The 57,671-nt window shown below is 41.4% G+C and carries 46 protein-coding genes (1 of these 46 running past the window's edge); 7 read left to right on the forward strand and 39 right to left on the reverse strand.

Going from position 1 to position 57,671, the window contains the following annotated elements; all coding sequences use genetic code 11:
- Positions 1-130 precede the first annotated feature (130 nt).
- Positions 131-1,042 carry an AraC family transcriptional regulator gene (locus tag BET01_RS10855; protein ID WP_120196828.1) on the reverse strand — a complete coding sequence of 304 codons (912 nt, stop codon included), beginning with the start codon at positions 1,040-1,042 and terminating at the stop codon, positions 131-133.
- A 125-nt stretch (positions 1,043-1,167) separates the two neighbouring features.
- Here BET01_RS10855 and BET01_RS10860 point away from each other — a divergent pair, with 125 nt between their 5' ends.
- Positions 1,168-2,355: an MFS transporter gene (locus BET01_RS10860; RefSeq protein WP_120196829.1), complete on the forward strand. Its 1,188-nt coding sequence runs from the start codon at positions 1,168-1,170 to the stop codon at positions 2,353-2,355.
- A gap of 10 nt (positions 2,356-2,365) precedes the next feature.
- Positions 2,366-2,719, forward strand: coding sequence for a hypothetical protein (locus tag BET01_RS10865; RefSeq protein ID WP_330512744.1), 354 nt, complete (start codon positions 2,366-2,368; stop codon positions 2,717-2,719).
- Here the strand turns inward: BET01_RS10865 and BET01_RS10870 are convergent.
- A complete protein-coding gene (locus BET01_RS10870; RefSeq protein ID WP_120196831.1) occupies positions 2,711-3,805 on the reverse strand; it encodes a CdaR family transcriptional regulator in 1,095 nt (364 codons plus the stop codon). The genes BET01_RS10865 and BET01_RS10870 overlap by 9 nt on opposite strands.
- Positions 3,806-3,999: 194 nt before the next feature.
- Here BET01_RS10870 and BET01_RS10875 point away from each other — a divergent pair, with 194 nt between their 5' ends.
- Positions 4,000-5,145 carry a glycerate kinase family protein gene (locus BET01_RS10875; protein ID WP_120196832.1) on the forward strand — a complete coding sequence of 382 codons (1,146 nt, stop codon included), beginning with the start codon at positions 4,000-4,002 and terminating at the stop codon, positions 5,143-5,145.
- Complete coding sequence (locus BET01_RS10880) at positions 5,146-6,414, forward strand: GntP family permease (protein ID WP_120196833.1); 1,269 nt, start codon at positions 5,146-5,148, stop codon at positions 6,412-6,414.
- 44 nt (positions 6,415-6,458) lie between these two features.
- Here the strand turns inward: BET01_RS10880 and BET01_RS10885 are convergent, their stop codons facing one another.
- The 18 genes from BET01_RS10885 to modA form a co-directional block, all read right to left on the reverse strand.
- On the reverse strand, positions 6,459-7,445 hold the full coding sequence (locus BET01_RS10885; RefSeq protein ID WP_120196834.1) for a hypothetical protein: 987 nt from the start codon (positions 7,443-7,445) through the stop codon (positions 6,459-6,461).
- A gap of 15 nt (positions 7,446-7,460) precedes the next feature.
- Positions 7,461-8,072 (reverse strand): Fe-only nitrogenase accessory AnfO family protein, encoded by a 612-nt coding sequence (locus tag BET01_RS10890; protein ID WP_120196835.1) that lies wholly within the window; start codon positions 8,070-8,072, stop codon positions 7,461-7,463.
- Positions 8,073-8,381 carry a PqqD family protein gene (locus BET01_RS10895; RefSeq protein WP_158585041.1) on the reverse strand — a complete coding sequence of 103 codons (309 nt, stop codon included), beginning with the start codon at positions 8,379-8,381 and terminating at the stop codon, positions 8,073-8,075.
- Position 8,382: 1 nt separating this feature from the next.
- On the reverse strand, positions 8,383-9,777 hold the full coding sequence (locus tag BET01_RS10900; RefSeq protein WP_120196837.1) for a TCP-1/cpn60 chaperonin family protein: 1,395 nt from the start codon (positions 9,775-9,777) through the stop codon (positions 8,383-8,385).
- On the reverse strand, positions 9,761-10,582 hold the full coding sequence (locus BET01_RS10905) for a beta/alpha barrel domain-containing protein (RefSeq protein ID WP_120196943.1): 822 nt from the start codon (positions 10,580-10,582) through the stop codon (positions 9,761-9,763). The genes BET01_RS10900 and BET01_RS10905 overlap by 17 nt, the downstream gene beginning before the upstream one ends.
- Positions 10,557-11,540: a homocitrate synthase/isopropylmalate synthase family protein gene (locus BET01_RS10910; protein WP_120196838.1), complete on the reverse strand. Its 984-nt coding sequence runs from the start codon at positions 11,538-11,540 to the stop codon at positions 10,557-10,559. Before BET01_RS10910 ends, BET01_RS10905 begins: the two co-directional genes overlap by 26 nt.
- A gap of 31 nt (positions 11,541-11,571) precedes the next feature.
- The gene (locus tag BET01_RS10915) at positions 11,572-11,880 is read right to left on the reverse strand and encodes a 2Fe-2S ferredoxin (RefSeq protein ID WP_120196839.1); all 309 of its coding nucleotides are present in this window, start codon (positions 11,878-11,880) and stop codon (positions 11,572-11,574) included.
- Between the two features lie 14 nt (positions 11,881-11,894).
- Positions 11,895-14,540: a nitrogenase component 1 gene (locus BET01_RS10920; RefSeq protein WP_120196840.1), complete on the reverse strand. Its 2,646-nt coding sequence runs from the start codon at positions 14,538-14,540 to the stop codon at positions 11,895-11,897.
- An 18-nt stretch (positions 14,541-14,558) separates the two neighbouring features.
- Positions 14,559-15,914, reverse strand: a complete 1,356-nt coding sequence (gene nifE / locus BET01_RS10925) for a nitrogenase iron-molybdenum cofactor biosynthesis protein NifE (RefSeq protein ID WP_120196841.1) — start codon at positions 15,912-15,914, stop codon at positions 14,559-14,561.
- Positions 15,915-15,999: 85 nt separating this feature from the next.
- On the reverse strand, positions 16,000-17,373 hold the full coding sequence (locus BET01_RS10930; RefSeq protein WP_120196842.1) for a nitrogenase component 1: 1,374 nt from the start codon (positions 17,371-17,373) through the stop codon (positions 16,000-16,002).
- On the reverse strand, positions 17,373-18,971 hold the full coding sequence (locus tag BET01_RS10935; protein ID WP_120196843.1) for a nitrogenase component I subunit alpha: 1,599 nt from the start codon (positions 18,969-18,971) through the stop codon (positions 17,373-17,375). Before BET01_RS10935 ends, BET01_RS10930 begins: the two co-directional genes overlap by 1 nt.
- A gap of 15 nt (positions 18,972-18,986) precedes the next feature.
- A complete protein-coding gene (locus BET01_RS10940; RefSeq protein WP_120196844.1) occupies positions 18,987-19,370 on the reverse strand; it encodes a P-II family nitrogen regulator in 384 nt (127 codons plus the stop codon).
- Between the two features lie 30 nt (positions 19,371-19,400).
- Entirely contained in the window at positions 19,401-19,724 is a 324-nt protein-coding gene (locus tag BET01_RS10945) for a P-II family nitrogen regulator (protein WP_120196845.1), read from the reverse strand.
- Between the two features lie 25 nt (positions 19,725-19,749).
- Entirely contained in the window at positions 19,750-20,568 is an 819-nt protein-coding gene (gene nifH, locus BET01_RS10950) for a nitrogenase iron protein (RefSeq protein WP_120196846.1), read from the reverse strand.
- A gap of 271 nt (positions 20,569-20,839) precedes the next feature.
- The gene (locus BET01_RS10955) at positions 20,840-21,049 is read right to left on the reverse strand and encodes a TOBE domain-containing protein (RefSeq protein ID WP_120196847.1); all 210 of its coding nucleotides are present in this window, start codon (positions 21,047-21,049) and stop codon (positions 20,840-20,842) included.
- 114 nt (positions 21,050-21,163) lie between these two features.
- Positions 21,164-22,192, reverse strand: a complete 1,029-nt coding sequence (locus tag BET01_RS10960) for a sulfate/molybdate ABC transporter ATP-binding protein (protein WP_120196848.1) — start codon at positions 22,190-22,192, stop codon at positions 21,164-21,166.
- Between the two features lie 4 nt (positions 22,193-22,196).
- Positions 22,197-22,892 (reverse strand): molybdate ABC transporter permease subunit, encoded by a 696-nt coding sequence (gene modB / locus BET01_RS10965; RefSeq protein WP_120196849.1) that lies wholly within the window; start codon positions 22,890-22,892, stop codon positions 22,197-22,199.
- Between the two features lie 29 nt (positions 22,893-22,921).
- Complete coding sequence (modA, locus tag BET01_RS10970) at positions 22,922-23,803, reverse strand: molybdate ABC transporter substrate-binding protein (RefSeq protein WP_120196850.1); 882 nt, start codon at positions 23,801-23,803, stop codon at positions 22,922-22,924.
- 270 nt (positions 23,804-24,073) lie between these two features.
- Between modA and BET01_RS10975 the strand changes: the two genes are divergently transcribed.
- Entirely contained in the window at positions 24,074-25,042 is a 969-nt protein-coding gene (locus BET01_RS10975; RefSeq protein ID WP_120196851.1) for a helix-turn-helix transcriptional regulator, read from the forward strand.
- 10 nt (positions 25,043-25,052) lie between these two features.
- Here the strand turns inward: BET01_RS10975 and BET01_RS10980 are convergent, their stop codons facing one another.
- The gene (locus BET01_RS10980) at positions 25,053-26,213 is read right to left on the reverse strand and encodes an MFS transporter (protein WP_120196852.1); all 1,161 of its coding nucleotides are present in this window, start codon (positions 26,211-26,213) and stop codon (positions 25,053-25,055) included.
- Between the two features lie 250 nt (positions 26,214-26,463).
- On the opposite strand from BET01_RS10980, the gene BET01_RS10985 reads away from it, so the two are divergent.
- Together BET01_RS10985 and BET01_RS10990 are read left to right on the forward strand one after the other, a co-directional pair.
- Positions 26,464-26,847, forward strand: coding sequence for a BlaI/MecI/CopY family transcriptional regulator (locus BET01_RS10985; protein ID WP_120196853.1), 384 nt, complete (start codon positions 26,464-26,466; stop codon positions 26,845-26,847).
- Between the two features lie 2 nt (positions 26,848-26,849).
- Entirely contained in the window at positions 26,850-28,640 is a 1,791-nt protein-coding gene (locus tag BET01_RS10990) for a BlaR1 family beta-lactam sensor/signal transducer (RefSeq protein ID WP_120196854.1), read from the forward strand.
- 94 nt (positions 28,641-28,734) lie between these two features.
- Here BET01_RS10990 and ascB read toward each other — a convergent pair whose 3' ends face one another.
- From ascB to BET01_RS11080, 18 genes are all read right to left on the reverse strand, one after another.
- Positions 28,735-30,159, reverse strand: coding sequence for a 6-phospho-beta-glucosidase (gene ascB / locus BET01_RS10995; protein ID WP_120196855.1), 1,425 nt, complete (start codon positions 30,157-30,159; stop codon positions 28,735-28,737).
- A gap of 10 nt (positions 30,160-30,169) precedes the next feature.
- A complete protein-coding gene (locus tag BET01_RS11000; RefSeq protein WP_120196856.1) occupies positions 30,170-32,020 on the reverse strand; it encodes a beta-glucoside-specific PTS transporter subunit IIABC in 1,851 nt (616 codons plus the stop codon).
- Between the two features lie 33 nt (positions 32,021-32,053).
- Positions 32,054-32,917, reverse strand: coding sequence for a BglG family transcription antiterminator LicT (gene licT, locus BET01_RS11005; protein ID WP_120196857.1), 864 nt, complete (start codon positions 32,915-32,917; stop codon positions 32,054-32,056).
- A 271-nt stretch (positions 32,918-33,188) separates the two neighbouring features.
- On the reverse strand, positions 33,189-35,300 hold the full coding sequence (locus BET01_RS11010; protein WP_120196858.1) for a penicillin-binding transpeptidase domain-containing protein: 2,112 nt from the start codon (positions 35,298-35,300) through the stop codon (positions 33,189-33,191).
- Between the two features lie 11 nt (positions 35,301-35,311).
- Positions 35,312-38,176 (reverse strand): penicillin-binding transpeptidase domain-containing protein, encoded by a 2,865-nt coding sequence (locus BET01_RS11015; RefSeq protein WP_120196859.1) that lies wholly within the window; start codon positions 38,174-38,176, stop codon positions 35,312-35,314.
- Between the two features lie 388 nt (positions 38,177-38,564).
- Positions 38,565-39,347, reverse strand: coding sequence for a helix-turn-helix domain-containing protein (locus BET01_RS11020; RefSeq protein ID WP_120196860.1), 783 nt, complete (start codon positions 39,345-39,347; stop codon positions 38,565-38,567).
- A 348-nt stretch (positions 39,348-39,695) separates the two neighbouring features.
- The gene (locus BET01_RS11025; protein WP_120196861.1) at positions 39,696-41,522 is read right to left on the reverse strand and encodes a family 43 glycosylhydrolase; all 1,827 of its coding nucleotides are present in this window, start codon (positions 41,520-41,522) and stop codon (positions 39,696-39,698) included.
- Between the two features lie 14 nt (positions 41,523-41,536).
- Positions 41,537-43,060: a carboxylesterase/lipase family protein gene (locus BET01_RS11030; protein WP_120196862.1), complete on the reverse strand. Its 1,524-nt coding sequence runs from the start codon at positions 43,058-43,060 to the stop codon at positions 41,537-41,539.
- A gap of 33 nt (positions 43,061-43,093) precedes the next feature.
- On the reverse strand, positions 43,094-44,182 hold the full coding sequence (locus BET01_RS11035) for an alpha/beta hydrolase (RefSeq protein WP_120196863.1): 1,089 nt from the start codon (positions 44,180-44,182) through the stop codon (positions 43,094-43,096).
- 34 nt (positions 44,183-44,216) lie between these two features.
- Complete coding sequence (locus BET01_RS11040; protein ID WP_120196864.1) at positions 44,217-45,728, reverse strand: GH39 family glycosyl hydrolase; 1,512 nt, start codon at positions 45,726-45,728, stop codon at positions 44,217-44,219.
- A 26-nt stretch (positions 45,729-45,754) separates the two neighbouring features.
- Positions 45,755-47,566 (reverse strand): family 43 glycosylhydrolase, encoded by a 1,812-nt coding sequence (locus BET01_RS11045; RefSeq protein WP_243117190.1) that lies wholly within the window; start codon positions 47,564-47,566, stop codon positions 45,755-45,757.
- Positions 47,567-47,788: 222 nt separating this feature from the next.
- The gene (locus BET01_RS11050) at positions 47,789-49,576 is read right to left on the reverse strand and encodes a type 2 periplasmic-binding domain-containing protein (protein WP_147422807.1); all 1,788 of its coding nucleotides are present in this window, start codon (positions 49,574-49,576) and stop codon (positions 47,789-47,791) included.
- A gap of 56 nt (positions 49,577-49,632) precedes the next feature.
- Positions 49,633-50,553, reverse strand: coding sequence for a carbohydrate ABC transporter permease (locus BET01_RS11055; protein WP_120196866.1), 921 nt, complete (start codon positions 50,551-50,553; stop codon positions 49,633-49,635).
- A gap of 19 nt (positions 50,554-50,572) precedes the next feature.
- Positions 50,573-51,493 (reverse strand): ABC transporter permease subunit, encoded by a 921-nt coding sequence (locus tag BET01_RS11060; RefSeq protein ID WP_120196867.1) that lies wholly within the window; start codon positions 51,491-51,493, stop codon positions 50,573-50,575.
- Between the two features lie 43 nt (positions 51,494-51,536).
- Positions 51,537-53,498 carry a right-handed parallel beta-helix repeat-containing protein gene (locus BET01_RS11065; protein WP_120196868.1) on the reverse strand — a complete coding sequence of 654 codons (1,962 nt, stop codon included), beginning with the start codon at positions 53,496-53,498 and terminating at the stop codon, positions 51,537-51,539.
- Positions 53,499-53,877: 379 nt separating this feature from the next.
- Positions 53,878-55,548, reverse strand: coding sequence for a glycoside hydrolase family 43 protein (locus BET01_RS11070; RefSeq protein ID WP_147422808.1), 1,671 nt, complete (start codon positions 55,546-55,548; stop codon positions 53,878-53,880).
- Between the two features lie 496 nt (positions 55,549-56,044).
- Entirely contained in the window at positions 56,045-56,881 is an 837-nt protein-coding gene (locus BET01_RS11075; protein WP_120196870.1) for an ABC transporter permease, read from the reverse strand.
- Position 56,882: 1 nt separating this feature from the next.
- On the reverse strand, positions 56,883-57,671 hold the 3' portion of the coding sequence (locus BET01_RS11080; RefSeq protein ID WP_120196871.1) for an ABC transporter ATP-binding protein. It continues 132 nt past the right edge of the window; 789 of the gene's 921 nt are visible here — the last part of the coding sequence; the start codon falls outside the window, past its right edge; its stop codon occupies positions 56,883-56,885.

Below are 57,671 nucleotides of genomic sequence, written 5' to 3' on the forward strand. Positions count from 1 at the left end.
AATTCAAGCCATTTTTATCATTATAAAAGACTGCCATTCAAGCTTTGCTACTTACACCTGATCCTAATCCTGTAACAGATTATTTAAGATCGATTGCTCATAAGTTACCACCAACTGTCTCATGACAACATTAAGCTGGACCGCATTTCTTTGTAAATGATTGTCTATATTCTAATGGGGAAAGCCCTTTTAATTCACGAAAGCACTTCGAGAAATAGCTAATATCTGAAAATCCACAGCTTGTCGCAATTTCATTCGCTTTTTCATCGGATGCAGTTAATCGTTCCGCTGCTTTTTCAATGCGGTATTGAATTAAGTAACGAATCGGTGTCGTTCCAATTACCTGGCGAAAACAGCGCAGACACACACTTTTGCTGACGTATGCACGATCGGCAATGATATCCAGAGAAAGTTCCTCTGAATAATGTTCTTCCATGTACTGTATCATAACCTTAGTTCGCTCAACTGATAATTTTTCTCGGTAGCTAATATTTACATCTGGCACTTGATGATTATTATTTAAGAGCCGAAATGCTTTTGACAAATGATAACGAACAAGATTTTCATAATCTTCTATCTCTTCCACAACAGCCTTCCATGCCGTTGCCATGTCTTTAATCAGTTCCGCCTGCCAGGAAATGGAATGATCCAAATGCAGATATCGAAAAGATTTATCTTGCATAACGGGAGTAATAAGCTTTTGCCAAAAAACGCTGTTTATATTACCTCCTATTAGTCTGGCATGAAACACCAGAGAGTTGTATTTAGCTTCTACCGTTTTTCCATTATCAATATTGTGGAGCACACCAGAATTGATAAAGATAGCATCTCCCTGCATTAATTGAATGGTTGTTTCTTCCACCTGTATAGGAGCAATCCCTTCTATTATCATGATGAATTCAAATTCATCGTGCCAATGCCACGGTATCGCAGTTAATGCCAAATCATCTTCATAGCAAGCAATGGGAAACATAACAAGCCCATGCCTTACAAGCTCTTTTTTGGTTTTATCAATGGTAACTTCACAAGCTGATAATGCCACACTCACAACCACCTTTCCATTATAGACAAAAATGAAGATATAATCATAGGATATCGACGATTTTATTCTATATTTCTTACCTTTACGCTGATATAATCATATCAACAAACAAGGAGGAATACAAGATGACACATTTACTTTTAGCCATTATCTATATTGCTTTTATTAGTCTTGGACTACCTGATTCTTTACTGGGTTCTGCCTGGCCGTCCATCTATACAGAATTCGGTGTGCCACTTTCTTATGCAGGAATTATTTCCATGATTATCGCACTTGGAACCATTGTTTCTAGCCTTCAAAGCGATCGATTAACACGTAAATTGGGAACCGGCAAGGTAACTGCAATCAGTGTTGTTTTGACTGCTCTTGCACTATTCGGTTTTTCTACATCACATTCTTTTGCTATGCTTTGCCTTTGGGCAATCCCTTATGGTTTGGGTGCAGGTAGTGTTGATGCTTCACTGAACAATTATGTTGCCTTGCACTATGAAAGCAAGCACATGAGCTGGTTACATTGTATGTGGGGGATGGGTGCAACTCTGGGGCCTTATATTATGGGCTTTGCACTAACAGGCGGAAATGGCTGGAACATGGGTTATCGTTACATTGGTATTTTGCAAATCGTGTTGACTGCAGTACTGTTTTTCAGCCTTCCACTATGGAAAAGCTCGAACACTTTTACTTTGGATCACACAGTTACAAGTAAAAAGCCACTTACACTCTCTGAAATCATTCGTATTCCTGGTGCAAAAGAAGTTATGCTATGCTTTTTCTGCTACTGTGCCTTAGAGCAGACTACGGGGCTTTGGGCCAGCAGTTATTTGACCCTGTACAAGGGCATCGCCCCTGAAACCGCGGCTAGTTTTGCCAGTTTGTTCTTTATTGGAATCACCATTGGCCGGGCACTAAGTGGATTTATTACCATGAAACTGAGTAATGTTCAGATGATTCGCCTGGGCCAAGTTTTTATAGCAGTAGGTATTTTCACAATGTTACTTCCTGCCACGCAGATTTTTTCACTCATTGGTCTGATTATAATAGGTCTTGGATGCGCCCCTATTTATCCTTGCATCATACATTCAACTCCGGCACATTTTGGAGCGGAACGTTCTCAAGCCATTATTGGGGTGCAAATGGCAAGTGCCTATATTGGTACCTGTCTCATGCCGCCATTGTTTGGAATAGTGGCAAATAAGATCACAGTCGCATTATTGCCATTGTATTTGCTGGGTGTTTTACTTATTATGATCCTCATGCATGAGTTGTTAACACGTAAAACTGGCACTTGTATTGGAAAAGAAAGGGAGGGATGAATTAGGTCATTTGGATTTAATTACTCGTTACGATCCAAATGGAATTTATCCGTTTGAAAAAGTACGTCCCATTATCACTGAAATTTTGAAATTCGTAATCCGGGATGGAAAAGGGATTGAAGTAAACACCTCCAGTCACCGGTATGGCTTAAAAGATATGACTCCCTCTAGAGACATCTTGAAGTTATACCAGGAGCTGGGAGGAACTATACTTACCATTGGTAGTGATAGCCATGAAAAGAAGCATCTTGGAGCTTATATTACAGATACTAAGCGTGAACTTCTTTCTCTGGGATTTCATAGGTACTGTACCTTCCAAAAAATGAAACCATGTTACCATTTTCTAAGCAAAGATTTAGAGTAGGTTTACATTCAACCACAGGGCAACATACAAAATAACTCCGTGTCTGAATTCTCTAGGGTTATAACCAGATAACCTATAAATGCGGTCCAATTTATATTGAAGTGTATTTTTGTGGAGAAATAAGATCTCACAGGTCTTTGCCAGGGACATTCCCTGCTCGTAATAGGTTCGTAGCAGGCTGATATCTTCGTCACTAAGTGCGGAAAGTGTCTTTTTTAAATATTCCTCCCGTGATTTAATATCAATACTTCCAAGAATTATTTCTATGTCCAGCAAATCAAACTCTGCATAGTTGCTTTTAGCCACTTGCAGACTTTTTAGGGCAATATAACTGTTATCATAGGAAAGCTTAAGCTGATTTATCTCCTGATTGCTTCCTACTCCAATGGATAATATATGCTCATAATCTGCCGCCAGCTGTTTCAATATGGGAACCGTTTGTGGCAGATTTTTTTCGTAGACCACTGCAATAAATTCATTGGGATAGGTATAAGAAAAAAGTGGAGCCTGGATGGATTCCAGGGTGCGAAATAGTTTTTGCTCAATCAGGGATATATTGACCACATTATATCTGTTATTTAAAAGGAGGATAACTGTCCGCATGTTCTCTGTGGCATCTACCTTCACTTCATTTAAGCATTGATTTAAGTATGCTCTGTTTGAAAAATCTCCGGTAATAAGGCTTCGCACGATATAATTCACTTTTTCTTTCTGTGTAAATATAGCGGCGTCCATCTCCTGCTCACGAATCAAAAGCTGTGTGATGCGAATGGCAAGATTTGCGTACTTGCGGACCTCATCTGGTTCCCCGGTGATCCCTATTACTGCCACAAAAAGTGCATTATGAAAAATCGGTATGTTTACCCCTTTTTGTGACCCTTGAAATTGTTGTTCACCCGTTGTCTCAATCACTTCTCCCGTCATCGCAGCCCGGTAGCCAATTTCGTGAAAATCACCAATCCTTTGATGATTGGTACTGGCAAAAATAATTCCGCTCCCATCAATGAAATTAATATGATAGCCGCTCACGTCCTTCACTGTATCTACGATTTGCTGAGCCAGCTTTTTGCTGATTTTTGTAATCATACCACTCCAATCTGAAATCAATCCTGTGAAAATAGATACAAGCTTGTCCTATATGTTAAGTGTAACATAAACTCACAAACTAAGGAACAAATATATGTTATTCAAACTATATATTTCTAATGTAAATTCTGTATAATTACGATTATAATAAAATAGACATGATCCTTTATGAAATAGTCGTTTGGAGGTTTAACATGAATATAGTAATTGCCATAGATTCCTTTAAGGGCAGCCTTTCTTCCATGGAAGCAGGGGAAGCTATTGGGGAAGGGATAAGACGAGTCAATCCAGAAGAATCTATCACAATCTATCCTTTGGCAGATGGAGGAGAAGGGACGGTTGAAGCATTGGTACATGGAATGAAAGGAACGCTACTTTCCATTACTGTGACTGATCCCTTAGGAAAGCCAGTGAACTGTGCCTATGGAATTATAGAGCATACTAAGACTGCAATTATTGAGATGTCGGGTGCAGCCGGAATCACACTAGTTCCAGAAACAGAGAAAAATCCAATGCAAACTACCACCTACGGGGTTGGAGAGGTTATTAAAGATGCCATTACAAGGGGATGCCGCAGATTTATCATTGGAATCGGAGGAAGTGCTACCAACGATGGAGGCGCTGGAATGCTTCAGGCATTGGGGTATGAGCTTTTGGATTCCACAGGGAAAGAGATTCCATTTGGAGCCATCGGACTTTCAATGCTTAAAACCATTACTGATACGAATGTAATTCCAGAGTTAAGAGAATGCACCTTTTATGTGGCCTGTGATGTGACAAATCCTCTTTGCGGTGAGCTTGGATGCAGTGCAATCTATGGACCTCAAAAAGGGGCGACTCCTGAAATGATTACAGACATGGATAAATGGCTGGAACATTATGCCGCCTTGTCAAAGAAGTCTTATCCGAAAGCAGATGCAAACCAGGCCGGCACAGGGGCTGCTGGGGGGATGGGATTTGCGTTTTTGACCTTTACCAATGCAGTACTGGAATCGGGAATAAAAATTGTATTGGAGGAAACCAGACTGGAGGAAAAGATAAAAGACGCTGACCTTGTAATTACAGGGGAAGGACGTTTGGACGGGCAGACTGCCATGGGGAAAGCACCAATCGGCGTTGCAAAACTTGCCAAACAATATGGGAAAACCGTGATTGCTTTTGCAGGAAGTGTAACCAGAGATGCCGGGGAGTGCAACCAATATGGAATTGACGCATATTTCCCAATCTTGCGTACCATCACTACACTAGAGGAAGCTATGAATTCAGAGAATGCCAAAAGAAACCTTTCCGACACCGCAGAACAGGTTTACAGGCTATACAGGAAAGGAACGGAAGGATAAATGACAGTTACATTTACAACCATAGGGGCTTTACTTGGGCTGATCACAGCCATTGCACTCATAAATTTAAAGGTTCAGCCTGCATATAGTTTGATTCTGGGAGCTTTGATTGGAGGTATCATTGGAGGCGGTGGACTAGACGCGACCATTGCTGCAATGATTACGGGATGCCAGGGAATGGTGTCTGCTGTTTTAAGGATATTGACGTCAGGAATTTTAGCTGGAGCTCTCATCATGACCGGCTCGGCAGAAAAAATTGCAGATGAGATCGTAAATAGACTTGGGTCGAAACGTGCCTTCCTTGCCATTGGTTTGGCGGCTATGATTATATGTGGGGTAGGGGTTTTTATTACTGTTACCGTGATTACAGTAGCCCCCATTGCTCTTGCTATTGGTAAAAAGGCTGGATTTCCAAAGGAAGCTATTGTTCTTGCTATTATTGGGGGAGGTAAAGCGGGAAATATTATTTCCCCAAATTCCAATACCATTGCTGTGGCAGAAGCATTTCAGGTTAACCTAACTTCCCTCATGATGAAAAATATGATACCTGCTATTGTTGCTGTCCTTGTTACGGCAATGCTCGCAGCTCTCCTTTCAAAGAAACCGGGCATCCCCATTACAGACGCTGATTTGGAACATGGCACCAGCCATAATACAACATTGCCATCCATTTGGGCCGCTTTAAGTGGCCCTGCTGTTGTTATTTTCTTGCTGGCTATGAGACCCTTGTTTCAAATCACCGTTGATCCTTTGATTGCGCTGCCAATTGGCGGACTGATATGTACCATCGCATGTGGTCGCAGAAGCCAATTTTTAACATATGCGGAATTTGGATTAAACAAGGTGATGGGAGTATCCATTCTTTTGTTGGGAACCGGAGCCATTGCAGGTATTATCAAAGCCTCATCTCTGCCTTCTGATGTCCTTGGCTGGCTCCAGATGATGAATTTACCAACCTTCCTCCTTGCACCAGTCTCTGGTATATTAATGGCTGCCGCCACAGCTTCTACGACTGCAGGTTCTACCGTTGCATCACAGACCTTTGCAGGAGTGCTCACTGGTGTGGGTATTTCAGCCCTTTCTGCCGGAGCTATGGTGCACTGCGGCGCAATCGTCATTGATTCCCTGCCACATGGTTCCTTCTTCCATGCGTCCTGCGAGCCGGTGAACTTAACCATTAAGCAGAGAACCAAATTAATTGGTTACGAAGCAATCATTGGTCTTAGTGCCACCTTAACAGCGGTGCTGCTTTATCTTTCAGGACATTAACTGGAACGCAACATGATTGCAATCATAATTAGACACCGCCACCTTTATTCCGTCATGGATTTGTTGCACAGAGAACAGTTTGCACAGTCCGAGGGAGAGCAGTGCAATCCTGGTCTTGCAAAAGGCTCGATGGTAAAACCACATAACTCCAAATCATATTTGTCATGATCAATGATCACCTCTCCTGTTTCCATAAGAAATTCTATTTGAATTCCGGATACAGCAAGGAGGTCATCATAGAGAGGATGAACTTTTACATGGGGAGAATATTTTTTCATCTCTTCCTCATCGGTCTGGACGTAGATCGAGTGATCGCAGGTGATCAGACTTTTTATCTCCCCACTCTCTGTAAAGGAAAGAGAATTGCTGTCTGCATTGATTCCATTCTGGTCGGGATCGTAGGCGGTTAATCTGCCGATGGGGGTGGGTAATAACACTGGATCAGCCGGTTCCACGGATTTTAAGCTTCCCGATTCATATAAAGAAACGCCCACCTTTGTCTCCACCATTCCCATAGGAGTCAATATTTTTGCCATTTCTCCGGGAAATAAGGTGATGCTTTTGATGTCTCCACTTTTGTAAAAACAAATGCCATTTATCATTCCTTGAAATTCTGTAAATCCAAGATCAAAGGTCAACGAGATGTTAAGATTCTTTTCATCTTCTTCTGTCCAAAAGCCACTTAACTGCCCATCTAAAATAAATACCCGGTGTAGCTCTCCTGTGGAATAGAACTTTATCAGCTCGGCTGGAAGTTCTCCAATGGGAGTGTGTACCTCTTGTTGTTTTTCTAACGCCACACTAATTACCATTCCCTGCTTATCAAACTCCACAGACGGTTTCTTTTTCCTTCTTGAATGCTCCGTATAAGCAGGAATCATCTCTCCTGCCTGGGTAACGATCATGTTTTTTTCTGAGAGTTTTACTCCTAACAGCTCTCCCTTTGGATGACAGGTAAAGGAATCCACTCCTCCAAGAATGCCGTAAGGAGTTTGAATGGTACGTCGATCTAAAACCATATAATTTTGCATTGCTTTCACCTCCGGTTAACAATGTTTCCTGGTTACAGTTACATGCTCCACACCATCCTGTGAACGAATCTTCTTCTCATAAGAAGAATCCATCAAAAGCCAAGGAGGAATATGGGCACAGATTAGTTGAAGTTCTAAAAATGGGGTATCAGAAAGAAACGAAGCAAGCGCCTTTTTCGAAGAAATATCAGGACACTCCTTTTGTAGTTCCATTAAATTCAAATAATAAATTCCAGGAGTGCTGGTTTCTATTGGTCCCGGATTTAAAAGCATCTCCTCTCTCATTCTCCTTTTTTCATCGCCTTCTTCCATGTCGGCAATGACTCCTTCAAAGGTCATTTCATCTGCTTTTTCTGTACAGAAAATACCGTATCCCTTCTTATTAAATACGGTAAATGGAATTCCGGTCATTTCCTTGCAGATAACAGCCCTGGCATCCTCTGCAAAGAAGGCCGCTTTTTCTGTGGCTTCCCTCAGTTCCTTTATGGTAATTCCCTTTATAGAGGGAAAGACAGCTGCTTTGATGGGTTTCCAGGTATCCTCTTGCTTTTCGTATATGGTAGCCCGATTGCAATCTGAAAAGGGCGCCAGCTCTTCTTCCCTGCTATACACTGCAATTTTATTCATTTACCAATCCCCTTTCCCAGACTCCTCAATCTCAATTACATTTCCATGAATCAACTTTGCAAGAAACTCTTCCAGTTCCAAAGTGGCATCTTCCTCGTCAATATCCTTTTCCGCTGACAAAAGAGATACCAAATCAGTTACTTTGGTTCCTCTCTCCAGGCTGTTCCAGAGAAAGATGCAGGTTTCATTTACCGATGGCAGTCCGTTTAAAGAGCCATTTTGACTATCTCGTTCATCAAAAATACAAAACTCCCCTCCCAGCTCTTTTAATACAAAACCGGGTTTTAGCCTCACATGTTTTATTATCATTTCAACCTCGTAGTCTTTCCACATCAATCCCGCTTTTTATCAGTTCCATATCCTCTCTGTCATAACCTACACTTACCAATACGGCTCCAATTGTCAACCACAAGTATAAAAGGCTACAGGATTTTCGTATGATTAAGGCAAGGAGCCATGCGCTGATTTCGGGCTCTTTTATGCTTTGGTTTATGACGTTAGCAAGGATAACTTCCGCCTCCGTCTTTAACATAAGGTTCTGAAGATTCTCTTTCCTATAGATACCGTACCGTTCGATGGTCTGTGCATACGCCACTGCACACTCAATCCTTCTTTTTTCTTCTCTGGCCTCGACCAGAGTATCTCCTCCGGCGTAGATTACAGGAGCACTTTTTGAGAGGCCCGCAATCCTCTCTCTTAACTTTTGTTTATCATAATAGTTAGTTTCTGGCTCTTCTATTTTTTTATTGATCCCTGTAATTCTCATAGAGATATCATTGGAATCTGGATTGCCAGCTATGACCGTATACGATCCTGCCATGGTAAGTGTCTTTGCTCTTCCAAGCATCTTCGGAGTAATGTCTTTCATCTCACAAGGATAAATTCCGTCAAACACTCTTGTGCCTGTTAAGGCCGCCGCATCTTCCATGATATCCACTTTTCTTCGTCCCATCCCAGGCCCTTTCATGGCCCAAACGTGAAGGCGGTTTTGTTTTGCATTAGCAGTTAAAAGGGTGAGTGCTTCCCCCTCAATCTCATCTGCAAGAATAAATAAATGATCCTCGCCCAGCTTTGCAAGAAGGGGGTAAATCTCTGAAAAGGAGGAAAGGGTACGATTTGTTACCAGGACCAAAACCTCTGTTTTGGTTCCTGCTCCACCTACGGACAGAGGTCCATCAAGGCGTAGCCCCTTTGTTATTTCCAGCCTTGTCTTTGCATACATGGACTCCTTTACCACCAGTTCTCCGGCTTCTCCCCCCTGAAGTACCAGGTCAGTAATCTGAGGATCCTTTGTTATCTGACCAATTAAATCTGCTTTTCCATGAGGAGAGGAATGGGAATCTTCCATAATAGACTTTTCCAGTGCTTCCGATGCCTGCTTTAAGTCCCTGGCTAGCTTAATGGGATTTAACCCACTGGCGGCCTTTTTGATACAAACAGAGAGCAGGGAATCCATAACTGTTGCAGTTTCCCTGGTGCCACACCCCGTTAGGAAATTGATTTCACCAATTGCAGCGGCGGCAAGGCGAATTCCCTGATTAAAGTAAGAGTCATCTCCTTCCATCTCCTTTGCCACCTCACTGGCAGAAAAGGTGTAACTGCCTTTTACTAAAATTCCACCTTCCAGGGAAAGGGTGCGGCAGAGGCTATGGATGCCATCTGCTATTTTCTCTCTTCCGTCTTCATACTTAATCTGACGTATCATCTCTTACACCTCCAGCCATTATGGATTTTAGTAGATCCTCTGCTTTTCGAATGTCCTGACTGGTCACTCCCAGCTCCAGCTTTCGGTTGGCTCCATGGACAAATTCATAGAGATTGCAGTTTCCTGCCCGCTCTCCAATTCCTAACAAGGTTCCATCTACCATATCCGCGCCGGCAAGTGCCATGACCATAGAATTTGCAACTGCCATGCCAAAATCATTGTGTTCGTGAACCTCTACCTGAATGCCAGTCTGTTTGATTTCCTGAATCAAGGTTCTTGCTCTCCTTGGAAATAAGACTCCTACCGTATCTGCCAGTCGGATGACTTCCACACCTTGCTGCTTGATCAGGCGAATTAAGGATGTTAAAAATGCAACGTCAGCTCGTGAAGCATCTTCCAGTCCAACGGTGATTGGAATGTTATAATCCTTCGCCACTTTGATACATTCCTGCAGCGTATTTTCAATCCACTTTTTGTTCTTTCCCAACTTGTTATAGATCTGAGAGTAGGAAACTGGGGTTCCAATGTGGATCAGATCTGGCTTCTGCCTGGCAGATTCTTCTATATCGCCTGCATTGAGCCTAGACCACACCGATATAATCGCCTGCTTTTTTCGTTTCATGATCTCTCCAATATAATTACACCCTTCTGTTCCGGTATCAAAGATCCCAGCCTCGATTTCATGAATACCAATGCTGTCTAAATAAAGAGCCAGTCTGATCTTATCCGATGGAGAAAATACGATGCCAGGACACTGCTCTCCGTCACGAAGGGTGGTATCAACAATTTTGATTCGTCTTTTCATATTCATCACACTCGCTCAATATGGTTAGAAATTCCTCATCAGTTACTTCTCCACCCTTTTTCATACTCCTTCGTTTCACCATATCCAAAAGCTGTTCTACGTTATAGTTTCCTTCGCAGTGAAATTCCTTCAGTTTATAGCGGATAGAGGCTCCGCCGGAATGTTTCCCTAACACCACCTTTCTGGAGGCTCCCACAAGTTCTGGTGGAAAGGATTCATAATTGGATGGCTTTTTTAATACCCCATCTACGTGAATGCCTGATTCAATGTAAAATATCTTTCGTCCGATAACTGGGGTATGCGCAGAAATTTCGGTTTTTGTCATTTCCTCAAATAAATCTCTAAGCTGAGACAGTTTATCAAAGTTGTGGTTTGGCTTATATCTCTCCACCACTCTTATTGCCAAAAGCACCTGTTCTGTGGCGGCCTTATTGCCGATGCCGGTAAACGTGGTCATGACGGTACCGTTGTGATGATACTGAAGGTAATCAGCCGCAATGGCAGACGCGCAGTAATAGGAATCCTCAGGATAAAGGATGGGCGACACCCCCATAAGCAGCTTCATCCCTCGCTCGTAGATGTCCCGGCTCTCATAAATCAGCAGATCATCAAGTCCGGTAAGTCTTAATTTCTTATCGCCCTCCATCCCCTCTAAACCTTTTAGCTCCCATAAGTCATTGACCTGAATATTACGAATGCTCTTTCCCGTGCCGTCGCAGAAGGAGGACAAAAAGAACTGAACTCCAGGATACTTAAGGCTTTCTGCCATACTGGGAAGCTCCATATAATAGACCAGCCCCTCTGGCAGTTGCCCTTTTAACAAGTGATACACTTTGGGAGATAAAACCGCCCCAGAGACAGACAGGCTTTTTAACCCTTCTAAAAATTCCAGAACCAGTTCCTTTGTCAGTGAATATTCATCAAGCATTGTCAGTGTCGCATCAATCATCTTCATCATCCCACAGCCCCTCCTTTTGCGTGTGAACCTACTAAATCATCAAATCTTTCACTGGTGTACCCCCTTCAAAATGTTCATCAAAAATCCGTTCCACATCATCTTCGGACACATTGCCATACCAGACTCCCTCAGGATATACCACTACCACCGGCCCTTTATCGCAGATGCCAAAACATCCGGTATTACTAATGACCACCTCCCCTGACAGCTCCCGGTCTTCAATCTCTTGCATAAAGCTTTGGATTAAGTCCACACTGCCTTTTTGATAACATAACCCCTTTTGTGTTCCGTTGATTCTGCAACTGGTGCAGATAAGAACGTGATATTTTGGCTGTACCATTTGACTCCTCCTCTTTACATGGCGGCTGCAGCTTTTTTCACCGCATCTTCAATCATGTCATAGGTATTTACTGGTTTGATTCCCAGCTCTGCCAGCTTTTTCGATGGCTCCATACCGATCCGCATAGCTATGACTCCGTTGCAACCTTTGATGGCATTCATAATGCTTTCCATCTTATCTTCCTTTTCTTCGCAGTGTTCTTCTCCTATACAATACTGCTCTACCTTCTTTTTCCCGGCGAAACGGACTTCTCCATTTAAGTAATCATATAGATAGAACTCTTTTGCATGACCAAAATGAGTGTCTACAATGACTCCGCTTTTGGAAGCAACCGCAAACCGGTAATGAGTTTTAACTGGCTGAGAGTCTTTTGCTTCCTCCTGTAAAAACCCTTTTAGCTCTATGGATTTGTCATCGGTTAAGGTTCCCACTGCATCTGCCCGACAGTGCTGGCAGTGATACATCTGAGGCATGATTTCCTCACACTCTTTTCTTATCTCCGTAAGGCGTTTATTGGATATGGGTTCCACCTGTTCGAATGCGCTTCCCTCCACAGGAATCATCTGCATGATGTTGGTGATAAAGCATCCAAGAGATTTCACGACCTTCACCACTTCTGGTACATGGCTGTCATTGATTCCCTTAACCGTTACGATATTCACCTTTACAAGTATGCCGTTGGCAATTAAAAGTCGGATTCCCGCAAGCTGATTTGCCACCATAATGGCTCCTGCTGCATCTCCGGTATATTCTTTTCCCATAAACCTTATGTACTGATACATCTGACCACTGATGTGAGGGTCTACGGCATTTAAAGTTACCGTCACATGAGATACCGAGAGTCTAGCCAGCTCCTCTGCATAAAGAGGAAGCTTAAGGCCGTTGGTAGATAAGCAAAAAGTAACCTTAGGATCATGTGCCCTAATCTGTTCAAATAAAGACTTTACACTCTCCCAGTTTTCCAAAGCTTCTCCCGGTCCTGCTATGCCTACCACGGTTAAGTTTGGCATCTTTTCTTTCACTGCCAGATAGCGGCTTAGGCCTTCCTCCGGTGTGAGGATTACAGAGGTCACTCCTGGCCGGCTTTCATTGGGACAGTCAAATTTTCTTACGCAGTATTTGCACTGAACGTTGCAGGCAGGTGCTACAGGAAGATGAATCCTGGCAAATTTATGACCCTTACAGTTGTAACATGGATGCTCTAATGTCTTTCTCTTCATTTCCTCTTCGCGGCTGTCTATCATAGGTTTCACTTCCATTTCTTTTGTGTCAATTAAGGTGTCTTTATAATAGGAATTGTATAGAGTCTCACGGAAGCTGGTCTCAATGGTATCAATGAGATAATTGGAGATCTCATCCATATATTCCATGGAGCCTTCGTACCCAAGCATCTTTAATCTCTGACCTCCTACGTGGTCATGAATGGGGAACCCTCTACGTACCAGGGGAAGCTTTAAATCCTCTGCAATTCTTCTTCCATCGGAATTTCCTACCATGACATTTGCCTTACATTCTATCATCATAGCCTCGATGTCTTTAAAATCTGCTTTGTCAGCAATCTTATAAGCTTCTGTCAGGTAGAGGTTTCTTAACTTTTCTATCTCAGGAGCCACTTTCTTTAAAAGCTCCGGGCAGGCGGCTCCAGTGGCACATACTACCGGCAAAATCCCGCATTCACACATGAGACGGACGGTGGAATAAACTTGATCTGGTTCTCCAAATACAGCCGCTCTGCCACTGGCATTGTATTTGTGGGAATCAATCATGGAATCCAAATACCGGCCCCTTTCCTTATTCAGTTCTTCCGGAATTGGAAGCTTAGAAATGTCTGAGAGAGCTTTTAGAAAGGCATCCGTATCTCTAAGTCCAACAGGTAGGGAAAGTCTTACATAGGGAACTCCATATGTATTTTGTAAATACTCTGCTACAGAATTTTTCCGTTCAAAACTGCACAATTCCAGAGTAAGCTTTGCCCCTCCCATCTTCTTTAACTGGGATATATGGGTTCCGTGGTGGGGAAGACGGTTGTATTCTTTATCATGCTCTCCATCCAGATTTTCCGACAAATCAGGAAGTAGTATGGCCTCAATTCCAAAAAGCTTTAACATTGCTTTTATGTATCTGGTATCTGCTGGACTTATGGGGGCAGTCAAAACATTTACCAGATTGTTTTTCGTCCCTTCCATTTCTATAGAAGAAACGATGGCATGTAAGGCAGAAAAGTATCCATCATACTGGCTTCCTCCATATCCTGGTGAGGAACAGGGGATGAGGGTGATATCTTTGTATTGGGGGTTTTCCTCCTGAAACTCATTTAAGATTCCAGGCACGTCTTCTCCTATGGTCTCTGCCAGACAGGTGGTCATAACACCAATGATATCTGGATGGTAAAGCTCGATTAAATTCTTTAAACCTTTTTTAAGATTCCCACTACCTCCGTAAACAGTTCCTTCCTCTGTTAAGGAAGAGGAGGCAATGTCAACGGGTTCATTATAGTGGGTAGCCATATGCCTGCGGATGTAAGTTGCACACCCCTGAGAACCATGAAGAATGGTCATGGTATTTTTCAAGCCATAAAATGCAGTTGCACTTCCCATGGGCATACACATCTTGCATGGATTGATATTTAGATTTACCAGAGGTTCTACCTTACTTTTCATCATCATTCCTCCTTTCTGTCAGCTTACAAATTCCCATACCGGATTGTTTATGCTTTTATTGATCTCCATGGTAAAGTTGTAAATCCCTTCAAAACCGGCCAAAGGAAACTTTCTTTCATGATTGTGGTCGCAAAAGGCGATTCCAAGCTTATAGGCAAGAGGCCTCTCCTTTACGCCTCCTACCAGGATATCCGCTCCCTTTTCCCGCATAAAAGTCTCAAGCTCTGCAGGATTTGCATCGTCAAGGATAATGGTATCAGGCTCAACCAAACCTTCCATAATTTCATAGTCCTCTTTCTTCCCGGTCTGGGTCCCCACGACTACCGTTTCTATTCCCATGGCTTTAAACTGCCGGATCAAAGAGATCGCCTTAAAGCCTCCCCCTACATAAATAGCCGCTTTTTTTCCGGCAAGATTTTTGTGATACAAGGACAAAAATTCTGTCAGCTCTGCCTCCTTTTTGGAGCAGAATAACACTGCCTTTTTCCTTGCCTCCTCATCTTTAAGCGCTTCCGCCACACGGATTAGGGAGGCTGTGGTATCTTCAATTCCAAAGAAGCTGACCTTAAGAAATGGAATATCAAACTCTTCCTCCATTCGGTTTGCCAGATAGGTGCTGGAGCCTGCGCACTGGACGATGTTTAAGGAGGCTCTGGGGGCTTCAATCATCTGCTCATAGCTGGTATCTCCTGTAAAGCCGGAAATTACATCGATCCCCATTTCCTTAAAATAATTCTTTATAATCCACATCTCCCCTGCCAGATTAAAGTCTCCTAAAATATTAATGGCCTTTCTTTTTTTCTTTCCCCTGTAGGGAAGAAGAACCTTCATAATTGCATCACAGGCCATACGATACCCAGTGGACTTGTTCCCGGAAAAGCCAGGTGATTTCACCGGAATCACTGGAATGTTATATTGACTGGACTTCATGTTGCAAAGGGCATCCACATCATCCCCAATGACTCCTACGATGCATGTGGCATAAATGAAGATTAGTTTTACATTCTCTTCCTTCTCCATTAATTCGTCCACTGCTGCCTCCAGCTTTTTAATTCCCCCGAAAATAATATCTGTTTCCTGCAAATCAGTAGAAAAGCTGTTTCGATAAATATCTTCCCCACTAGTCAGTGATCCTCTGATATCCCAGGTATAACTGGAACAGCCAATGGGACCGTGGACGATATGGTATGCATCGGTAATGGGATTTAAGACAACCCTGGCTCCGCAATATACACAAGCCCTCTGAGACACAGAACCGGATACACTGTTGCTGTCACAGCAGATTCCGCCTTTTTTCCCATCACAACCTTTCGTTATGACGATGGAACTCTTTCTGGCATCCAATATGTTTTTGTTGTAGTTTTCCGTTTCCATGACCCTGCTCCTTTCAGACCTCTCGCCCATAAAATACCACAATAGGGAGGGTACGGCTCCCTCCCTGGTTCCTTTGTTTTCTAATTTACATTACGACTTCAAAATCTTCATCTTCAACGTCTCGATCTAACCGGTCCATCATGGTATCTACAATCTTTTCAACGTAGCGGATTCCGCCTGCATAACCAACGGTTGCCTGAATGGGATTGCCATATCGGTCCAGTACAGGGAATCCCATCCGCACAATTGGAATATCCTCTGCTTTTGCAATCTGCTTTCCGTAGCTGGAGCCAAGAAGCAGATCAACGGTTTCATTTTTAATGAGCTGATGAAGGTAAAATAAATCCGTATCCGCCTTTACCACGTATTCGCTTTCATCAACACCATACTGATCCATCAGCGCCTTAATTTCCTTTTGCCAGCGATCCTTTGGTGTTCCGGTGATGATGTACTTTGGACTCATTCCTAGTTCCAGACAAAGGGAGGTAAAACCATATACAATGTCAGGATCACCGTAAATGGCTACCTTCTTCTTATATACATACTGGTGTGCATCCAGCATGAGATCCACCAAACGGCCTCGCTCCTCTTCAAGCTCTGCTGGTACCTCTTTCTTTGTGATTTTCTGGAGTTCTAATAGATACTGATCTGTGAGCTTTACTCCTACCGGCACGGGGATATTGGAATAGGGAACCTTACATTCTTTTTTTAAGTATTCTGATGGCTCCGTACTGCAATAAGTGCCCATAGAAATAAGTTTTTGACAGTCACCAAGTGCTGCAATATCTTTTGCAGAGGTACCTGCGTTGCTGTGAAAATACTCGTTTTTGCCATCCATGGGGTGATCTAGCGTTCCATCATGATCTGGGAAATAGATGTAATCAGCTTCCATAAGACGGGCAATCCGTTTTAACTCCCGATCATCTCCTGGATTGACCCAGCCTGGGAAAATGGCTACTCTTCCGTTTGGTACTCCCGTTTTTTTCGTCATATATTTCATGAAGCCAATCATCATGTTGGCAAAGCCCTGAATATGAGATCCCTCATAGGAAGGAGTGCTGGCATATAAAACAGTTTTGCCCTCTGGAATCTCCACGTCGTAAATATAGGAACCAACATCATCTCCAATGGTCTCTGAAAGACAGGTGGTATGGATTGCCATAATATCTGGCTTATAAATATCAAATACATTCTTCACTGACGTGGTAATGTTGCTGCGCCCTCCAAATACAGAGGCACCCTCTGTAAAGGAACTGCTGGATGCGATAGCTGGTTCTTTAAAATGGCGGCTTAACACGGTTCTGTGATAAGAACAGCAGCCCTGAGACCCATGGGAATGGGGCATACATTTTTCTGCACCAAGGGCACAGAACATGGCACCAACCGGTTCACAGGTTTTACATGGATTGATCGTCATACGACGATTTTCCATAATTTCTTTTGGGGTTAAATCAAGCATCAGCCTACACCTCCTAACGTGCCTTCAATCATTGGCGTTACCTTCCATGGCGGTTTTACCAGTGCCCAGGCATTGGTATATAAACTCATGGATACATCTCTTCCAAAATTCACAGCTCCACGAAAACCAGCATACGGTCCGGAATAATCATAGGAATGCATCTGTCTGGATACCACTCCACCGTGCTGTATGGCGTATTTATCTTTGATACCAGAAAAGAAAATGTCAGGTTTGTATTCCTCAATCAACTGATCTGTTTCAAACATGTTATAGTCATCTACCACCATATAACCCTTTTTCATATCCTTTAACATACCGTCATACGTATCAAGCTCCACGCCTTCCGCACGCATTTGATTCATTACTTCTTCCGAATAACGATCCTCATAGCCTGATTCTCGCTCTACCGTGATCTCTTCAATATTCTTGGAGTCTGCATCTGCTTTGATCTGTGGAATAATATCACGGCCTTCGTAATCATCCCGGTGAGCAAACTCGTAACCTGCAATGGTGGTCTCCATGCCAAAGTCTCTTAAAAGCATCTGATAATGATGGGATCTGGAACCTCCTACAAAGATACCGGCAGTTTTCCCCTTTAATTTGGACTTGTAATATTCCATATCCTCATTGATTTCCGCCAGTTCTTCTGCAATCACTTCCTCCGTCCGCATGGTAAGCTCCGGATCATTAAAATATTTTGCCATCATACGAAGAGATTTTGAGGTTGCCCCCACTCCAATGAAATTCACCTTAATCCAGTCTACCCCATATTTGGTTTTCATCATTTCTGCTATGTAATTGATAGACCGATGGCACATAACTAAATTTAAGTCTGCCAGATGTGAATTTTTTATGGTCTCATAGGAACCATCACCGGTAAAGACTGAAACCACTTCATAACCGATTTTCTTTAAGATGCGTTCCTGTTCCCAACCGTCACCGCCGATGTTGTATTCACCAAGAAGGTTTACGCTGAACTTACCTTTTGGTGCCTCTTCCCCTTTTCCAATTACATGGCGCATCAAGCCATTGTTTGCAATATGATGACCAGCCGACTGAGACACTCCCTTATAACCCTCGCAAGAGTACCCGATTGCAGTCACTCCATATTTTTCTTCCACTCGTTTTGCTACCGCCTGTACATCGTCTCCAATCAAACCGATTGGACAGGTGGAACAGATAAAGATACACTTAGGATTGAAAAGCCGCATAATCTCGTCAATTCCTTCTTCCAGCTTCTTCTCTCCTCCAAACACGATATCGGAAGACCGCATATCGGTACAAAATGAGTAAGGAACAAAATTTGGTTCTCCTTCATAGGAAGGTTTTGCCTTATTTCTTCTGGTTGACCAGGAATAAAATGCACATCCAATGGGCCCGTGGGTAATGACCACAGAGTCCTTCATAGGACCTACCACAACCCCCTTACATCCAGCGTAGCAGCAGCCTCTTGCCGTTATGATTCCTGGTATTGCTCTGGTATTTGCAGCAACTTCATCTGGTTTCTCTGCAAATTCCAACTGTGTCATGTGACTCTTCCGATTCTTATATACTCTGGATGAATATTGATCCAGCACCATATCTCGTTCTTTTGCCATAGCCTTCACCTCCCATCAGTAAGCATCAATTGTGTGTTCGCCGCTTCTTACGGTATACGCCTCGTTTATGGGGAGCACAAATATTTTCCCGTCCCCTGGATTCCCTGTCTGATTCGTCTTAATTAAAATGTCCACTACCTCTTGCACCTGTTGGTCTTCCACAATCAAGGTGATCAGCCGCTTTGGTATCCACCGAAAGGACTCCGTCAAATGCTCCCCTTTTGAAGACATGGGAAGTTCTCCGCTTTCAATCACCAGGCTAAGAAGCTCAGGATCAATCCGTTTCTTTCCTCTGCCTAACACGGATCTACAGGTAAAAGCTGGAAAACCGCTTTCTGCCAAAGCCTTCTTCGTGGGATTGATTTTATTGACCCGGATAAATGCCATTACCTCTTTCATAATAATCATTCCTTTCCATAAAAGCCCTACTTAAAGTCCCTTTTTACCTGTGCTGACGGTATACGCTTCTTCCATGGGGGATATGAAGATTCGTCCGTCCCCATAATTGCCCTCACCAGTTCTTGCTGTTCTTAAAATCACCTTCACCAGGTCGTCTTTATCCTCATCATTGCAGAAGAACAACAACATCTCTTTTGGGATCTCATCGTAGTGAATCTCTCCTACCGTGATACCTTTTTGCTTTCCACGACCATATACATCCATTTTAGTCACTGCCTGAAACCCTGCTTCTGATGCCTCTTTCATAACATGATCCGCCTTTTCAGGCCGGACAATCGCTCTCACCAATATCATATGCTCTTCTCCTCTCCCTACCGGGTTAATCCATAACGCCGTACTGCATCAGTATCTCTTCCAATTCATCAATGTTCATTGGATTTGGGATCACGAACAGCTCATTGTTATCCACCTTTCTTGCCAGGTCGCGATATTCATCTGCCTGAGGTTCTTCCGGGGAATAATCGATTACCGTTCTTTTCCTGATCTCCGCTCTCTGTACTGCATTGTCACGAGGAACAAAATGAATCATCTGAGTTCCTATTTTTGCTGCCACCGCTTCAACCAGGTCCTGCTCTTTATCAACATTTCTGGAGTTGCAGATCAGTCCTCCAAGCCTTACGACTCCGGTCTTCGCATACTTGGAAATACCTTTTGATATATTGTTGGCTGCGTAAAGGGCCATCATCTCACCCGAACATACGATATAAATTTCCCGGGCCTTACCCTCTCTAATCGGCATTGCGAATCCACCGCATACAACGTCTCCTAGTACGTCATAAAATACGTAATCCAAATCATCTGTGTAAGCACCAAGCTGTTCCAATAAGTTAATAGAGGTGATGATTCCACGCCCTGCACATCCTACTCCTGGCTCAGGACCACCAGATTCCACACCCTTAATACCGGCGTAACCTGCTTTCATGACTGCTTCCAGTTCAATGTCATCACCTTCATCTCGAAGTGTGTCAAGAACCGTTTTTTGAGCCAGCCCCCCAAGAATTAATCTGGTAGAATCCGCCTTTGGATCGCATCCTACGATCATAATGTGCTTTCCCATTTCGGCAAGGCCAGCCGTTAAATTCTGGGTTGTAGTAGATTTACCAATACCGCCTTTTCCATAGATTGCAACCTGTCTCATAACCAATTCCTCCTTACATAAGAAAAGAGGCAGAAGGCAGATACATAGGGTATCCTGCCATTCCACCTCTTTGTGAATAGAAAATGAAAACGTAACTAAGTTTTGTCGACCACTTAGGTTGCTAATACTATATCTGGTTTCAACCGTGAATTCAATACAGCACTATTTACAAATGAAATGAGTTTTTTTCTCAACATTCTATGCAAATATTACTTTCACTCTCTTTTACCTTCGAAAAAAGAGCTGGTTATCCAGCTCCTTCTTTCGCAGTTTATGTAACGCCAATCATGACTGAGGTCGCTTTAATCACAGCATAAGCATCTTTTCCCACTTCCAGTTCCAAATCTTTTACCGCCGCCATGGAAACGGTCGCTGATATGATATTGCCACCTCCCACGTCGAGAGTCACCATTGCATTGACTGCTCCGGCTTCGATTCCTATTATTTTTCCTTTTAACTGATTTCTCGCACTAAGTCTCATGGGCACCGCCTCCTCCATTTGTCTTTCCAGTAACAGATTCTTACGTATTCCTTTTGAAACATCTTACGCATTTCCACCATTAATGTCAATCTATATGAGAATTACTTAACAATATTAAGACAAAAGCAGGATTTCTTCTTTCGGAAACTGGATAAATAATGGAATATTTTCGTTTTTGTCCTGAATTAGCCAGATACGGTCCGAATCCTCCCCCTCTGCATTGTGAAACAAGACCTGTCGTTCAAAGGGGGTATCCGTTACTCCCCATAACCTAATCTTCATAATGTTTTCTCCAGGCTGACTGGCTGGGATTAAGGTATGGCCCCTGATGCCTATGTACCGAATAGAATCCCCAATTTTTTCTTTGGTCATTAACCTTATGTTCCAGTCACTGGCATAAAGCTCATAATCCCCTAGTCTTTGAATGGCTGAGATGTTCTTGCATCCAGTAAGTCTCGCCGCTTCCATCAAGCCTGGATTTTTAAAAATATCTCTGGTCCCTCCCTGTAACAGGCTCTTTCCTTCTGAAATCACCACCATTTGGCTGCTGAATTTATAGATTTCGTCTCTGGAATGGGATACCATGAATACATCCTTTCCATATTCTTTGATAAATTCCAGCATATCCGTCTGAAGCGCATCCTTTAAAAACCCATCCAGTGCAGAAAATGGCTCATCAAGAAGAATGACCTCCGGTGCACTTAAGAGCATTCGAGCGAGTGCCACTCTTTGTTGTTGCCCACCAGAAAGCTGGGAAGGATACCTCTTTTCCAAACCAGAAAGCTGAAACCGCCTTAACATCTCATAGATAGCTGCCTGTTTGCCATTTCTCTTTCCTGGAATCACGATTCCTAAATTCGCTTCCACTGTCATAGCGGGGAAAAGGGCATAGCTTTGAAACAAATATCCTACATGACGCTGTCTGGCAGGCTGGTTGATTCCTGCCTTGGAATCAAAAAGCACTCTTCCATTTAATGCGATGCGCCCCTCATCCGGCGTTTCAATCCCTGCCACACATTTTAGTATCATGCTCTTGCCGCTCCCGGAGGCGCCTAAGATTCCCGTGCAACCTCCCTCTGTTTCAAATTCCGCATTTAATTCAAAGCCGGAAAACCTCTTCCTAATTTTCAACTGCAATGCCATATGATCACCACCCGCTCACATCCTGATTGCTCTTACCAGACACCAGATTAATAAACACTACCATAATAAAAGAAATCATAACGATGATAAGTACCCAGAACCCAGCAATCTCCCAGTTCCCAGCCGATACTTCAGAGGCAATAGCAACGGACATGGTTCGTGTCTTTCCAAGGATATTACCAGCCAGCATGGTGGTTGCCCCATATTCTCCAATGGCTCTTGAAAAAGAGAGCACAATGCCAGAGGCAAGCCCTGGGGCAGCCATGGGAACAATAATCTTCCAAAATATCTTCCGTTCCGAAAGCCCCAAAGTCCTTCCAGCATAAATCATAGTCACATCTACCTGTTCAAAGGCGGCTCTTGCATTCCGGTACATGAGAGGAAACGCAATGACAAACGCGGCCATTACGCACCCCGGCCATGTCTGAACCATTTTCACATTATAATTCTCCCAAAGAAATGCACCAAATGGCCTGCGCAAGCTGAAAATCAACAAAAGAAAGAAGCCAGCCACGGTGGGAGGAAGTACCAGAGGAAGAGTGAGAATCCCATCAACAATGGACTTTGCCCTGTGATTTAATTTCATCACCCCCCTTGCCGCTCCGGTCCCAAGAAAAAAAGTAAATATGGTTGCCAGTATTCCTGTTTTCATGGAAAGAAAAAGTGGACTAAAATCAATGGTACTGATAAGCTCCCACATGGCCTTACATCTCCTTTCTTATCCGAATATCACTTCTTATATAATTCAAATCCTGCATCCAAGAACTGCTTTTTTACCTCTTCTGACCCAGTTAGATATTTCATAAAATCAGCCGCTGCTGACTTTTCCACTTCAGAAGCCTCTTTATTGTCGATTAGTCCCACCGGATATAGTGCTGGATCAAGCATATCTTTGTCTACCTTAGCGATTACCTCCACCTGATCAGGCATAGAGGCCGCATCGGTGGCATACACGATTCCCACTTCATTGCTTCCTTCTGCAACAGCCGTTAATACTGCGGTAACATTGGGACCTTGGTTGATTTCCATGGACATTACTTTATCAAGAATCCCCATTTTCTCAAAGAGCTTTCTGGCATACTGTCCCACTGGTACATCTTCTCCTGCGAGGGCTAAGCTGGAGGCCGCAGTAATAGTATCAAAACCAGTCACTGCCGTCTCTTTGCCTTTGAGCTTAATAAGGACCATCTGGTTCATCAGCAGATTTTGAACGGAACCTTCCTTTACAAATCCGTCTTTCTCTAACTCATCCATCTGCTTTGTTGCGGCAGAGAAGAAAATATCACATCTTGCTCCTTCTTCAATCTGAGTCTTTAGGGTACCAGAACTGTCCGCATTGTAAATGACCGTAACTTCTGGATGCTCACTTTCATACTCCTTTTTCACCGTTTCCATGGTATTTTTCAGACTCGCTGCAATGAAAACATAAAGTTCTGCGTGTTCCAAGACTTTTGATTCTGTTTCAACCTTCTGAGTTTCAATCTCCTGGGTTTCAACCTTCTGAGTTTCAACCTTTCGGGTAGTTGAAGCTCCCGTCGCCTGACAGCCCACGGATGAAATGACGGCAAATGATGCCAACAAAAATGCAAGTAACTTCTTTCTTCGTTTCATAGCTTATCCTCCTGGATTTTTATTTGAATAACATAGGTATGTTGTTCATTCTTATGGTGTTTTGTTCTGTCTTATTGTGTTTCGTCCATTTTATGAAATATTGACCACAAAATCAATGTTCATATATTTACAGTATATAGATATAAAATCAGATATTTTTTATCTATATAGCACAATAATCAGTATCAACAACCTTTCATTGACATTGAATCAAAATATGATATAACTATTTATAAATAATAAAAACCATTTCAATCATGAGGGTATTCTATGGAAAAAATATATACGCCACAAGAAGTGGCAGATAGGCTACAGATAAAAAAGGCTACGGTTTATGAACTCATAAAGCGGGGAGAATTAAAAGCTACTAAGATTGGCAGGCAGATACGAGTAAGCCAAGAACAGCTCGATGTTTATTTAAAAGGTTCCACAGGACAAGATATAAGCACAACGGTTGAAGAGTCTCTGCCCCCGGTCACTGATATTCCCCGCTTTACGGCTGTATCTGGGGGGCAACAGACCGATTATCTGTTAAATACCAGCGGTCTAATTATCAGCAGTCAAGAATCAAGAGTTGTGGAACTGCTTCGAAGCCATTTAAGCAAAAACCAGGGTAATCTCCCCATACTTCATTCCTATATGAACGACTATAACAGTCTCTACTCTTTGTATTATGAAAAGACGCACCTTGCCCTTACCTGCTTTTTCTCCCAGGAAAAAGAGGAGACTGGGAAACAGATTAAGAATCTTATGCCTGGTAAGGAAATAGCAGTTCTTTCCGTCTGCCGTCTCTCATGGGGCTTTTATGTAAAGAAGGGAAATCCCTTAAAGTTTCGATCCATACATGACCTGATTCGTCCTGAGATACGTTTCTTAAATAGGGAATTAGGAAGTGGCCTGCGCATGTGTTTGGATTCCTCTTTGCTGGAAGAAAAGATTAAAAGGACAGCTATAAGGGGGTATGAAAACGACTGCCTCTCCCATATGTCTGCTGCAAATGCAGTCGCTTCCGGCGCCGCAGACATAAGCATAGGGGATATCTCCCTGTTGGCCTCTTACCCCCAACTGGAATCTATCCCCTTTGCTCATGCATATCTTAATTTTGTTTTCTTAAAATCTGATTTGGAACACCCTGCGTTTCAGTCCATCTATCATGGGGTAAATTCGGAAGAATTTAAAAGCGGCCTTCTTCACTTTGAGGGCTATGATATAAAGAGCACAGGAAATTTAAGCATCTGAAACGGCTAACTTAAATCTGCAGTCTTTTCCCCTCCTTTAGGTAAAATAGATAAAACAATATAGCTCCTAAGGTACATAGAAAAGCCCCACATCCCATGGCATATGAGATGTTGTTATTGGCCGTCTGTCCAAATATCACATTGGTAACCACTCCAATTCCCTCTAAAAGAACTGCATACATACTAAGGGCCGTGGCCCGGTCCCGGGTCTTGATCCGACAGTTTTGCAACTGGGTGGAAAGTGGCGCAAGCAGGCTAGCACAGAGGCGAAGAAGTAGAATAGCCGCTACCGATATCACGGCTTGATTCGTAATAGCAAGAACTACACAAGATACCGCCCCGCAAATAAACATACTCAGGCCAAAAGAAAAGCCTCCCATCCGTTTTGTAAACCAGTGAGACCATATCCCCATCATCCCAGACAGGGTGACCAGGATATAAACAAACCCAATGGTTTTCACGTCCATTCCGGCCTTTACATACTGAATCTGATTTAAGAATACTGTTATTGTCTGGTTCGCTTCAGCCAAAAGTCCCATACCAATCACCGCTAAAAGAAACCGTTTGTCTCTTACCGTCAATAAAAATACATCTAATAAATTACTTGTGTTTCCATTTTCCCTTTTCGGAGATTTCACTTCCCGGATACCAAAAGCTAGAACTGCGGCTATTCCATAGGATGCCATAGTCAAAAATCCCGCCATTCGATAATTTTCTCCGATGTATACAGAATACACCAGGGAGGCCCCTAAGAGCCCAGCCGTTTGCAAAAACTGATAAATCCCAAAAACCTTCTGACTCTCCTCTTCCTTACAGGAAAGATACAGGATGCTTACGTCACATCCGGAAAAACCTGCCATTACCACACTAAGCAGGATTCGCTCCAGTAAAAAATCAGCAAAGCCTTCTGCTCTCCAAAATACAATTTTTGACAGGAAATAGATGCCTGAGCATAAAATTAACGTTTTTCTATATCCAATCCGGTCTGCAACGATACCCCAAGGCAATTCCAGGCCAATGCAGAGAGCCAGACTGATACTTTCAATTATGGTGATCTGAAATACATTCACCCCTGCTACCTGACGATAAAGAGTGGCAACCGGTCCATAAAACACCATACCCTGTAAAAAGGAAATGGCAAACATAATATATATATTTCGTCTTGTCTTCATTTTCTCTTATAATCTCCCATTTTTTGGTACAAAAAATAAGCCCTGCTTACCAGCGCCTACATAAAATTACATTCACTTTTGCTCTACGTGGGATTATTTAAGATGAAAATGAAACATGACATAACAATCAGACCCTTCTGAACTTTTTTCACATTATATCATACCTATTCCTGTGTGTAAATACTATTGACATACCACTCCCTCTATTTGTATAATGTATGTATTACAGTTGTAAGAACAGGAGATTTATATGAATCATCTGCCTCAGATTTCCGAAGCTGAATATGAAGTGATGAAGGTGTTGTGGAAACACGCACCTATAAACACCAACGAAGTGACGGACATGCTTACCAAAACCATTGGCTGGAATCCAAAGACGGTCCACACCTTGTTAAAAAGGCTGGCCCAAAAGGGAGCCATTACTTATCAAAAAGAAGGCCGAGTCTTTGTGTACACTCCAGTGGTAAAGGAAGACGAATATTTAAATAAAGCAAATGATCACTTTCTGAACCAATTCTATAATGGCAAGATATCCAGCATGGTGACCAATTATATCAACAGCGACCACATGGAACCGGATGAGCTAAACGAACTTAGAAGACTCTTATTAAAGGGAAACAAGGAGGCCCACTGACCATGCCTTATGCTCTCCTATCACGCCTCTTGTTAAGTATCCTGGTTATCCCCTTTTTCTATTTCCTGATTCTCATGATTGGGAAATGTCTCGGGAATCATTTAACCAATCGGGCAAGGTATCACTTATGGTTCCTTTTCTTGTTTGTTCTGGCGATCCCCTTCCTGCAATTCTTACAAACAGGGACCAAACTATGGGATTTCTCCCAGAACCTTCTTGGTCCACTCTTTTCCCAAACAAAGGCTTCCCTGCCTGGGAAGGCGTATGAAACTGCAGCCTCAGGAAGTAACCTATTTACGGAGTTTTCTATTTCCGTCATTTGCAAAACCCCTACCATCTTGCCCACCATTCTCTTAATCTTGTGGATCACTGGGATGGTATTTATGACAATACTTACGCTATTTACCCACTATAAAATAAGGCAGAGAAAAAAATCCTCTCTTTTGCTTCAAAATGAAAGGGTACGAGTTTTATATGAATCATGCTTAAAGGAAGCCAATATTCGAAAAACCATTCCAATTTATAGCAGTGCCTATGTGACATCTCCCATTGCCATAGGTTTCTTATCTCCTTCTATCATAGTCCCAATCCACATACTCTCCGAAATGCCGGAAAAAGATCTGCGCTATATCCTGCTTCATGAGCTGATCCATTGCAAACATAAGGATATTTTCATAAATCAATTCATGGCCCTCGCCCAGATTGTTTATTGGTTTCATCCTGTGGTCTGGATGGCTCTTAAAAGGATGCAAAACGACAGGGAGATCTCCTGTGATTCCTCGGTTCTTTCCATGCTTCCATCGGATGAATATCTAGACTATGGTAATACTTTAATTAATTTTGCAGAAACGCTCTCCCGATTTCCATACTGCACCACAGGAATGGGAGGATCAAAAAAGGAAATACGAAACCGTATTATAAGCATAGCTGGTTATAAGGGAGAATCCAGATGGTATAAAATGAAAAGTAGTATCATCTTAACTGCTTGTGCTTTGGTGGTGGCTTTCGTTTCCCCCTTCCTATCTGCAGGTGCTGACTACCATGGGAACTATAAATTTCATGGTGGCAATATCAATAAACTGGAGCTTGAATCCTCCTTTAGGGGGCATAAAGGAAGCTTTGTACTTTATGAATTAAATTCTGGTCAGTACTCCATATACAACGAGTCCCAGGGAACGAAGAGAATATCCCCGGATTCCACCTATAAGATTTACAGCGCTCTGGTGGCATTAGAAGAAGGAGTTATTGCTCCAACCTCCTCTAGTCTTTTATGGAATGGGAATACATATCCCTTTGATGAATGGAACAAGAATCAGACTCTTGACAGCGCTATGAAATGCTCGGCCAACTGGTATTTTGCTGAATTGGACAAAGGAACTGGTCTTTCTTCTCTAAGGAAATATTTTCAGGCCATGGGTTATGGAAATAGTGACGTGTCTGGAGGACTTGGGCGTTTCTGGGCAGAATCTACTTTGAAGATTTCTCCCGTTGAACAGGTGGAGTTACTCACCAAGTTCTATCAGGGAAAGCTGAGTTTTGCGCCTGAAAATCAACGAACGGTAAAGGATTCTTTGTTTGTCTCTTCTTCAAACGGAGCACTTCTTTATGGCAAGACCGGTACCGGGGACATAAACGGAAAGCAGGTCAATGGGTGGTTTATCGGATTTGTAGAAACCAAAAATGAAACCTATGTGTTTGCTACCAATATCCAGGATACGGAATTAGCAAGTGGAAGTGCTGCCGCAAAGATCACGTTGGATATACTAAAGGAAAGAAATATTTATACGGAATAGAAAATTCCCCAGATGATTTATAACATTCGAAATTACTGAATTTATAAATCATCTGGGGAATGAATTTTAGAACAAACAGGAACTTAGGCGTCCATTATTCCTTTGTTTCATCCATGCTCTTTATGAAATCTTTGTACCAATAAAAGGACTTTTTCTTCTTGCGTTCAAGCGTTCCATTTCCTTCATTGTCTCTGTCTACGTAAATAAAACCGTATCGTTTTTCCATCTCTCCCGTTCCTGCACTGACCAAATCAATACAGCCCCAGGATAAATAGCCAAGGCATTCCACACCATCATTCATTGCTTCTATCATAGTGTCTATATGTTTCTTCATATATTCGATTCTGTAATCATCCACAATGCTTCCATCTTCTTCTATGATATCCTCTACTCCCAAACCATTCTCCACCACAAACAAAGGTTTTTCATATCGGTCATATAGATCATTCATTGTGATCCGAAGCCCAAGGGGATCGATTTGTCTCCCCCATGGAGTGATATCAAGATGGGGATTTCTTAAGGTTGTAATGGCATTGCCATCTGCTACATTCCCCTTTATCTCAGGGCTTACGCCTGTCAGTCGGCTGGAGTAATAACTAAATGCAATATAGTCCACGGGGTACTGGCTTAGTATGGCTTCATCCCCTTCTTCCATATGAAGCGTAATCTTTTTCTCACTCCATATTTTTTTCGCATAGCTAGGGTATTTTCCTTTTACTTGTACATCAATGAATAAATAAACCTCTTGATTTTTTTCTACTGCCGCCCACACATCCACAGGGTTACAGCTATAGGGGTAAAAAGACCCGGCAGCAAGCATGCAGCCCATCTGGATCTCAGGGTTTATGCTTTTGGCCATCTTTGTTGCTAATGCACTAGCAACCAACTGATGATGAGCTGCCTGATATACGATCTGGTCCATATGCTCCTCATCTTTTACAACCATTCCTCCTCCGAAAAATGGAATATGAGTGATCATATTGATTTCATTAAAGGTGATCCAGTACTTCACCTTCTTCCCATACCGCTGAAATAATACCTTGCAGTAGTTCAGATATAGATCAATCAACCTTCGATCAGACCAGCCACCATACCTTTTTGTCAAAGAAAGCGGGGTATCAAAATGGCAGATGGTGACCACAGGCTCCATGTGATATTTCTGACATTCATCAAATAAGTTGTCGTAAAACAACAAACCAGCCTCATTTGGTATCTCATCATCCCCACTTGGGAAAATTCTAGCCCAGCTAATGGAGGTGCGAAAGGCCTTAAATCCCATCTCAGCCAGTAAAGCCAGATCTTCTTTATATCTGTGATAAAAATCAATGGACTGGTGACTTGGATAATAACCATAGTTTGTGTTCATGGCAATTTCCGGATGATACATTGCCTCTTTTCTTCCATGCTGCACAGAAGGAAGGATATCCATAGGAGACATACCTTTTCCATCTTCTAAATAAGCTCCTTCACACTGGTTTGCAGCCATGGCTCCTCCCCATAAAAAGTCTTTCTTAATCATAAACAGCTCCTTACAGTATTGTCAGCAGGGTTTCTCCAATTTCAACATAACCTTCTTCGCTTGCTACAATCTCAAGATAGGCAGATGTATTGGTTACAAGCACAGGAATGATGGTTTCATACCCTGCTTCTTCAATCGCCTTTTTATCAAATTCAAGGAGTAAATCACCTTTTTTAATGGTATCCCCATCCTGAACATGAGGGGTGAAAAACTTCCCATCTAATTCCACGGTATCGATCCCAATATGAATCAGCAGCTCCACGCCCTCTTCACTGCGAAGACCAATCACATGTTTTGTCCGAAAAACAGTTGCCACGGTTCCGTCGAATGGAGCTACCACTCTTCCATCAACGGATTCCACTGCAATTCCTTTACCAATAATTTCTTTTGCAAAGGTCTCATCATTTATTTTAGATATGTTTACTTTCTTTCCCTTCACAGGGCTGGTAATTACGATCTTTTTCATAAAGGATTCTTTTTTATCGGCTTCTGCCTCTTTCGTTTCTGCTTGATCCAAAGTGCCGACTGGCTCCTCAAATCCATAAAACCAGGTTAATACAAAGGTCACTACAAATCCAATGGCACATGCTATTAAAGCATGGACTACGTTCATGGGATTTTCACCGATAAAGATTGGCAAGGATAAAAGTCCAGGAGTACCAGAAGTATAACGTACCACTCCCATCAAACCTGCGTAGAAACCTCCCACACCACCACCGATCATAACCGATAGCAATATCTTTTTGAATTTAATTGTAACTCCATACATGGCAGGCTCTGTAATACCCATTAATGCGGTAATACCTGCAGAGGATGCCAACTGCTTTAATTCTTTATTTTTTGTCTTAATGGATACACATAATGCGGCACTACCCTGACATACGTTAGAAACCAAACTTCCAGGGCCCATTACCGCTTCATATCCATAAGTCGTGTAAGAAGTCATAAGAACGGGAAGAAAACTCCAGTGCATTCCCGTCAATACTAATAGAGGCATAAATGCTCCCATTAAGGTAGGTACCAGCCAGCTTACACGTGCGTTTAGAAAATCTGTGACAAAGGCAATTCCAGTACCGATATAGGAGCCTAAAGGTCCTAAAACAATGAGTACGATAGGAACCACAATGAGTATGGTCAACGTTGGTTTTAAAAAGAACTTCACTGGTTTTGGAGATACTTTATCTGCAAAACGTTCTACGTAAGTCATTAACCACACAGCCAGTATGATTGGAATGACACTGGAACCGTAATTAATTAACTTTACTGGCATTCCTAAGAAAAAGAGGGGGTCTCCAGCAGTTACCAATTTAGTAAACGAAGGATGGAGCAAAGCACCGCCAACCATTGCCGCTAAATATGGATTGCAACCCAGCTTCTTAGCAGATGAAATCGCCAACATAATTGGTAAGAAATAAAAACCTGCATCTGCGATAAAGCTTAATACGATATAAACTTGTGACTCTTTTTGCATTCCCAATAAAACACAGATGACTAAAATCGCCTTAATCATACCTGCCGCAGTAATCGCTGGTATGATTGGGGTGAAAATGGATGCGAAGATATCCATCAAGGTATCTATGATTCCACCTTTTTTCTGGGAAGGTTGTGTAAGTTCCTCTAATCCCATACCTTTTATTTCATTGCACACATTTGCCACGTCTGTGCCGATTATAATCTGGTACTGGCCTGATTTTTTCACAGCGCCTAATACTCCATTGATCTTTTTTAGTTCTTCTAAATCTACCAAAGATTCATCTTTAAAATTCATTCTCAAACGTGTTGCACAGTTCACTAATTGTGTGATATTTTTGATTCCACCTACTTGCTCTACGATTGCCTGAGCTAATTCATGATAATTCATCTTTTTTCTCCCATCTTAAGTTTGTATTTATATTTAAGGTGTCGACTTCCCTTTAATTTCTCTCTCTGCAACTCTGTTTATATGAAGCATAAAATAAATCATTTCTTCTTGTGAGATGGTAACATTGAATTTTTTTATAAAATAATCTTTCACTTTATCGGCACATAATTTTGCTTGCGGAATCTTATTTCGTATTTGTTCATATAGAAATTCATCGTCTGAAGCATGAATCTCCTCTTGTAGCAACCTTCTTGCGAAAAATCGGATATGAGTCACAAAGCGATTGTAATTTAAGGAGTCCTCGTCTAACTCAATTTGATAATGGTATTTTACAATGCTTAAAATATCATTTACGATTTCTGTTACAATCATTGTAAGCTGTAATTCCTCTCCCTCTTGCTGCGCATTCACAAAATGAAGCGCAATAAATCCTATTTCATCCTCAGAAAGATGAATCCGCTCATAATACTCAATGAGACTTAAGGCATTTTTCGCAGCTGCGTACTCTTTGGGATAATAATTTTGGATTTCCCAAAGTAATGCATTTTTCATCATCATGCCTGCTTTATATCTGGATATGGTGTAACTGATATGATCGGTTAATCCGATATAAATACTATCATGAAATTTTACCTTTAATTCTTCTTGAGCCTGAGCGATTATTTTACTGCTTAGTTCTACTTGATTAAAAGGAACTTCCTTTAATAAAGTTAAAAACTTGGAAGAAGATTCTGCGGATTCAAAAACGAATTTCTTGTCAATGCTGGTTTCTTCAATTGCATCTCCTGGTTTCTTTTGAAAAGCAATTCCTTTTCCCAGCAAAATAACCTCGGACAATTTATCATCTTCCGCTAAAATAATATTGTTGTTATATATTTTTTTAACTTGATAACACATCTCTTGATTATCCTCCTAAAAAAAACACCCAAATTAATACATACATGCATTAACATGTATCCATTAATCTAGGTGTTGCCTGCCAAGCAGTTACAATCCAGTTATTTTTTCTTATTATAACATAAAACGACATCTTATAACAATAGTGTAATGTAATACTTTACGATTCATTTTTTGTGCATTATGTATAAAACACAGTAATAAAAGTCTTGTATGGAGTGTTTTTTTACTTTTTCAAGTAAGCAGAATCTAACATAGATTCGTTTATGATTTATTCTGGCAAAAAATATGTATCTAAGATATCTTTATCTTTTCTCACTACATATCCACTTGCTCCCCGGTTCTTTACGTCTTCCACCATACTGACGAGAAGAATGGGAGTCTTCATACTCTTATCTGTAGTGGTTACCACAAACCAGCCAAGTTCTGTTCCAGTGGTATCTGATTTAGAGGCTTTGATTTCAGCCGTACCGGTTTTTCCTGCTAAGGTTACATCTGCCCGGTTGATAGCATGACCCGTTCCATGATCAGAGCTGATTACTTTCATCAGACCAGATTTCACTATTTCTGCTGTCTCAGGAGAAGAGGCATTGCTGATCCATATCTCAGGAGAAGGCTGTTCCTTGTATAAAAGATAAGGCTTTAACACATTTCCTTCATTGGTAAACATGGTATAAAGGGACGCTAAATGGACTGGATTCATTAAGACCTGTCCCTGTCCGTATCCGCTATCTGCCAGTTGGACCTCTGATTCTATCTTGCCCTCATTGGAGTACTGGGATTTCGCCAGGGTAATCTCAAAGGGAAGTTGCTGGTTAAAGCCAAGCTTATCAAGCCCTGCCATAAAATCCTTGGAACCGATTTTTAATGCAGCTTTGGCAAAATAGATGTTGTTGGAATAGATTAAGGCATTTTCCAGATTCAAGGGACTGCTGTCATGAAGGGTGGTCACATAATAATTGCCCCAACTTTCATCCTTTCTCCATTTAAGTCCACTGCTCCCATAATCCTTATTGGCATCAATGGCCCCGGTTGTTAATCCTATGGCGGCTGTGATTGGCTTTAGGGAAGATCCGGGAGCGAATTTTTGACGGAAGCGATTGAACATTGGTTTTCTTTCATCCGTATTGAGGGCATCCCATGTTTCGTTTGACATTCCTAAGATAAAGTCATTGTCATCAAAGGAAGGAGTGCTTACAAGGGCAAGAATCTCTCCTGTAACGGGATTCATAGCAACTGTGCTGCTTTTGTCCTCCAAAAAGGCATTGTAAATACTGGATTGAAGATTGCTGTCAATGGTCAGCGTAATATTGACCCCATCCATTCTGGATTTGGCTGCCAGGATTTTCTTCTCAACTCCATTGGCATCCACGATAGAAGCCGTTCTGCCGTTGGTCCCCTTTAATTCTTTCTCATATAAGGCTTCCATTCCGCTTCGCCCGATCACACTGTCAGTCAGGTAATCTTCCTCAGGGTGTTCTTTGATGTCTTCTGCCGTTACATTCTGTACGTATCCCACCAGATGAGCTCCGCTTTCCATCAGAGGATAATAGCGGACCGGAGTATCCGAGATAAGGACTCCGGGAATGTCTAAAAGTTTATCCTGAAACTCTTTATTTTTCACATTATCTTCTCTGGGCTGAGGGGCATTTAAGTTGTTCTCATCTACCTTCTTTAAGGTTTTTAACGGGACAAAGGAGTCATCCTTTACCCATTTAGCAGCTAGCTTCTTTTTGATTCCATCCGCGGATACACCCAAAAGGCTTGAAAGTGTTTCCAGGTCACTGGTTGCATCTTCGCTCATTTTCCCTGGAACCAGACCTATGGCAGATGCAGTTCCTTTTCCAGCCAGGAGAATCCCGTTGCGATCAAAGATATTTCCTCTCACTGCCTTGTCTACAGATATCCTCACTTTGTCTGAATTTAGGAGCTCCGGGAAAATCAGGCTGTCGCTCCAGGAAAGCTGGTAGCCATTTTTCTTATCTTTTTCATATTCTGCTTTATTTTTAAAGGTGATATCACCCGCCATGGTCTTTAGATCCATCCGATAGGACAAGGTGGCTTTTTTATCTTGGTACTCCACCGTTGTGATTTCCACCGTTATATCGGATACTTCCAGGCCCTCATAAATATTTTTATTTCTGGCTGTAAAATCTTCTTCGCTGATATTAAGTCTACTTTGATCAGACAGCATTGTGTACATGGTCTGATAGTCATTTTGTTTTATTCGGTCCACATACTCGGAGAACAAGACATCAGGTTTCTTTTTTGATGTCAGCTTTTTTTGTATCTGGAAAAAGAGGAATGCACCGGCCAGAGCCGCAAGCAAAATCAGTAGGGTTACCATGATGCGAAATAGAATTCTTTTTCTGGCACGGTTCATAATCTCCTCCTTTAATCCGTTCTAAGGTTGTTTGATACTTTGGAAGCTGTATTGGTGATAATGGCTTCTTTTTCTTTCAACTGGAAGTAATAATCAAAAATACCTCTTCCAACTCCTACTACATTACCGGAACTATATCCATTGGCAATTCTTACTGCGATTGCTACCTTTGGATTTTCCAGAGGTGCATAGCCGATAAAGAGACCGTGGTTTGGCTTATTCTTTGATTCCTCTGCGGTACCTGTCTTTCCGGCTGCACTGACTCCTAAATCCTTAAGGCTGGCATTGGAAGATACCAGCTCATTCATTCCTTTTGCCACTTCCGACCAGATGGCTTCTGGAAGCTCTGCCGTATCTTTTAACACTGGTGTAAAAGATTTTTCCAGAGTTCCTTCGGAATCTGTAATCTTGTATACAAGAGACAAATCATAGCTCTTTCCGTGATTCGCCAGCATGGTGGTATATCTTGCAATCTGAGTGGTGGTATAGTTATGGGTTCCCTGTCCAATGGAGGAAGGAATGGAGAACTGATCTGTAACATGAGGCTGAGCCTCTCCGATTTCGATTCCGGTCTTCTTATCAAGATCCATTAAGTTGGCATACTTTTGAAGTTTCTGCAATCCATCTGCCTCAGAATAAGTTCCATCTTTTTGGGTGCCCATGCGGTATGTGATCTCGGACAGATACACGTTACAGGAATTTTTAAGAGCATCGGCTGGGGAATTGATGATCCCATGACCGTTTCTCTTCCAGCACCGGAGTGCTGGCTGCACTTTATCAAAGATACCGGTACAAACGATGCTGGTATCTGAATTGATGACACCTTCGCTCATTCCTGCAATGACAGTTACTGGCTTAAAGGTAGAACCAGGTGCGGTCAACTGGCTGGTGGCACGGTTAAATAACGGCAAAGAAAGATCATTAGAAAGGTGCAAATAATACTGGGCATCCATTTGATTGGCTAACCGGTTATTGTCATATCCAGGATAGCTGACACAGGCTAATACCTCTCCATCCTGAGGATCTACAATCACGGCAGAACCAGAGCAAGGATTCAGTGCCAGTTGTGCTGGAGTGATTTCCAGGTTTTTGATTTTCTTTTGGATAAAGGCCCATGGACTAAGCTGTCCGCTATTTAAGAGCACTCGGTCCGGATCTTCCATTGGAAGGGCTCCCTGATCGTAGAGGAGATTTTCTATGGTTTCTCCTTTTAGAGAACCTTCTCCAATCATTGCCTCATATATTTTTAAATCAAACTCCTGGCTGCCTTTTAAATCAGAAAGCATCTTTTCCTCTACCAGACGGACTTCCTCTTCTATAGCCACATAAGCCTCATTGTTTTGAATCTTACTTAAATCCACTAATCCGGCGGAAATGCAATCGGTCAGGTATTGGCGGAAGCTTTTGCTTTTCCAATCCGGGGAACCTGCATTTCCTGTAATTAGCTTGGTTTTCTTGGCTTCACTTACCAGATAATCAAGGTATCCTTTCATCTCACTGCTTAAGCCATCATACTCTGTACCTGACGCATCAAAGGCGGCTGAAAACCTAGAATACACGTTATCCTTCTTTTGGGAAAAGGCTCCGAACACTGATTGTTCCAGATCGGTAGCCGATTCTTCCTTTAAGCGATTGGTATCTATAACATGATTTTTTAATAGGGCATAATATACTTCATCAGAGGAAATACGAATTTGAGCTGCATTTTCTGCTTTGGGCATATCGGAGCGCTTCGTATCCACAATGTTTGATAAGAGGATTCCTGCAATCTGCTGTTCCAGCATTTTATAAACTGCATCCTGTAAATCCTTATCAATAGTTAAATATAAGTCTTTTCCGGTGCCCGGCGCTTTTATGATGACTGGTTCGGTTTTTTTGTTACCAACTACGTCGGTGTAAAATTGTTCCGTTCCGTCTTCTCCCCTTAGTAAGCTTTCCATGGATTTTTCGATGCCACTTTTTCCGACTACAGACTGATTGGTATAGATCGCTTCTTGTTGATTCAACGTGCTCAATTCTTCGGAAGATATGCCACCGGTATAACCTAAAATCGAGGCCATACTTTCCCCACCTGCATAGGTTCTGATGCTGCTTTCCTGAACATCTGCTCCAGGAAGAGCTGCTTTATTTTCAAATACAGCTGCCATTGTCTCATTTGATACATCAGATGCTACCAAAAAAGGCAAGTACTTTCGATATGAATTAAGGGAGATACCGTAACGGATATTAGCAATCTGTAACACATCTTTAGGTGTTAGTGACTCTGGAAGACCAAACTGTTTTTGTTCTTCTTCCGTATAGGTTGGATCAATTAAAAATTTTCCTTTTCCACTTAATTCAGCTATGAGCTCATCGGCAGTCACCGCTTTTTCTTTATCTGATAACTCTCCTACTTCAATCTTCCCGTAGAAATCGGCTTTAAAGCGGCTAAGCTTCCAGCCATCTGCTGTAAATTCATAGGTTCCATCTTCTTTTTCAGCAATCGGAAGGACCACATTTAACTTTTTATCGTCCTTGATCATTTGTATCAGCTGATAGGCAATTCCATTTAATGATCGTTGCCGTTCTTTTTTAGTCTTATAATTCTTGGAATCTTCTAATGTGACATCATAGGACAAACGGTTGGAGGCCAACAACTTTCCATTCCTGTCATAAATGTTACCTCTACTGCCGGACAGCTTCTGAGTCTTTACAATGGAACTCATAAATGCCTCCTGATTGGTCGCTCCCTCCATAATCTGAAAGCGATACAGTCGGAAAATCAAGGTTAAAAAAAGAAATCCAAAAAACATACCTAAGATAAGCAGTCTTGGAATTCTTTCTATCAATGAAATTTCCGGTAGTTGTTTATTATAAAATGATCTATGTTTTCGCACCTTTATTCTCCTTTAATCTTACGTTTGTAATATTTGACTTATAAAAAACAGGGAATCCCTGATGACAGCTCCCCCTTTTGCCTTACCAATGTCTAAAATACTACGTATGTAAGACATAATTATACACCGGATTTTTTTTCCTGTAAACACTTTTTTTACAAAGTACTTCTCTTATATAAAGCCCAATGATCCGACTTAATTCATAATATGTCCCAGGAAAATCAATCGACTAATTATGGCTGTTTTTTTCATATCTTTTGGCCATCTTCAGTCATTGGTACAGCAGTAATCGTTCTATTCTAGTAGAAGACAGACTATGCAAGGGGAATCTAATTACTTTCTTTTATATTCTATAGTTTACCCATTAAAATGCTAATATTTCAGTCTTCTAACTTTTCTTACATAGCTGGTAGGGACTTTTTCGGAACTGATTGGGTGTTAATCCGGTGATTTTCTTAAACTGACGAAAAAAATGTTCTATGTTGCTATATCCGCACAAGGTCACTATCTCCGCAATGGTATAATTATGATAGACCAGATATTTTTTAGCCAAGTTGATACGGCTGTTTATCACATCATTCATACAGGAAACACCAAAGGTGTTTTTATAAATATCTTCTAAATAGCCGATGCTGATATTAAGCCTTTCAGCCATTTTGGAAACGGTCCATTCTTTGTTTGGATTATGATATATATCTAATTTCAACTGATTTAAATCAAGAAACAACGGGGATACCGCTTTATAATTATAAGATTCCAGTAGCTTGTTAAATAAAATTCGTAAGAGGTGATCCACGGATATATCTTTGAAATTATTGTTTAAGATATGCTCTGTCACAAGCAGCCTGTAAATATTATGGCAATAGGAGGGGTCGTGAATGACAAACGGCACTCCGCAGGGAAGTGGGGCTGTGGTCACATAAGATTCATCGGTATAAAAACGTATCCAGTCATTTGCATAACTTTCCTCACATGCTCGATAATAAATCCTCTGCCCTGGCCGGTAGAGTATGGCACAATTGGGAGGATATTTCCTGCATTCACCGTCTACTAAGAAGATTGCAGGTGTCTGAGTCAGCAATAGCAGCCAACAGTCATGCCCGTTTGGTATATCAAATACGAAATCCTCTGAATGGATGGCATCATATTCTGCATAATCTATTTGAATCATGGTTTTCCTCCGTCTTACTGATCCGATTACTCTTTGAAGCAAATCTATGATAATTCTATCATAGATTTCCACATGATTACAGTCATTATATTTCTTTATGGGAAATATTTGTCTTGTACCTCTCTCTCCATCTAATTAGCATTTTATGACTTGGCCTTAACTCTAATGATAATAGTGGTTAAAATCATAGATAGGAAACAAGGAATACGATACAAGGACTCTTCTTTACCCACAGGTTTAGTGCACAAAAAAAGCTCCTTTTGTAATAGTCGGCATCAAACCTGCTTATTACAAAGAAGCTTATTCTGTATTCATGTTTTGATATTGATTATGACTGCCAATCCGTTATTAACTAGGACTGCCTACTACGACCTTTAATGTCAGATCTGACAACTGGGGATTTAGATCCCTCTCCGGTATTAGATCAAATACTGGAACTCCTGCTTTGTTTATATGAACCCGGTGCATAGCACTGCACCTTGTTCCAAAGGGTACAAGTTCCTGTTCTCCATGATACATTATTATGAGATTGCCCTTATAATCCCGAAAGAAGGAATTATGACCAGGACCGTAGACAGGCGTAGCAGAATAATAAGATAGCACCGGAGTGCTGGACTTCTTCCATGCATTCGCATCCAGAAAATCACTGCCCCTTGGTATCGTAAGAAGTCCTAGGGCATAAGTATATCCGCAGGCTGCTCCTCCAGAATAAGTAATGTATACGGCGTCATCCATAACCAATGAGTAAGGACCCTCATTATTAATGGTGCCTTGAATGTTCTCCCAACCATACAATGGTCTGGAAAGAAGCACCGGTTCACTGGTTAATACCGTGGGGTTATCTTCCTCTACGGTTGCAATGTAGAGCATGGAACCAGTATCCAAAGGGGTTCCGATTCCTTTTCGGTAAGACCAAACAAGACAGGAAACTCCATCGGCTCTGAAATAAGTCATATCAAGAGTAATTCCGTTTGTAGTTAGAAAGTTTCCATCTGATTTCTTCACTCGGATAGGTTCTTCCCAATCTTGTGCCTTACCGATATCTCCACCGGTTTTCAGCTTCATCATATGACACTGTGGCCCCCATATCTTTGAGCTGACTGCAAATAACAGATATAAGTCTTCCCCAATTACATGAAATTCAGGTGCCCAAAATGTCTGAATATATCCTTTCTCTTCATTTAGATCCAATATGATACGTTCTTGAAAGCCCGGCGCAAACAAGCCCTTAATGGTATCGGATTCCCTTACGAATATTCCAATATCATTTTTATTGTCATTGGTGGCTACGTAATAATATTTGTGGTTCCAAGGCAAAATGACTGGATCTGCATAACCAATTGCTAGTGGAAACTGGTATTCCTCTTGGATTACCTTTCCTTTTACATGGTACGTTCCAGGTTTGGAACAATCAATCTGGCTGACCTCCCAGGCGACTTCCTTTTCTATGGAGGAGCCATCGGAATAGATAACATGGGCTGTTACCACTTCTACCTGTTTTTTAGAGGTCGCATAAACGATGTCTGGTATATGAGTCTCTGTATGATAAAGAGGAGTCCATTTGGTTCTGAATTTCTTACCGATCACTTCATCAATAGCAAGTATATTTCCAGGTGCGATATTTGAGATCTGTACTTCAGGTCGAATAAAGGAATAAGATTCCGTCGGTTCCGCAAGTGATATTTCTTGAAGCTCCTTTAAGCTTCTCAACCTGTTACAATACGAATCTCCAGCCTCGCTTAGCCAGTGTATCTCATATGTCTTACTTTGCTCATCATAATCACATTTTACTTCTCTCACCAATAAGTCCTTATGTAATCTTAACAATCCCAGGCATTGAAACGTTATGAGATCTTCTGAGATCCAAAGAAGAATTTGTCCTCTGCTTTCCTGATCCGCTCTCCCATGGCCATCCGTCCTAACCGCCATTATACCAAAGCCACCATCTGCTTTATGACACAGAAAGGGGTTTTTTAATCCCTTTTCTTGTATGATATCTTCTTGATTTATAGTAGCCTGGGCAAATAAAATACCGTAATTATTATTTAGCGGTTTAAAATCATCACTTCCCTCTTCATAAGCAAAATGAATGCTGTTGCTTAATGACTCCGTATAATCATCCAGAGGTTTTCTGGTATAAATTAATATGTTACTTTGAGATTCCTCTTTCTTCATTGAACTACCTCAATCTAATTTTCTTTCTTAAAATACTCTTTCAGTAAAAATTTCATAATCTCTTCCGGTTCTTCTTTCAGAAATTCTACCGTGTCCCCAAAGTACATACCGTAGGGAGCATCCGTTTCATATGGCTCCCATTTTGGCATCTCTTCCCCATTGGCATCCTTACCATTTGGATCTCCTGAACGGATGAAGTTAGCCCAGTAGTTACACATCTGGCGGGCTAGATCGTAATGCTTGCCTACAAATGGCCTCCAGCATTTTGCAAGTGTTTCAAAGAAGAACCACAAATCCACAGAATGGAAGGTTCCTGGGTTATCCCAGCCGGGTATCTCAGCATCAAAGTTATAATAATAAATTGGGGTTTCATTGCCTAAATCGGAATGAGCCTGAGCCACAATGCGGTTTGCATGTTCTATCATTCTTACTTTTGCTTTCTGTTTCATTTTTTCTAAGTTCCCGGAATCAGCATTGCAAATAGAAAGAAACTCCTTTGCATCGCTTCCAAACATCTCTAGTGCCATGTTACGGAATTCTTCTGGAGTTGAGGTTTTTGGTATGTTGTAGAATTCGGTAGAGGTATGCCCTAACAACAATGGAACCATGATACGCTTATTTTGAGCCAGCAAATCAAAGGCATAGTCCGTGCAAAACACGTGATCCACAGGGGGGACCCAGAATTTGTTGTATTCCACTGCTTTGGCATTGACATATTCTGCATCCAGGTTACGGGCTTCTACCAGGGAAGAAACTCCTAAATAATCAAAGAATTTCACCCCCTCTTCTTCGGCTTCCGAAAGAGTCAACCGATCATTAAACATTAAGTTTCCGGGATAAATATCGGTGAACATACCGCTTTCAATGATTGCCTTTTGAAAAAGTCCCTGATTTTGCAAGGAAGTCAACTGTCTTAAAACACTTCCGCCTCCAGCCGATTGCCCCCCTATGGTAATGTTATCCGAATCTCCGCCAAAGGAAGCGATATTACGTTTGACCCACTTGGTACCTGCCTGCTGATCTAACAGTCCAAAGTTAGCAGGTGCCTGCGGTGCTTCTTTTGTGATTTCCGGATGACATAAGAATCCAAACACATTCAGGCGGTAATTGACGCTTACTACCACAATTCCCCTTCGTGCGATTCTCTCGCCGTCAAATTCCATCTCAGCCGTATTTCCAACTTGAAACCCGCCGCCAAAATACCACACAAATACAGGAAGCTTTTCATCAATCTTTTGGGCAGGGGTCCATACGTTTAAGTATAAACAATCCTCACTCATAGGGACGTCAGGGTCCACGGCCCATTCTCTGGTATAGATATCTTCTTTATTGACTCCCACTGGCGCTTGCATAGAGATGGGCGCATATTCAAATGCATTTAGAACGCCCTCCCAGCCCTTTGCAGGCTGGGGAGCACGAAAGCGATTATCACCGGTAGGAGGTGCAGCAAAAGGAATTCCCTTAAAGCTTGTAATTCTTGGATCGGCTGCCGGCAATCCTTTTACTGCACCATGTTCTGTTATCACTGTCCGAATCATAAGGTTAGATCTCCTTTTCTAGGAACTACCTATTTACCAGTTTCTACCATTAATCGTAGTGCTAATTTTGTATGGCTCTGAATGAGGTTTTACATTTTCAAAAGACAACCGCAAAAAGTTAAATGCTCCATTATTCCATACATTAAAGTCATGAGCCCCACCTTTTACCAGCACTCTGTAATCATCCTTAAGATTGGTTCCTGCCACACCAGAAAGACCATCTACCGCTCTTAGATAGCCATCCCGGTAAGCGATGGAGTCCGCATCGCCGCAAGTTAAATAAAGTACTTTAAGCGTTTGTCCGCTTTTTGCAATACTTCCTCCCAGGACTTTTCCATCACTGGAGGTGGGAGCATTGGAAAACCCGCCGGCATATGCAAATAAATCTAACAAACCAGGAGCCTTTACCGTTGCACTCAGGCCGTTATTCCACTCACTCTTTTTACCTGTAATGGTAGAGGAGTCACAACGATATCCCCCAATTGCCATATTAAGGGTTTGCATACCACCAATGGAAAGACCTGCAATTGCTCTGTGTAGGCGGTTATAGGAAATTCCATTTTGTGTTTTATCCATAATATTTGCGTTCGTATTAAATTCAGATTCAATAAATGGAATGAGATCCCATCTCATCTCGTAATCAAAGTAATAAAAGCCCAGCATATTGGTTCCATTGGCATTAAAGGAACGATCCTGCCAGTCGCTAGAGCTTCTGCCCTCTGGAAATACAACGATGAGAGGATTTATATCTCCTTTTGCGATGAGATTATCAAGCATGTTACAAATATTAAATTGATTGTCCGTTTTTCCATTATCCGACAGCCATTCATAGGAATTGCCACCTACCCCGTGGAGTAGGTATAAGACATCGTATTTCTTATCCTTACGGTTTTTATCGTAGCCAACTGGTAGATATACATTGCATTTTTTTCTAATTGCTTCTCCGCTTACGGTATCTCTTCCTGCTTCACTCTTACTAATATTTTGATTGTTTACAAGTTGGCGAGACCTATTAATATAGTTTCTGACATTATAGGTAGCCTCAATTAACGTCCCCCGCCGTTCCGTTTCAACTGCCTTTTTGTATTCAAAAGGTAACATAGTCACATTGCTGTTATTCATACTTTATCTCTCCTATAACATAATAATTCTTTTATTATATTGCCCCCCTGATACGCTCTGGCCGAAAACCTCTGTCTGCTTTCGGATAAATTTGCTGTATCTCAAAGTAACATAACCCATTGGATGATAAAGGAATCTCAAACACGGTAGCATCGTCCATCACCCGTATTTGTTTTATGTCAACTTTGGGTCTGGCACATTCTAAGAGCAAATCTAATTGCTCTTTGTTAAGATATGCCGGGGTCCCCATTTTTGTCCATGCCCTCAGAGGATTGCAGGTGTTTTCATCCACCACTTTTGTGACCAGCATATAATCTCCATTTGAGAGATTAAGAGAAAATTCCAGGGTAATATCCTTATCCTCATTCCCCTCCACCGGATTCCAGCCAATGCCACAAATACCCCTTTTCTCATCCATGGTCATAACAAAATGTTCGCTTCTTGCAATAGCCGTTTCCTTTAGATTTTTAAAGAAGGAAAAGGCCCAGTAAGTGGGTTTTGGAATCATACCATTTGCTAATAATCCAAAGCAGCCAGAAAACGGAGTATAAGCCACCCCTGTCTCTTCAAAAACATCTCCAAAGGTCCAATAGGAATAAGACGCACAGACGTCTCCCATCTCACTTAACAGCCGTGCCGTATAAGCAGCATTCAGATTGGTATCGTGAATGGGGTTACGGGGTGTATAGGAGGTATTAAATTCCGTAATGTGCATTTCCATACCTTCATACTCAGGAAAGCTGTCTATGATGCGACGACTTTCCCTTAATTCATCCATAAAGGCTTTTGGCTCTCTTAAGGCCTGATATTCATAATGGCCATCCCGGTCTGGTGCATCTGCGGCATATGCGTGCCTGGTTACAAAGTCTAGAGGAACCTTATTCTCGGAACAATGTTTCAAAAAACAAGTAAGCCACCTCTTATCATCCACGCCACAGATAGCCGGCCCACCTGCCCGTATGCGGGAGTCGCACTCCTTTAACGCGTTTGCGGTTACCTCATATAGATGAAAATATTCTTCCATGTCGGCACCTTTCCAGAAACCTGGAAGATTTGGTTCATTCCATACTTCAAAGGGCCAGGTAACCACTTCCTCTCTTCCATATCGGTCCATGAGATGATGAACCAACCCTTTTATTAATTCCGCCCACTTCTTATAATCTGACGGTGGCGTAACATTTCCCTTCCAATAAAACACGGTCTGGGTTCCAGATGCCAACGCCTCCGGCATAAATCCTAATTCTACAAACGGTTTTAGACCCATGGACAGATAATCATCAAAGACCAAATCAATATAGGTAAAGTTATACTCTACTTTCATTTCTCCATCTTCTTCATAGGTATGATAAACGGCCATATCATCACACAACAAGCCGTGTCCTCTAATATAGGAGAAATGAATATCTTCCTGAACCTTCTTTAGCTGATCGTGATATTCCTTTCGTAGAGCAAGATTCATTCGACCAGTGCCTACGCAAAACAATGCGTTGTTGTGAAAAGGCACTTTGTCTGTAAGATTAATCTTGTATTGCAGCTTCTCTTCCATAGATCTCCTTTCTAAATGATTTCTCTTTAGGAAACGTATATCGTAGTATGTACCTCTGCCAGTTCCTTGTTTAGATCCTTCTCTTCTATCAGATCCAAAACCGGATATCCCTCTATATCAAAGTGCACCCGGCGGATCCCTGAGCTCCTTGGTTCTCCAATTCCAAACCGTGCATGATATGCATTCCAAACAATTCCATCTTCATCGGTAACATAGGAATTGTGACCAGGACCGTATTCCCCTGGCACACTTCTGGAGGTCAAAAGAGGATAATTTTCCTTTGTCCAGCTCGCTATATCTAATAAATCCGCATCGAAATCTGCACTTAAAAGTCCTACCGTATAAGTTTCGTCTATCAATGCGCTTGCAAAGGTGACAAATACCTTTTTATCTGTAATCAAAGCAAATGGTCCTTCATCTACAAATACATGATTGTTTGCCCAGCCATAATCTGGCTTAGATAATAAAACAGGGTCTGAAATCAGCTTCCATGGCTCCTCTGGAGATACTTCGGCAATATATAGCCAAGAACCCTGATCTACTGGAGTAAACTGCCTCTGTGCCCAAACCACAAAAACGCCCTCTCCATGTTCAAAGCAGGTCATATCAAGAGTAATCCCGGCATCGTATAAGTAACTTCCATCTTTTTTTAAGACTCGAAGAGGCATGGTCCAATCCTCTGCTTTGATTGGATTTCCTCCTTTTTTTAATTTCATCACATGGGACTGCTCCTTATGAAATTCACCTGGAGTTCCTGCATGGAAAATATAAAGCTCTCCTCTTACAATATGAAACTCAGGTGCCCAAAGCAGATTTCCAAGATGCTCATACATAGTAGTATCCAAGATTTTATATTCTTCTGCCTGCAACAAATCCGGAATATTATCCGCTTCACGAATGAAGAGTGAATGGTTGTTATCTGCATCGTTGGTTGCGATAAAGTAGTACTTCCCATTCCACCTACCAATACATGGATCGGCACGGTTAATTGCAATTGGGTTTTCAAAATGATCTTGATGAACAACGCCCTTAATGTGATATGTTCCTGATTTTTTCCAATCGATTTCAGACAAATCCCAGTCTATGTTTTTTAATGCGGTGGTTCCATCGGAATAACTAGCCATTGCTTTTATCTTCTTTAAGTCCTCCTCACAAGCTGCCTTACACTCTGTTGGAACTTCAATTGATAGGTTCTCAGGAACGGTAAGTTTTCCTACCAGTTTGCAAGCTATTTCCTTGGAAATAGAAATTATGTTGCGTGGCACGGCTCCTTCTATCTCAGTTGTAACAGGTTCTAGAAAAAATGGCTCTGTTTTCTTGGGAGCAGATAGTTCAGACTGGGGACTTAAATCATTGGTTTTGTTCTGATAGTAATTCCCCTTCGAATCACTCCACCTTATGATGTATTTCATTTGTGACATATCGTAATGGCAGGTAATTTCCTGCACAAAAGTATCTCCTTTTAGATCAATCAAGCCTTCTTCTTTATAATGCAAAAGATCAGTAGAGGTAAAGAAAAGCACGCCCCCCTTACTGCTTAAATCTTCACTTCCATCTCCTAAAACAGAGATAGCCAGCACCCCAAAGCTGCCATCCTTTCGATAGAAAAGATACGGATTTTTCAGGCTTTTTGCATTTAAAGTTCCATCTGAGTTATCCGTGGCCTTGGCAAACAAAATTCCGGAATTGTGATTGAGTGACTGAAAATCACGTTTGTTATCGCTATAAGCTACGTGCATACTGTATGCCAGTTTAGGAGCATACGTGGTTTCATCAACTGGTACCCTGGTGTAGCAAAGTAAATAATAAGAATCTTGATTCATATCTGATCGCTTCATCCTATCTCCCTTATCCCCATTTTTTATATGACAGGCCGAACCTTTCAACAATAAAGATCGGCTTACATCAGTTTGTTTCCTTACAAGATAAATTATAAAATACGGTAACACCTCTTACAATGACATATCCTACCGATTCATTGATGTATTCTAATGTCCATTAAATAAGGCAAAAAGGTCCCCTGTATGACAGATTTAAATCATACATAGGACCTTTCCTTCTTATTTAACTACTGCAGACCTAGCGTCAATTACTTTCTGGAATTTTGCTTTATCAAACTCCACAAGTTGCGCCCATTCAAACCCGTCAAGCTGAGTCTTCATCCCATCCCACATGCTCTTAAATTCTTCCTCACTCTTTGCAAAGACCATTCTCCAAGAGGCATCGCAGATTAAAGTAGCACACTGGCTTCGGATCAATGCTACATCCGTGGTATCACTTGGAAGGATGATATTTACACTTGGCACAGGCTTTAACTGTCCCGTTTTCATGAGATAAGCCACCTGGTTGGCTTCACCGTATTTTTCACTCCACTCTTTGGACATGGTGGTTTTGTTTGCTTCCAGATAGGAAGACCAATAGTTATTATGATACTTCTCTTTTGTATTTGGATTGATGGATACACTGCCTAAAGGCCATTGATTGATCTTACTGTTACCATCATCAAATCCGCCACCGCCCCATTCCTCCGGTACCGGACGATTCTCCATAAGACCATAGAGACCATTTTCCGTAAGGGTATATTTTCCATCGTCACCTTTCGTATAACTCCATCCAGGGATTCCGTCATGTAAAAACTCTGCTCCTTCGGGGCTAACTAACCAATCTAAGAATTCTATAGCTCTTGCTCTGTTATTGCCTTCCATGTGACTTCCCAGGGCAATGGCTCTTCCGTCTCCAAAGTATTTATCCGCATCCTGGAAAAAGTTCATATCCTTAACAGGAGCATAAATATAGGCATTTCGTTCCTGAGCACGGTCAGGTGTATTCCAAAATCCCGTCTGCCAACTATACCAAAATAACAATACCTGTTTATTTTTCATCTTGGTGCTGGCATTATCCCAGTTTTGAGTTCCGGAATCAGGATCAATCAGACCCTTTTGGTTTGCCTGAAAGAGAAAATGAAGCATCTTATAATAAGCACCGTCATTATCGGTAACCTCTTTCATATCACCAGTGTTACCAACCATAACAGCACCATTAACCTCATAGCCATACATTTTAGTAAGCTGGGCTGCATTCTCCATGGTTACCTGGGTTCCACCTTTATCCCAGTCCCGCCATAAAGAGATAGCATAGTTTGCGTCCCCTTTCGCATTCTTTGGATAAGCTTTCTGCATCTTCTCCAAAACACCGATTAAATCATCTAGGTTTTTCATCTCGGGAGCACCTATCTCAGAATAATAATCCCAAGGAAGCAAGGGACTGATATAAAGGGTATTCTCAGAATAAACGGTTGGTGAAGTATTGGTAATCTGGCAAGGCAATCCAAAGATCTTACCCTCACTATTTCCTTCCAGCCCACTATTAAATGTTTTATACTGATCGAAATACTGGTTTAAATTCTTGCTGTTTTTTACATCATTGCTGATATCAGAAATCAATCCGGCCTTGATACAATCCTGCAGAGGAGAATTATCTAATAAAATGATATCTCCAAGTTTTCCGGAGGCGGAACGGGTCTGATAAAGCGCCTCCCCATCTCCGGAAGCCTGTGGAGCAATGATATTTAACTCCAGGTTAAACTTATCCTTTACTACCTTACCAAACCAACCGCTTTGCACGCCCTGATAATTGGCCGCAACATCATAAACCTCCAAGGTGAGCGGACTGGTGTGGTCAATTTCTGACGATCCATTTCCAGAAGCACTTGTGGTGCCCGCCCCGCTGGAATCCTTTGGGCCAGCCCCACTTACATCTGTTTTCTTTGAACCGGAGCAGCCGGATAACACCAGAGAAAGCGTACAAATTACTGCCAGCATTGTCGAAAAAAACCTTCTTTTTTTCACAAATAAATCCTCCATTCTTTGATAATTTATAAAAAGAGGGTATCCCCTTCCCATATTTAACCTTTAACAGCTCCAATCATAATACCCCTTACAAAATATCGTTGAAAAATGGGGTAGATGAGTAAAATCGGAGCCACAACTATAATAGTTACTGTCATTCGTATGGAAGTAGCCGTCTGTACCGTTGCAATGCTCTGTGCCACCGCCGAACCGCTGGAAGAGTTTACAAGCTGCTTTAAGGAACTGGCCTGATTGATATACTGATACAAGATAAACTGCAAACTGTACAGTTTATTGTCCGTCATTAAAAGTAGAGTGTCCTGAAACGCATTCCACTGTGCCACTGCTGCAAATATAGCTACCGTTGCCAAAATCGGCTTAATTACCGGAAGAATCACACGGTAAAACAAGGTCATGGTTCCTGCCCCGTCGATCTCTGCTGCCTGCTGCAATTCCTTTGGTATAGACTCCACAAAGGTCTTAGCCAGAATAATGTAGAAGGGAGAAACAATGGTAGGCAGAATATATCCCCAGAAATTATTTGTCAGATGCAAATTTCGCATGGTTAGAAACCAAGGAATGATTCCAGCATTAAAATACATGGTTACAATAACAAATCGGTACCAAAATTTTCTATGCCATAAGTGTTCTCTTGTAAACATATAACCTAAGAAAGCGGTTGAAATGGTTGTCAAAATGGTTCCAATTAAGGTCCTACTTACAGATATGAAAGCAGCATTTAGTAACCCTGGTATCTTTACCGCCTTGACATAATTCTCAAAATGAATTCCATGAGGTAAGAAAATAATCATACCTTTCTGACTCAAATCATTGTTACTGATGGTATTAATGAATATGTAGTAAAACGGATACACACAGATAAAGGCAAATGCAGCGTAAAATACATAGATGGCCACGCTGATGAGTGCATCTCCAACGCTTTGCTCCTGACGTTTTTTCTTTTTGACGCTTCCCATAGTCTCTCCCCTCTCTGTATTATAAAAAGCTTTCCCCTCTTACCAGTTTTGAAATTCCATTTGCAATGGTAAGTAATATCAAACTGATCATACTTTTTAAAATACTCAATGCGGTTGCCACCGAATAACTACCGCTTCCCATAGCCAGATTAAATACGTATAAGTCCAAAACCTGAATATGCTCTTTGTTAAACGCATTCTGGAATACGTAATACTGCTCCATACCGTTGGTAAGAAAACTGGCAATTGCAAGCATCAATAATACAAAATACGTAGGCAATATACTAGGAATGGTGATGTAGTGAATCCGTTGCATTCTAGTGGCTCCATCTACCTTGGCAGCTTCAAACATCTGCTCATCAATACCTGTGATTGCTGCGATGTACATAATGGCAGCCCACCCTAAGTTTTTCCAGGTAAGCCATAACCACTGAGTAATCCATACATGATCTGATTTTTGTAGAAACTGAACCGGCTCATCTAAGATTCCCCAGGCAACCATTACATGGTTTACCACGCCCGTATTGTTAAATATATTAAATGCTACGGAATATACCAATACCCAGCTAATGAAATTAGGAACCGTAGTTACGGTCTGAACCGCTTTTCGAAACGGTACACACTTAATCTCATTTAGAAATATCGCAAAAAACATAGGGAGCCAGGAAGTTCCCACGGTGATCCCACTCATAACCAGGGTATTGACCATAACGCTCATGATCTGTTTCGTCTTTACCGGGTTGGATACCAAGGATTGAAACCATTTTAGCCCTACAAAATTGCTCATCGTCAACGGCTGAGGCGGCCTGTAATCAAAAAACGCATACATCCAGCCATACAGCGGATAGTAGGAAAATACTCCGACAAGCAATATAAACGGGAGAATATAAAGAAATTCTTTAAACGATCGTAACTTTTTTTTATTCCGAAATAGATTCATTATATCTCTCCTCTCTAAGACCAAGGCATAAACAACTGGGTACTCATAAACGCTTACGAGGATCAATGGATATGACCTGATCTTCTAATAACGTTAGAAACGGACCTGGAAGTCTCCGCTCTTCCGTCACATTATTGCCAAAAAAGTCATTGGCTACCTCTGACTTTACGGGTACTTTACTAATATCCTCTACCTTTCGAATATAACGATCTGCTTGCATATGTAGGAAAGAAAAATCCGCGGTCTCATGGGACTTCTTTATTTCCATGGTAAAGTGTTCCGTATCAATATCTATATCAAATAAACCTTCCTGTCCTTCCATATCAAATTCATAAAACTCCCTCCAGGCCTGTAAATCAAGACAAACGGCTGGAGCAGGATAGAGAATCCTCAAATAACCTCCCGGCATATTTAGATATAAATTTCCTTCTGCCTCATTGTGCTCAGTCGGCATCTTGATCGCAGCCTCTTTGCAATCATAAAACACGTTGTTCCAGAGTCTTGCATCTCGTGATGTACCACCTCTACTGTCCCAGGTAATGCGAAAGGCAACTGTCTTTGCATAATAGCCTGAGCTCCTGCATTTCCCAATAAAGTTATTTACAATATGTAAATGATCCGTTCCCTCTCCATAAACAGCGTACCCATTTACCACCCCTGTATCTTCCATCTTGTACCAGCCAGAAGAACCAGGTTCCCTTGGCACCTCTGCCGGGTCAAAACGTCCCTCTACATTCCAAAAGATGTTATTATCGATGAGATTTACATCATCCCGACTGCATTCTATAAATATAGCCTCTCTCTGATTGATCCCATCTAGAAAAAGATTCCTTGTAATTCGATTGTTCTCATTGCACATATCCATCCAAAGATGATCCGCACGGATGGTACCTTTGAATATATTGCGTCGAATGAGGCTGTTTGTGCAGTCATGAACTTTAATACCTCCTGCCTCCCAAGATAACTCCATCTTCTGCCAGCCACTTCCCTGTATGAGATTGTCTTCTATTAAAATATGTTTTGCAAACATCCCAGCTATCCCGCAGACTCCAACATCTAAAATCTTACATCTGCGAATAACGGTATAGCCAATGATTTGGTTTTCTTCCAGGGTATGATGCCAGCATTCATTTCCGATATCAATTCCAACCCCATTGGCCCAATCGATGGTACAGTCTTCTATGATCCAATGATGCCCCCGATAACAAGATATGGCACCTCTTTGGGGTACGGGCGCACCAGTTGCTGCATGTGCGCAGGTTAACCCTTTCACTTTGATATAGGACAAAAATGGGATTTCCGGTGCAAAACACTGTTCTCTGCAAGTCAGCTCTATGGTATGATCCCAAGGTTCCTCATCATGTATCAGCCTAAAATGAACCGTCTGGCCATTTGCCTCTACCCAATACGAGCCTTCTTGTTCCGAAAGCTGAGGGTACAGCGCCACCTGTTTCAATGGCTTTCCATCACAAAAAACCATACCTCTCCGGTTTAAATAGGTTGTCATATCCGTCTTGTCGTACTCAATGAATAACCTGTCATGTAAAATATTCACTGCACAAAATGGATTGTATCCACGAAATTCATCGGGATCTAGTTTTACTTCCCATATCTTCGGGTTACTTTTTACTGGTTCCTTCCCTGGTGAATACCGGGTGATATTCCAGCCTTCACTCTTTTTAAACCCTTTTGCTGGATAAGAAGCCTTTATCACCACTTCACCAGCCCCGAAAGCTTCATAACCGATCATTCGGTCAGTTCCAGTGCCTCCACTTACAGGATGAACACATTCTCTGTAAATGCCACCATGAATCAACACGCAGGTTCCTGGCATTGCAATTAGTGCCGCTGCATTGATGGTTTTTAATGGGTGGTCTGAAGTACCGTCATTTTGATCCGATGCACAGGGGTGATTCCCATCTACGTGAATTTCTCTATCATATATCTGCTCTTTTTCCCACACCTCAAAACATTGGCCATTGGGTAAAATCATATCCTGATCCATGTTCCCCCCGTTCCTATCCTTTCAGATAAAACGCAACAAAAAAAATATTCGTATTTTCCTATTGTTATTTTTGTATATTGTTTTGCTTTTTTCCACTATTTTTTATTTATTTTAGTTTAATATGCCCAATAAATTTATTATAAAATAATATCAATCACGAAACAATGACATATGTTAAGTTCAATATGAACTATTTTCATGCGTAATCGACATTTTGTCATAGGAATATGATTTGTTATCAGCCTCTATCAAAGATTTTATCGATTCTTTCCACAAAAAAAGAACAGAGTATGTATTTTTTCACACTCTGTTCTCTGAAACATCAATTGACCTATCTTAATAAGGAATCTCCGTTTTAGAATAATATTTGTTTTTAAAATCACTTTGCCTTGCTGCCCCATATACAAGTATTATTATTTCCAACTGTGGTAAATGTCATGATAGGCTCTGAGGTTCTATTTTCATCATGCTGTTTGAAAAATACGCCCTGATATTCCGTACCATTCATAACCAAAGTGATATAGTCATACTTGTTTCCACTTACTTTTTTCCAGGTTCCGTTTCTGTCTCCTTGGATTTTTCCATTCTCAAGCAGAGTAATGGTTTCTTTTTTTGTCATATCTGAAGATGTTTTCTGACCGTGATCGTATAAATCGTATTTGCCTAATACTTCCTTGGTATCATAATGACTGATCATATCGTTTTTATTTTCAAATACGGCAGTTACGGGCCAGCCCTTTTGATTTAAAAATTGCTGATGAACACGAACCTCATGGTTTTCCGTCCCATTATCAAATCTTTGATGATAAACCAGATAGCGGTTTCCATCTCCGTTAATAAAGGCGCTGTTATGACCTGCTGCCTTATATCCGGTATTGCTTCCGCTTAACAGGTAATTACCAATGAGTTTTATTCCGTATTGCTCATTATTTTGTTTGTTGTCTGCGGCATTCTTACCTGATGCATCCAGATAGGGGCCAGTGACATTCTTAGAACGAAACAGGCGCATGTTGTACCCGCCATTGGCAGTCAAACCACCGTAGGTTTCGTACAGATAATAATACCCGCTTTCCTTATCATATGTGATGTACGGGCCCTCTCCTGACTGATGATTGCCTCCTGCCAGATGGACTCCAAAGTAACGGTCTATATAATTCCCACTGGTTCCATCTACGGAATCTGTTCCCGGATATTTCACTGCACCTGTCTCTAAGTTAAGTTCATTCAGATAGATTCCACCGGACCAGGAACCATAAACCATGTAAAGCTTTTTCCCGGACTGATCAAAAAACAGGGTAGGATCAATGGCATTTGGCCCGTAATTATGATTCCATTCATTCCCATTAAACCACTTGTCACTAATGCCATTTTTTAATACTCCGGAATCCGTCAGTTTTTTTAAATTGAGATACTGATTGTCCCACTTGGTATTCCTGGTGCTTTTTCCGTCTGTCTTTCCATCTTTTGTAAACCCGGAATAAATAATGGTATCCACATAGGTATAGGGACCTCCTATCTCTTTTGAAACCCCGTAACCAATACAGGATCTGCGCCAGGTAGAGGAGGCGCTGTAATAAATCATATAAGCTCCCTTGCTCCCATCCTTATTTTGATAATAGGGATTCCAAATAACATCTGGTGCCCAGACGGCATACTTTCCACCAGAAGAATCTCCATCATCATAACCAGCCCACAAAAAAGATTGTTTTAAGTTATTTCTTACATTCCCATAGAGCCAGTTATTGGTTACATTATCATAATCACCACCCAAAGAGGTCCAATTGACAAGATCCTTTGATTTTGCTCCAGCCAGATGAGAGCCAAATATATAATATTCTCCATTTTTTGACTCAACGATTGACGGGTCATGAACGGATACACGTTTTGGTGTTTCCTGATTATTCTGGAGATTATTTTTCATTTCTGCTCCGCCTGCACGAAAAAAGAAAGCGATTACAAAAACAGTAAGTATCCCCGTTGCCACAATCATCATAATAGTTTTTCTTTTAACCACTCCACTCATAAATACTTCACCCCTTGGCAGCTTCAACTGCCATACCTTCTATTAATTATTTTGAAAACATAAAGATACAGTTAGTACCGAGAAAGATAGCAATGATAGACGCTGAAATCTATAAACATAATTATTCTAGGCTATCCTGGCATAGTTTTTGCTGATTGCTTTATTTGATCTATCTCTTTCACTCCTTAGATTTCAGGTTTACATTACATTTTTCAAATAAGAGATTCTTATTTTTATGTACTTCTTATATATTTTTTGTGATTTCACCTCCTTTTTTATCTATATTTTACAGTTATCACTCTGTGAATTCAAGTATTAATTTACTTTTCTTTAAATCACTCTCTATTTATCTATACAATATGATTTCATATAGCTTCGTACTATTTATTTTGTCGGTTGTCGGAAAGCAATGTGCAAAAAAACACGTCTTGGGCGGCTTATTAAAGCCGTAGCAAGACGCGTTTTCACGTGATCCATATGATTTCTTATATAAACTTACATACTTAACTTAACTTCCCTACCATTATCCCCAAAGCGCATTGGCATCAGTAGCACTTCGATTCAGACGGGAAAAATCTGTCTTAACAAAGGATATGGTAGACAGCAACAGAAACACCAATCCAATAATTAAAATGATAGCAAACGTCATAAATGGAGTAATGGCAAAACCATTGATTTCAACCACCAATCCTTCTTTTATCAAATCAGAAATGGGTAGACCCGTCTTTTCTAAAACTATCATTCGAAAGAATGCCGTAGCATAAGTCATTGGATTGAAATAAGCCACAAACTTTAAGGTGCCTGGTAACATGGAGATTGGAATGTATGCACCGGAAAGGAATGTCAGGGGCATTGTTACCGCTGTTTTAACAATCTGGAATGTTTGACCATTTCGTACTTTCGTTGCTAAAAATAGCCCCACACCGGAAAAAACAATGCCAATGAAAATCATGGAAACAAGCACTAAGAAAGGTGTCTTCCAATCTGTAAACTTTATACCGATAAATAAGCCAATTACCAATATTAAGATTCCCTGTAAGGTGGATACCGTTGCTGCAGACAATAGTTGTCCCAAGGCAACATAAACTCTTTTCGCCGGTGAGACCAAGACCTCTTTCATAAATCCGCTAACCATATCATCTACCGTGGAAGATGCAAGATTCAGCGCACTTTCAAACACGGTGGTGATAATGACACCGGAAAGCATATAGGCGATGGGATTCTCAATAAAATCATTTTTAAATATGGCACCAAAGACGTAAACAAAGAAAAACGGGAAAATCAATGAAAATACAAGTCCGGTTTTGTTTCGTACAAATGCTTTAAGGCCTCTTTTCCATAATGCAAATACTGTATTCATATTAGGCCTCCTCTCTAATCTTTTTACCTGTTATCTCTAAAAACACATCATTAAACGTACCTTTTTTGATTTCAATATTGGTGATATGTTCCTTATGAACGCTTAATACCTCCAGCAAACGATCCAGATGCTCTGCCTCTACCTTATAATAGCCATCTTTTTTTGTATAGTCTAAGTGATGCTCTGAAAGAAGCAATTCTAAGGCTTCTTCATTTTTGGTGTTGATATAAGCTTTGTCCTTGGTATACTTTTTCTTAAGCGCATAAGGCGTATCATGTGCAACTATTTCTCCACCGTCCATAATCGCGATTTTATTGCAAATCTCGGCCTCTTCCATATAATGAGTCGTTAGAAAGATGGTAATATTTCTTTCCTTTTGAAGCTTCATAATATATTCCCAGATATGTGCCCTAGTCTGAGGATCTAACCCGGTTGTTGGCTCATCTAAAAATAATACCTTAGGATAATGAATCAGACCTCTGGCAATTTCCACCCTCCGTTTCATACCTCCGGATAAGGCGGAAACCATTTTCTTTCTCTCACCGGTCAAATCCACTAGATTCAAAACAAACGAAATTCGCTCTTCTACTTCTCTATTGGGAATGTTATAAAATACACAGTGCATTTTCAGATTTTCTTCAATGGTCATTTTCGCATCAAGGGTGGAATCCTGAAACACGACCCCAATTGCAGATCGTACTTCCCCTTTCTGACGACTTACATCTTTACCATCGATCAATAACGTGCCAGAAGTTTTTTCAAAGATGGTACACAACGTATTAATTGTTGT

The sequence above is a fragment of the Lacrimispora algidixylanolytica genome (assembly GCF_003609635.1).
GTDB classification, from domain to species: Bacteria; Bacillota; Clostridia; order Lachnospirales; family Lachnospiraceae; genus Lacrimispora; species Lacrimispora algidixylanolytica.

Bases quoted from the DNA above. Each gene is read 5' to 3' on its own strand.
- BET01_RS10860 (WP_120196829.1), top strand. From the start codon at position 1,168: ATGACACATTTACTTTTAGCCATTATCTATATTGCTTTTATTAGTCTT.
- BET01_RS10870 (WP_120196831.1), bottom strand. From the start codon at position 3,805: ATGATTACAAAAATCAGCAAAAAGCTGGCTCAGCAAATCGTAGATACA.
- BET01_RS10875 (WP_120196832.1), top strand. From the start codon at position 4,000: ATGAATATAGTAATTGCCATAGATTCCTTTAAGGGCAGCCTTTCTTCC.
- BET01_RS10880 (WP_120196833.1), top strand. From the start codon at position 5,146: ATGACAGTTACATTTACAACCATAGGGGCTTTACTTGGGCTGATCACA.
- BET01_RS10885 (WP_120196834.1), bottom strand. From the start codon at position 7,445: ATGCAAAATTATATGGTTTTAGATCGACGTACCATTCAAACTCCTTAC.
- BET01_RS10890 (WP_120196835.1), bottom strand. From the start codon at position 8,072: ATGAATAAAATTGCAGTGTATAGCAGGGAAGAAGAGCTGGCGCCCTTT.
- BET01_RS10895 (WP_158585041.1), bottom strand. From the start codon at position 8,381: ATGATAATAAAACATGTGAGGCTAAAACCCGGTTTTGTATTAAAAGAG.
- BET01_RS10900 (WP_120196837.1), bottom strand. From the start codon at position 9,777: ATGATACGTCAGATTAAGTATGAAGACGGAAGAGAGAAAATAGCAGAT.
- BET01_RS10905 (WP_120196943.1), bottom strand. From the start codon at position 10,582: ATGAAAAGACGAATCAAAATTGTTGATACCACCCTTCGTGACGGAGAG.
- BET01_RS10910 (WP_120196838.1), bottom strand. From the start codon at position 11,540: ATGATGAAGATGATTGATGCGACACTGACAATGCTTGATGAATATTCA.
- BET01_RS10915 (WP_120196839.1), bottom strand. From the start codon at position 11,880: ATGGTACAGCCAAAATATCACGTTCTTATCTGCACCAGTTGCAGAATC.
- BET01_RS10920 (WP_120196840.1), bottom strand. From the start codon at position 14,540: ATGAAAAGTAAGGTAGAACCTCTGGTAAATCTAAATATCAATCCATGC.
- nifE (WP_120196841.1), bottom strand. From the start codon at position 15,914: ATGGAAACGGAAAACTACAACAAAAACATATTGGATGCCAGAAAGAGT.
- BET01_RS10930 (WP_120196842.1), bottom strand. From the start codon at position 17,373: ATGCTTGATTTAACCCCAAAAGAAATTATGGAAAATCGTCGTATGACG.
- BET01_RS10935 (WP_120196843.1), bottom strand. From the start codon at position 18,971: ATGGCAAAAGAACGAGATATGGTGCTGGATCAATATTCATCCAGAGTA.
- BET01_RS10940 (WP_120196844.1), bottom strand. From the start codon at position 19,370: ATGAAAGAGGTAATGGCATTTATCCGGGTCAATAAAATCAATCCCACG.
- BET01_RS10945 (WP_120196845.1), bottom strand. From the start codon at position 19,724: ATGATATTGGTGAGAGCGATTGTCCGGCCTGAAAAGGCGGATCATGTT.
- nifH (WP_120196846.1), bottom strand. From the start codon at position 20,568: ATGAGACAGGTTGCAATCTATGGAAAAGGCGGTATTGGTAAATCTACT.
- BET01_RS10955 (WP_120196847.1), bottom strand. From the start codon at position 21,049: ATGAGACTTAGTGCGAGAAATCAGTTAAAAGGAAAAATAATAGGAATC.
- BET01_RS10960 (WP_120196848.1), bottom strand. From the start codon at position 22,192: ATGGCATTGCAGTTGAAAATTAGGAAGAGGTTTTCCGGCTTTGAATTA.
- modB (WP_120196849.1), bottom strand. From the start codon at position 22,892: ATGTGGGAGCTTATCAGTACCATTGATTTTAGTCCACTTTTTCTTTCC.
- modA (WP_120196850.1), bottom strand. From the start codon at position 23,803: ATGAAACGAAGAAAGAAGTTACTTGCATTTTTGTTGGCATCATTTGCC.
- BET01_RS10975 (WP_120196851.1), top strand. From the start codon at position 24,074: ATGGAAAAAATATATACGCCACAAGAAGTGGCAGATAGGCTACAGATA.
- BET01_RS10980 (WP_120196852.1), bottom strand. From the start codon at position 26,213: ATGAAGACAAGACGAAATATATATATTATGTTTGCCATTTCCTTTTTA.
- BET01_RS10985 (WP_120196853.1), top strand. From the start codon at position 26,464: ATGAATCATCTGCCTCAGATTTCCGAAGCTGAATATGAAGTGATGAAG.
- BET01_RS10990 (WP_120196854.1), top strand. From the start codon at position 26,850: ATGCCTTATGCTCTCCTATCACGCCTCTTGTTAAGTATCCTGGTTATC.
- ascB (WP_120196855.1), bottom strand. From the start codon at position 30,159: ATGATTAAGAAAGACTTTTTATGGGGAGGAGCCATGGCTGCAAACCAG.
- BET01_RS11000 (WP_120196856.1), bottom strand. From the start codon at position 32,020: ATGAATTATCATGAATTAGCTCAGGCAATCGTAGAGCAAGTAGGTGGA.
- licT (WP_120196857.1), bottom strand. From the start codon at position 32,917: ATGTGTTATCAAGTTAAAAAAATATATAACAACAATATTATTTTAGCG.
- BET01_RS11010 (WP_120196858.1), bottom strand. From the start codon at position 35,300: ATGAACCGTGCCAGAAAAAGAATTCTATTTCGCATCATGGTAACCCTA.
- BET01_RS11020 (WP_120196860.1), bottom strand. From the start codon at position 39,347: ATGATTCAAATAGATTATGCAGAATATGATGCCATCCATTCAGAGGAT.
- BET01_RS11025 (WP_120196861.1), bottom strand. From the start codon at position 41,522: ATGAAGAAAGAGGAATCTCAAAGTAACATATTAATTTATACCAGAAAA.
- BET01_RS11030 (WP_120196862.1), bottom strand. From the start codon at position 43,060: ATGATTCGGACAGTGATAACAGAACATGGTGCAGTAAAAGGATTGCCG.
- BET01_RS11035 (WP_120196863.1), bottom strand. From the start codon at position 44,182: ATGAATAACAGCAATGTGACTATGTTACCTTTTGAATACAAAAAGGCA.
- BET01_RS11040 (WP_120196864.1), bottom strand. From the start codon at position 45,728: ATGGAAGAGAAGCTGCAATACAAGATTAATCTTACAGACAAAGTGCCT.
- BET01_RS11045 (WP_243117190.1), bottom strand. From the start codon at position 47,566: ATGAAGCGATCAGATATGAATCAAGATTCTTATTATTTACTTTGCTAC.
- BET01_RS11055 (WP_120196866.1), bottom strand. From the start codon at position 50,553: ATGGGAAGCGTCAAAAAGAAAAAACGTCAGGAGCAAAGCGTTGGAGAT.
- BET01_RS11060 (WP_120196867.1), bottom strand. From the start codon at position 51,493: ATGAATCTATTTCGGAATAAAAAAAAGTTACGATCGTTTAAAGAATTT.
- BET01_RS11065 (WP_120196868.1), bottom strand. From the start codon at position 53,498: ATGGATCAGGATATGATTTTACCCAATGGCCAATGTTTTGAGGTGTGG.
- BET01_RS11075 (WP_120196870.1), bottom strand. From the start codon at position 56,881: ATGAATACAGTATTTGCATTATGGAAAAGAGGCCTTAAAGCATTTGTA.